This window comes from Klebsiella sp. JB_Kp042 (assembly GCF_040065275.1).
Lineage (GTDB): Bacteria > Pseudomonadota > Gammaproteobacteria > Enterobacterales > Enterobacteriaceae > Klebsiella > Klebsiella quasipneumoniae.
Genome location: NZ_JBEAJL010000019.1, coordinates 1 through 46,709, shown reverse-complemented (window position 1 = coordinate 46,709; position 46,709 = coordinate 1). Strand labels below are relative to the sequence as shown.

The following is a 46,709-nucleotide window of genomic DNA, read 5'->3' as shown; positions in this document are numbered from 1 at the left end:
CGCTGCGCCTTATCCGGGCTACCCATTGCGCCGATACGTAGCCCGGCTCAGCGCAGCGCAAGCTGGGGAAACAGCGGCTTCCTGGCCCAGAAACCGTAGCCCTGCTAAGCGCAGCGCGAGCAGGGAGATTCCCGGATGGCGGCGCGCTGCGCCTTATCCGGGCTACCCATTGCGCCGATACGTAGCCCGGCTCAGCGCAACGCAAGCCGGGGAAAGCGTGGCTACTTAGCCCAGCACCGCGGTGCCCAGACGACAGGTGCAGCAGCGCCGCCCCTTCTCGTCATACACCACAATCTCCCAGCTCTGGCTCTGCCGGCCAAGATGCAGCGGGCGGCACTCGCCGCGCACTTTCCCGCTGGAGACCGCCCGGTGATGGGTGGCGTTCAGCTCGGTGCCGACCACGCACTGCCCCTCGTCGGTCATCAGCCAGCCGGCCATCGACCCCAGCGTCTCCGCCAGCGCCGCTGAAGCGCCGCCGTGCAGCAGGCCAAACGGCTGATGGGTGCGGGCATCCACCGGCATCTCCGCCTCCAGCAGCCCCGCCTCCAGCCGGGTGTAGACGATCCCCAGATGCGCCACCAGGGTGTTTTCGCTGCTGGCGTTCAGCGCCGCCAGCGTGAGCGCTCGTTTCCAGGCCATTTACGCCCCCAGCGTCGAGCCGCCGTCCACCACGATATCCTGCAGGGTGATATGGCTGGCATGAGCAGAGGCGAGGAACAGAATTGTATTCGCAATCTCCTGCGGGCGGGCAATCTTACCCAGCGGGATACCGAGCTTAAACTGCTCGCCGAAACCGCGGATCCGCTGCTGCTCCGCATCGTCGCTGACCCACAGCGTGCGCTGCATATCGGTATCGGTAGAGCCCGGCGAGACCAGATTACAGCGCACCCCGCTGCCCGCCAGCTCAAGGCCGACGGTCAGCGCCAGGCTTTTCAGCGCCGCCTTCGAGGCGCCATAGGCGCTCATGCCGATGCGCGGCGTGTGCGCGGCATCGGAGGCGACGGTGACGATGGCCCCGCCCCGCTGGCGACGGAACTGGGCCATCGTCTGCTGAAACAGGTTGAACGCCCCGCCGACGTTGACCGCGAAGGTCTGCTGCCAGTCTTCCGCGCTTAGCTGGTCGGTGGCGCCCATGCGCAGGATCCCGGCGGCGTTCACCAGCACGTCTAACCGCTCGGTGTTCGCCAACAGGCGGCTGCACACCTCGCGCACCCGGTCGGCATCGGCGACGTCCAGCGTTTCGGTCGCAAACGGGTAGCGTTCGCCGTCAAAGGCGAGGTCGAAACCGGTGACGTTGGCGCCGGCCTCCACAAAAGCCAGCGCGGTGGCATAACCGATCCCTTTACCTGCGCCGGTCACCCACACGGTCTGGCCGCGAAAATCCAGCGCCGCCATTATCGCACCTCGCGGGAAAGCAGCGCCCACCAGGCGTCGATGGTCGGGTTTTTCGCCAGCATCACGAAGTCGATATCGCCGTGAACTTTGCGCCAGCGGGCGGCCAGGGCCATCATCCGCACCGAATCCAGACCGTAGTCGATCAGGTTTTCATCATCCAGCGGTTCGTCGGATTCATCGAGCAGCGGCAGGATCAGCGCGCGCAGCGCCGCTTTGGAGGCCGGCAGCGGCAACAGCGCTTCGGTCATCACCACGCGGCCGGAGCGGCCGGCGACGTATTTCAGCGCCATCAGGTGCTCTTCGCGGCTGAAGTCCGCCAGCGCGTCGGCGACAAAGAACGGTTTGATATCGCGCATAAAGGCGTCGGTGGCGGTGGTCATGCAGCCGATATGGGCATACACGCCGGTGATGATCAGCTGGTCGCGGCCGCTTTCCTTCAGCATCGCCTCCAACGGCGAGCGATGAAACGCGCTGTAGCGCCATTTCACCAGCACGGTGTCGTCTTCATCCGGCGCCAGGGCGGCAATCACCTGCTGCTGCTCCGGCGAACGGGTCAGCCCCGGCCCCCACATATCATTCAGCAGCGCGCGATCTTCATCGCTCTGCTCTTTCGGCTGGGCGGTGTAGTACACCGGAATGCCGTTCTGTTTGCAGAAGTCGCGCAGGGCGGCGATATTGGCCACCACTTTCTCCATCATCGCGCTGTTTTCGCCCCAGAAATTGAGGAAATACTCCTGCATATCGTGGATCAGCAGCGCGGCGCGGGAGGGCTCAAAGGCCCAGCTGACTTTGTTCGCCGGGATATCGCTGGCTTCCGGCAGCGCGTAAGCCTGTAATTTAGGGATTGCCATTTTCTGTTCTCCTTCAGCCCAGCTTGCCTTCGGCCAGCCACTGACGTAATTGTTTCTTATCGACTTTGCCCACCGGCGTCAGCGGCAGCGCGGCAACGCACTCCACGCGGTCCGGCAGTTTAAATTCAGCCACCCCCTGCTCGCGCAGGAAGCGGCGCACCGCGACGGCGCGCAGCGGCGAGGTCGCCACCAGGTAAGCGCAGCTCTTCTCGCCCAGCAGGTTGTCCTCAATGCTGACCAGCGCGGCGTGGATCACCGCCTCATGGCGCAGCAGCAGGTTTTCGATCTCTTCGGCGGCGATCTTCTCGCCGCCGCGGTTGATCTGGTCTTTTTCCCGGCCCTGGACGGTGATATACCCGTCTTCATCGATCGATATCAGATCGCCGGAACAGTAAAACCCGTCGGCGTCAAAAGCTTCCGCGTTATGCTGCGGGCTGTTGTAGTAGCCGCGGAAGGTGTACGGCCCGCGGGTCATCAGGCGGCCCACTTCGCCGCGCGGCAGCGGGTTGCCGTCGGCATCCGCCACCCACACTTCATCGTCCGGGCACATCGGGCAGCCCTGGGTATGAATGATCCGCTCAGGGCTGTCGTTAAGGCGGGTGTAATTCACCAGCCCCTCCGCCATGCCGAACACCTGCTGCAGCTGGCAGCCAATTTCCGCCGGGATGCGCGCGGCAAGGGTCGCCGACAGGCGCGCGCCGCCGACCTGCAGCAGTTGCAGCGACTGCAGCTGGGCATTGCCGCCCCATTCATGGATCGCCTGCAGCCACAGGCTGACCGCCGGCGGCACCAGCGAGGCGACGTTGATCTGATGTTTTTCAATCAGCGGGAAACAGAGGGTGGCGCTGGGGTCGGCGGCGAGGATCACCCGCCCGCCGGCGAGGAAAACGCCCAGCGACCCCGGGGAGCTCATCGCATAGTTATGCGCCGCCGGCAGCGCGTTGAGGTAGCGCGTCTCAGCGTTAATCCCGCAGATCTCGTTGCTGCGGCGGATACTGTAGTCGTAATCGTTATGGGTACGCGGGATCAGCTTCGGTGTCCCGGTGCTGCCGCCGGAGAGCTGGAAAAAGGCCACTTCGTCGGCAGGGGTTGGGTTAGCGATAAAGTTATCCGCCGGGCGGTTAATCTCCGTCGCCAGATCGCGCTCGCCGCCGTCGTTACGCAGCAGCGCCACGCACAGGGAAGGATGTTCAGCGATAAACGCGTGAAGAAAGCTATCGTCGGCAAAGAGCGCGTGCTCGCGGTCGGCGATCAGCAGCGCCGGTTTAATCTGCGCGGCGTAGGCGTTAAGCTCGCTGCGCTGGTGGCTGAACAACGCGTTCACCGGCGCGACGCCGATACGCAGCAGCGCGAAGAAGGTGATGTAAAACTCGGCGACGTTGCCCAGCTGCACCAGCGCGGTTTCCCCGCGCTTCAGTCCCTGACGCTGCAGAGAGCAGGCAAGGTTGTCCACCCGCTGGTTAAACTGGCGGTAGCTAATGTGTCGATCGCCATCGATAATCGCCACGGCGTCGTTTTCCGCGTGACGGGTGATCAGATTGGTTAATGGCAGATCCTGCCAGTAGCCTTTTTGGCGATAGCGGGCCGCGAACTCATCCGGCCAACGGGTAAATGCAATCATCCTTGCCTCTTAATTCAAGCCAAATACGTTAAGCATGGTGGTCAGTTTGACGCCGGTTTCGCGCCATTCGCCCAGCGGCGAGGAGGCCGGAACGATGCCCGCGCCGGCAAACAGGCGCAGCGTACGCTGCTGCAGACGCGCGCAGCGGATGGTCACCACCCATTCGCCGTTGCCTTCATCGTCACACCAGCCGACGATGCCGCCGAACAGCTGGCGGTCGAAGGGTTCCAGGTCGGCAATCAGGCGCTTCGCCGCCTGGTGCGGGAAGCCGCTCAGCGCCGGAGTCGGGTGCAGCAGGCAGGCCAGCGACATGGCGTTTTCTTCCGCCAGCGCCGTGCCCTCGATCGGCGTCGCCAGATGCCAGAGCGTCGGGGTGGTGATCAGCTGCGGCGATGCCGGCAGCGACAGCTGGCTGCTGCGCGGGCCCAGCACGCTCTTCATCGCCTGGGTCACCAGTTCGTGCTCGTGGCGATCTTTGCCGGACGCCAGCAACCTGTTGCCCGCTTCGCGGTCCAGCACATCGTCCGGCTGGCGGCGGGCGGAGCCGGCCAGCGGCAGCGAGCTGAAGTGCGGTCCTTCTTTACGCAGCAGCAGCTCCGGGCTGGCGCCCAGCAGCACGCCGCCGTCGGAGAGCGGCACATGGAAGTTGAAGCTGGCGGGGTTCTGGGCGATCAGTCGCTCCATCAGGGCGCCGCTATCGACAGGATCGCGGGTGGTGATATCGATAAGTCGTGATAGCACCACTTTGTCCACTTCCGGCGTGGCGGTCAGCGCGGCGGCGCGTTCCACCATGGCTAAAAACGCATCCTGTTCCGGGATCTCCCGGCGCTCCACCACCTCCATCGCCTCCAGCGGCGCGGCATAGCGGGCGGAACGCTGTTTTTCCGGGCGCGAGAACGCTTCCCAGCGCTCCGGGATATAGAGCTCGGAAGGCTGACAGGTGTCGAACGGGATGGCCCCAACCATCACCGGCTTGCGGATCCCCGCCGCCCGGGCCTCGGCAAAGGCGGCGGCCATCTGCTGCTGGAACTCGCCATTCAGCGCATCGCCGCCGTCGGCGGGCGCTGAGAAGCGGCGGAAGCAGCCTGAGGTGCTAAAACTGCGGTACGGCGACATAAAGAAGAAGCTGTCCGGCGATAAGGTCCGGGTAGATTTCTGTACATCCTCAGCCAGTGACGTTTCCATATCATCCTCCAAAAACGATAAATATATTACGAATAATTATCATTTGTATTTTGGTTGGCTAACCTAAAAGGTATTGCCCGTCATGTCAACCGCGTTACGTCATCGCGCCGCCACTTTGGCTTGCATCCTGTCGGCGCAAAGTTGAAAATGAGACGCATTTATTACCCTTCGAATCAGGATGCGATGACGTGAACTTCTCTTCTTTTTACCGCCGCGGCGCGCTGGCCGGGATGCTGTTGTTTTTAGGAATTACCTCAGCCCAGGCGGCGGACTGGCCGCGCCAGGTCACCGACAGCTACGGGACGCACACCCTGCCGAGCCAGCCGCTGCGCATTGTCTCCACCAGCGTGACCCTCACCGGCTCGCTGCTGGCGATCGACGCCCCGGTGGTCGCCAGCGGCGCCACCACCCCGAACAATCGCGTGGCCGATAGCCAGGGCTTTCTGCGCCAGTGGAGTGAGGTCGCCAAAGCCCGCAAGCTGGCGCGGCTGTACATCGGCGAACCGAGCGCGGAAGCGGTGGCCGCCCAGATGCCGGATCTGATCCTGGTGAGCGCCACCGGCGGCGACTCCGCCCTGCCGCTGTACGATCAGCTCAAAACGATCGCCCCGACGCTGGTCATCAACTATGACGATAAAAGCTGGCAAACGCTGCTTACCCAGTTGGGGCAGGTCACCGGCCATGAGCAGCAGGCCAGCGCGCGCATCGCCGACTTCAATAAACAGCTCGTTTCGTTAAAAGAAAAAATGAAGCTGCCGCCGCAGCCGGTCACCGCCCTCGTCTATACCGCCGCCGCGCACAGCGCCAATATCTGGACGCCGGAATCGGCCCAGGGGCAGATGCTCGAACAGCTGGGCTTTAGCCTGGCGACGCTGCCGGGCGGCCTGCCCGCCAGCCATAGTCAAGGCAAACGCCACGATATCGTGCAGCTGGGCGGGGAGAACCTGGCCGCCGGTCTGAACGGCCAGAGCCTGTTCCTGTTCGCCGGCGACCAGAAAGATGTCGATGCCATTTACGCCAACCCGCTGCTGGCGCATCTCCCGGCGGTCGAAGGCAAACGCGTTTACCCGCTGGGCACCGAGACCTTCCGTCTTGACTACTACAGCGCCCTGCTGGTGCTCCAGCGTCTCTCCAGCCTGTTCGGCTAACGCGGGCTGTGCCATCGGGACGGGTACGCGGCCTGAACGCTTTGCCGGGCGGCGCTACGCTTGCACCGGCCTACTGAGCTTGCACCAGCCTGCCGTACCCCAGGCCCGGTAAGGCGTAGCCGCCACCGGGCATCAGGACGGGTACGCGGCCTGAACTCTTTTGCCGGGCGGCGCTACGCTTGCACCGGCCTACAATGCTTGCGCCCTCCAGGCCAGACCTTCGGCCCGGTAAGGCGTAGCCGCCACCGGGCATCAGGACGGGTACGCGGTCGGAACACCTTGCCGGGCGGCGCGGCGCTTGCCCGGCCTACAACGCCCGAGGCCCCAGTACCGTAGGCCCGGTAAGGCGTAGCCGCCACCGGGCAATCGCACCGTACTCAGCTTTCGTTGACTATTTCCGGGCGCTGGAAACGGCGCAGCTCGCGTAGCAGCCCCACCAGCAGCACGCCGACGAGGGCCAGCGCCCAGCCGCTGGCGCTGGCGGAAGCGACCGGCGTCATCACCGCCCCTAACCCGCCGAGCAGCGCCGCGCCGATGGCGTCGCCGGTAACGTTCTGCGCGGTCCACAGACCGTTAATTCGCCCGAGCATATGTTCCGGCGTCTGGGTCTGGATCAGGGTGTACTGCAGCAGCGAGCTAATAGCGCTCAGCCAGCCAAACAGCGCCAGGCACAGCGCGCCCAACGCCCAGTGCGGCATCAGGCTGAACAGCGCAATGGCGACAAAGGAGCACACCGTCGTCGCCAGCATCAGCGCGCCCGGCCGCACGGTCTGGGCCAGCTGGCCGCTGGTCAACGCCCCCAGCGCCGCGCCGAGCGGAATCGCGGCGTACAGCAGGCCAATCTGCCCTGCCGACATCTGCCAGCTCCCGGCCAGCGCCGGATAGAGGACCCGCACCGCGCTGGCCATGGTCAGCAGGCCGCCGAGCAGCGCAATCCCGCCGATAAGCGGACTCTGGCAGAGGAAGGTCAGCCCCGCCAGCAGGGCACGCAGCGGATGCTCGCGCGGCTGCGGAGGCGGCGGCAGCTGTGGCAGACGCAGCAGGGTTAAGGTGGTGATAAAGGTCCCCGCCGCCGCCAGGCCGAAATTCCAGGCCACGCCGCCGGAGGCCAGCAGCAGGCCGCCGATCATCGGCGAAATCACCGAGCCCAGACGCACCGTGAGCATAGTGATGGCCCCGGCCTGCATCAGATTTTCCCGCCCCACCAGCGCCGGCGTCGCCGCCAGCAGCGCGGTCACCCCCAACGAGGCGAAGAACCCATCCCAGATCCCCAGCAGGTAGATCGCCGCCAGCGACGGCTCCGGCAGCAGGGCGTTCAGACACAGGCCGACAAAGCCCACGCCGCAGGTGCCGCGCGCCAGCAGGATCAGGCGTTTGCGCTCATAGCGGTCGGCCAGTACGCCCCCCACCATCAGGCCAATAAACATCGACGCGCCGGTCAAGGTCACCGACAACCCGACCTGCCAGGTCGAATGGGTCATCATCTGGATCTGCACCGGGATGGCCACGCCCAGCAGGCCAAGCGACAGAATAGAGATAAAGCGAGCGATAAAAACGGCGCGAAACGCCGGGTGAGTTTTCAGCAGGCTGAGGTTGAGCAGCCAGGATTGTCGGTTCATTACAGCGCCTTGTCGTTATTTTTAATACCCTTTTTACTGTGGGTCATGCTACCATAGCTGAATAAAATCGATAACGATAATTACTATCATTATCATATCAGGGATGTCAGTTATGTCGTTTTCTACGACCGCGGTACGCTCTGTCGCCGTGCCCGGATTGTTGCTGTTACTCGCCTTAGCCGCCGCGCTTAGCCTGACCATCGGCGCCAAATCGTTGCCGATCGGCACGGTATTCAACGCCTTTAGCGGAACCTGTCAAAGCGCCGACTGCACCATCGTGCTGGACGCGCGCCTGCCGCGCACCCTGGCCGGTCTGCTGGCCGGCGTCGCCCTCGGCCTCGCCGGCGCGCTGATGCAAACGCTCACCCGTAACCCGCTGGCCGACCCCGGCCTGCTGGGGGTCAACTCCGGCGCCAGCTTCGCCATCGTCCTCGGCGCGGCGCTGTTCGGGATCACCTCCCCGCAGGAACAGCTGCTGCTGGCGTTTTGCGGCGCGCTCTGCGCCTCGCTGCTGGTGGCCTTCACCGGCAGTCAGGGCGGCGGCCAGCTGAGCCCGGTGCGCCTCACCCTCGCCGGGGTCGCGCTCGCGGCGGTGCTCGAGGGGCTGTCCAACGGCATCGCCCTGCTCGACCCGGACGTCTACGATCAGCTGCGCTTCTGGCAGGCCGGTTCGCTGGATATCCGCACCCTGCAGACGCTGAAAATTGTCCTGCTGCCGGTGGCGATGGCGGGGATCGCCGCCCTGCTGCTGAGTCGGGCGCTTAACAGCCTGAGCCTCGGCAACGATACCGCCACCGCCCTCGGCAGCCGCGTCGCCCGCACCCAGCTGATCGGCCTGATTGTGATTACCGTCCTGTGCGGCAGCGCTACCGCCGTCGTCGGGCCGATCGCCTTTATCGGCCTGATGATGCCGCATATGGCCCGCTGGCTGGTGGGGGCCGATCATCGCTGGTCGCTGCCGGTCACCCTGCTGGCCACCCCGGCCCTGCTGCTGTTTGCCGACGTGATTGGCCGCCTGCTGGTGCCCGGCGAACTGCGGGTATCGGTGGTGAGCGCCTTTCTCGGCGCGCCGGTGCTGATCTGGCTGGTGCGGCGCCAGCCGCGCGGAGGTGGCCTGTGATTGCCCCGTCCCGCCGCCTGATAGCCAGCTGTCTGCTGCTGTTGGCCGCCAGCCTGTTGATTTCCCTGCTCGGGCTGGCGCAAGGCCCGGTGCCGCTAACGATTGACCAGGTCTTCTCCGCCCTGTTCGGCGACGCGCCGCGCAACGTCGCGATGGTAGTGAACGAATGGCGGCTGCCGCGGGTGTTAATGGCGCTGCTCATCGGCGCCGCGCTCGGCGTCAGCGGCGCCATTTTCCAGTCGCTGACCCGTAACCCGCTCGGCAGCCCGGACGTGATGGGCTTTAACACCGGCGCCTGGAGCGGCGTGCTGGTGGCGATGGTTCTCTTCGGCCAGAACCTGACGGCGATTGCCCTGGCGGCGATGGCCGGCGGGGTACTCACCTCGCTGGTGGTCTGGCTGCTGGCCTGGCGCAACGGGATCGAGACCTTTCGCCTGATTATTATCGGCATCGGCGTACGCGCCATGCTGGTGGCCTTCAACACCTGGCTGCTGCTGCGCGCCTCGCTGGAGACCGCCCTTTCTGCGGGCCTGTGGAACGCCGGATCGCTTAACGGCCTGACCTGGGGTAAAACCTGGCCGTCGGCGCCGCTGATCCTGCTGATGCTGGTGGGCAGCGCCCTGCTGGTTCGTCGGATGCGGCTGCTGGAGATGGGCGACGATACCGCCTGCGCGCTGGGCGTGCAGGTTGAGCGTTCGCGCCTGCTGCTGATGCTGGTGGCGGTGGTGCTCACCGCCGCCTCGACGGCGCTGGCCGGGCCCATCTCATTTATCGCGCTGGTGGCGCCGCACATCGCCCGCCGCCTGAGCGGCACGGCCCGCTGGGGATTGACCCAGTCGGCCCTGTGCGGCGCGCTACTGCTGGCACTGGCCGATTACGGCGCCCAGCGGCTGTTTATGCCCTGGCAGCTGCCGGTGGGCGTACTAACCGTCAGCCTCGGCGGTATTTACCTTATTGCATTGTTGATTCAGGAGTCCCGCAAAAAATGAGTGCTGTCCCCTCCCGTTTGCGCGGCGAGCAGTTAACCCTGGCCTACGGGAACAAGACCATCGCCGAGTCGCTGAACGTGACCATCCCTGACGGCCACTTCACCGCCATTATCGGCCCCAACGGCTGCGGCAAGTCGACGCTGCTGCGCACCCTCAGCCGTCTGATGACGCCGACCAGCGGCCATGTCTGGCTCGACGGCGCACAGATCCAGCAGTACGCCAGTAAAGAGGTCGCCCGCCGCATCGGCTTGCTGGCGCAAAATGCCACCACCCCTGGCGATATTACGGTGCAGGAGCTGGTGGCCCGCGGGCGCTACCCGCACCAGCCGCTGTTCACCCGCTGGCGCAAAGAAGATGAAGCGGCGGTGAATAATGCGATGCGGGCCACCGGGATCAGCGATCTGGCGCTGCAGAGCGTCGATACGCTTTCCGGCGGCCAGCGGCAGCGGGCGTGGATTGCGATGGTGCTGGCCCAGGAGACGGCGATTATGCTGCTGGATGAGCCGACCACCTGGCTTGACATCAGCCATCAGATCGACCTGCTGGAGCTGTTGAGCGAGCTGAATCGCGAGAAGGGCTATACCCTGGCGGCGGTGCTGCACGATCTGAACCAGGCCTGCCGCTACGCCACCCACCTGATCGCCCTGCGCGACGGTAAGATCGTCGCCGAGGGGGCGCCGAAGGAGATCGTCACGGCGGATCTGATTGAACGGATTTACGGTCTGCGCTGCACGATCATTGAGGATCCGGTGGCGCATACGCCGCTGGTGGTGCCGCTGGGCCGCCGGTAATTTCCCCTTTCCCCGGCTTGCGCGACGCTGAGCCGGGCTACCTGCTGTAGCCCGAACTCAACCGTTATCCCAGAATCTCCCTGACCACCGGGCCGATGGCTTCAAAGGCCTGCGGGGAGATAATGTCGACGTGGGCGCAGTTCTGGCTGAACACCTCCAGCTCGCCTACCCACGGGCCCCATACGACCTGCGGATCCATCTCCGCCTGCCGCGTCTTCTCCGCCACGAACAGCGTTGCCTTGCCGTCAAACTTCGCGCTGTGCGCGGTGGTTAACAGCCGCACCGCGTCGGCATAGTTGCCTTCGATGGCGCTGAACAGCTCGCCGGAGGCTTGCCCCTGCTGGGCGGCGAGGAACGCTTCGCGCTCGCGGGCAATTTCCGCCAGCACCGCCGGATCCAGCCCGTTCGCCTCTTTCTCCGCCCAGTTTTGCGTCTCCGGCGGCCAGGTATCCAGCAGGCCGAGGAAGGCCACTGCTTCGCCGCGCTGGCGCAAGCGGGCGGCAATGCCCTGGGCTAAGGTGCCGCCGAGCGAATAACCGAACAGATAATAAGGACCGTGCGGCTGCTGCGCCAACAGCGTTTGCAGATGATGCTCGCACACCTCGTCGAGGCTGGCGGCGCCGGCCATCGGCCCCTGCGGGCGCGGCGACTGAATACCGGTAATCGACCAGCGCGGGCTGAGATAGCGCGCGAGCACGCTGAACTGCCAGGCGAAGCCGGAGGCCGGATGGAAACAGAACAGCGTTGGGCTGTCGCTCTCGCGCAGCGGCAGAAGCGCATCCAGCCCCAGGCGCTGAGCCTGCTCATCGCTGAGATCGGCGGCCAGCAGCGCGCTCAGTTTGCCCACCGTCGAGGCCACCATCACCTGCCCCGGGGTCACCTGCCGCGCCAGCTGGCGGCTGAGCTGCGCCGCCAGGCGCATCGCCAGCAGCGAATGGCCGCCGAGGGCGAAGAAATCAGCGTCGATATCATTCACCTCGCAGCCCAGCAGCTGACTGAAGGCGGCGGCGACAACGGTTTCCATCCCGGGCTCCGGCGGCCGGCCGCTGCGCTCGCCGCCGAGGGTCGGCAGCGGCAGCGCTTTGCGGTCCAGTTTGCCATTGGCGCTGAGCGGCAGGTCGGGGAGCTGCATCAGCACCACCGGGACCATATGCGGCGGCAGCTGTTCCGCCAGCCGCGCTTTCAGCGCCGCGGTATCCAGCGGCAGGCCGGAGTCAGAGACCAGATAGCCCACCAGCTGCCGGGCATCGCCGCCGGTCGCCGCCGCCTGGTTGAAGACGCAGGCATGACTCACCGCCTGCGCCACGTCCGGCAGGGCCGACATCACCCGGTCAATCTCGCCAAGCTCGATGCGCTGCCCGCGGATCTTCAGCTGATCGTCGCTGCGGCCAAGATACTCCACCGCGCCGTTCGCCAGCCAGCGCGCCACGTCGCCGGTGCGATACATCCGCTCGCCGGGGGCAAACGGGTCGGCGATAAAGCGGCTGGCGGTGAGGTCCGGACGCCCCAGATAGCCCTGCGCCAGCTGAATGCCGGTGAGATAGAGATCCCCGGCCACCCCCGGCGGCACCGGGCGCATCGCGGCATCGAGAATGCGCAGCCCGGTGTTCCATACCGGCCAGCCAATCGGCACGCTGCTGCCGGTCACCGCCGCCAGCTCAGGCCCGCAGGCCGGATACCAGCTGACGTCCACCGCCGCTTCCGTCGGGCCGTACAGGTTATGCAGCGGCGCGCCGGTCAAGCGCTCCCATTCGCGGCACAATTCCGTCGGCAGCGCTTCGCCGCTGCAGAATACCCGCCGCAGCGTGCGGCAGGCGGCCACGCTGTCGGCATCCAGCGAGGCGACAAACGCCGCCAGCATCGACGGCACAAAGTGGGTGGTGGTCACGCCGTAGTGGGCGAAGAACTGCTGCATCGCCTGCGGGTCGCGGTGCGCCTCCGGCTCGGCCATCACCAGCTGCGCGCCGGCGATAAACGGCCACCAGAACTCCCACACCGAAACGTCAAAACTGCACGGCGTTTTCTGCGCCACCACGTCGTCGGCAGATAACGGATAACGATCCTGCATCCACAGCAGGCGGTTGACGATGGCGGTCTGGCCGACCATCACCCCTTTTGGCCGCCCGGTGGAGCCAGAGGTAAAGATGATATAGGCGGTATGCTCCGGTTTTGACAGCGCCAGCGGCGCGTCATCCGCAACGGCCAGCGGCTGCTGGTAGCAGAGGCTCTCCAGCCCGGGGATATCGCTGAAGCGGGCCAGCTGATCCTCCGTGGCGATCAGCAGCGACGGCCGGGCGTCTTCCAGCATCATCCGCAGGCGGTCGTCCGGGTAGCCAGTGTCCAGCGGCAGCCAGACGGCTCCCGCTTCGACAATGCCGTGCAGCGCCAGGGTCAGGAACACCGAGCGCGGCAGGGCCACCGCCACGCTGTCGCCCGGCTTCACGCCGCGCTGACGCAGCAGCTGCGCGAGCGCCACCACCTGCTGACGCATCTCACGATAGCTGAACTGCCAGTTAGCATCCGCCAGCGCCGGAGCATCCGGGGTCTTCCGCGCCTGGTCGGCCACCAGCGCGCTGAGGGTGGTGGCGGGCAGCGGCATAGCGGTATCGTTGACCGCCGCCAGCCGGGCCTGCTCGTCGGCGGAGAGCATCTCCGCTTCGCCGCAGCGTAGCGTCGGATCGGCGGCAAACTGCGCCAGCAGCGCGGTCAGTCGCGCCATGTGGCGACGCAGCTCGGCTTCATCGTACCGGGCCTTGTTAGCGAGGATCTCCAGCGACAGCCCGCCGGTCTCATCCGGGAACAGCGCCAGCTCGAGATCGTTGACCGGGCCGGTGGCGAGGGTGTGGGTCACCGCCTCGACGCCGTCGATATCCACCTGGTAATCAAAGACTTTGACGTTCAGCACCGGGCCGAACAGCGGTTCGTCCCCGGCCGCTTTGCCGCTGTCGCGGACGATCTGCTCGGCGTCATAGCGCTGATGGCGGCGCATCTTTTTCAGCTGCGCGGCGAGGCGCATCGCCAGATCCGCCAGCGTCTCCTGGGCGTCAATATGCACCGCCAGAGGCAGGACATTGAGCACCGGCCCCGTCGAGGTCAGCGCCGCTGAGCCCATCCGGCGCATAAAGATAAAGCCCGCCGCGTAGTCCATCCGGTTGCACAAGCGGCCCAGCCACAGCGTGGTGAGCGCCAGCGCCAGGTCAGCGGGCTGACACTGCGGCGCATGGCCGGCCAGGCGGCGGAAGGCGTCGGCGTTCATCGCCAGCTTCATCCGCCAGATATCGCTCCCGGCGGCGCGCCCGCCCAGCGGAGCGGCAGAGAGCGAGGCGGGAGCCGGTAACGCCTGGCGCTGGGCCTGCCAGAAGGCTTTATCCCGCTGCCAGGCCTCGCTGCCGGCGTAGCGCTGGTACTCGTCCACCACTTCGGCAAAGGGGGTGAAAGGCGATTCCGGGGTGGCTTCTCCACGCTGCCAGGCGCGGTAAATGGCGGCGATCTGTCGGGTAATTGCCGGGAAACTGAAGCCATCCACCAGCAAGTGGTGATAGCGCTGATACCAGTACCAGTGGTCGTCGCCGACGCGCAGCAGCTGATGGCACACCAGCGGGTTGCCGCCGTCGACGCGCAGATCCTGCGCCAGATCCGCCTGCATCCGCTCCGTGGCGGCGCGGTGCGGATCCGGCGCCGTACGCAGGTCAACGATCGGCGGTTCGCCAAAGGTGCGTTCCGCCGCCAGCCACTGCCAGACTTCCCCTTCCTCTTCTTCAAAGCGCAGGCTGAGGGTATCCGCCTGCTGCAGGCCGGCGACAATCGCCTTACCCAGCAGCGCCGGGTCGAGCGCGCCGCGCAGTTCAACATAGTGGGCCACGCTCCAGGCGCCAGGCAGAGTGGAGAGGCGCTCGGCCATCCAGATCCCCGGCTGCGCGGCAACCAGCGGTAAACGAGTGGTCATGGTCAGCTCCTTATGCCGCATGATGGGCGGGGGTCAGTGTCGGCCAGTTGGCCGCCAGCCAGGCGTTGCACGCCTCGACCGACTGCGGAGGGCACACCACCGTCCAGCCGGCAGGCAGCGCGCAATGCCCCGGCCACAGGCTGAACTGCCGCTGGTCATTGCGCAGAATGTAAAACTGCCCTTGCGGATTGTCGAAGGGGTTACTGAATTGCATATCAAACTCCTGTCGTAAAGCGCTGTGCTAAGGGGGCGACAGCAGAGGCTGCCAGAGCTGGATCAGCCCCGCCGTCAGCCCGCCGCGCCAGCAAAGCGCATCATGCCCGCCGTCAACCTGACGCCAGAAAATCGTCTGCTGCGTTGTGGTAAGTTGCGTCAGCAGCGCCTGGTTGGCGCGAAAAATAATCGGTTCACGCTGGCCCGCTTCCAGCCAGAGGCGCAGCCCGGCCGCGGACGCCTCGCCCTGGCGGAGACGTTCGCCGATAAAGCCCGTCCCGCTGCCATCGCGATGCGGCCACCAGTAGGAGCCTGACTGGCTGAGCACGCAGCCAAAGCGCTGCGGCCAGTTGAGGGCGGCGAACATTGCCGCCAGGCCGCCGAAGCTTTGCCCGGCCACCACCGTCCGCTCCGGGCGGTCGCTGAACGGGACGTGACCGCGGACCAGCGGCAGGAGCTCCTCCTGCACCGCCAGCCAGAAATCGCGATGACAGGGCAGCTCAACCCCGCGGCGCTGGTTGTCGATCGCGTCGATCAGCAGGTAGACCGCCGGCGGCAGCCTCCCCTCGCGGGTCAGCGCGGCCAGCGGCGACCACACCGGCATGCTTTCGGCCCAGAACTGGCCGTCAAGCAGGATCGCCAGGGGCCGCGTTTGCGGGTCGACGGCCTCGCCGGGGGTGTAGATCCAGACCCGGCGATGGTTGCCCAGACGCGCGCTGCGCCACTCAAGGCAACGGGCGGGAGGATGCGCCTCATTAAGCTGATCCCAACCGGGCTGCGCCGGCGCCTGCGGCATCTCCAGGGCGGAGACGCCATGGCCGCGTCCGCCACGCCAGCTGTGCGGGTTCAGCGGATCGGCTATCGCCCGCGGCAGCAGTTTGCGCCAGCCTTCGCGCAGCAGCGCGCGGTCCGGCTTATCGGCGCTGAACACCTCAGGGGAAAAATCATCGTCACGGTCGGAGGGAATAAAGCAGTAGCTGCCGCGCCAGGTCGGCGACAGCGTGGTTCGCCAGCACCAGGCGTCGGTCCCGGGCAGACGTTGCAGCGATTGCGGTCGCGCATTTTGATGGTGGTCGGTCACGCCGGTGATATAGAGCCATACCCGACGGCGTGGAGAACGCGTTTCATCCCCCGCCGGATCCCGCCACCAGAACGTCACCTCGATGGCGTCATCCACCGCCCGGGACTGCGGTCCCTGCTGGGTTCGCCACCACTCCTCGCTTCCTGTCGTTAACATTCAGTCATTAACCCTATGTATCGCGTGACTTTTTTAATTAATTGTCATTCTTTATTGATAATATTATTGATAACTATTTGCATTTGCAATAGCGTATTAGCGCGCCGTGGGAAGCGCGTCTTTCACAACACATGTCGAAGAGAGCTTATTCAGCTAGCGACGGAGTGCCTTTGCCCTCTTCCGGCAACATTTATGCCGCCTCCCCTCCCGGTGGGAAGGGGCGTTTGGGGAACGTGGCGACAAAAAAGCAGGAATAACAATGAATAACAGGATCAAATCCCTGGCCTTGCTGGTCAATCTGGGAATTTACGGGGTTGCTTTTCCGTTAAGCGCAGCGGAAACCGCCACCGACGATAAAAACAGCGCCGCGGAAGAGACCATGGTGGTCACCGCCGCCGAGCAGAACCTGCAGGCGCCGGGCGTCTCCACCATCACCGCCGATGAGATCCGCAAGCGTCCGCCGGCGCGCGACGTCTCGGAGATCATTCGCACCATGCCGGGGGTCAACCTGACCGGCAACTCCACCAGCGGCCAGCGCGGCAATAACCGCCAGATTGATATCCGCGGCATGGGCCCGGAAAACACCCTGATCCTGATCGACGGCAAGCCGGTCACCAGCCGCAACTCCGTGCGTCTCGGCTGGCGCGGCGAGCGCGACACCCGCGGCGACACCAGCTGGGTGCCGCCGGAGATGATCGAACGCATCGAAGTGATTCGCGGCCCGGCCGCCGCCCGCTACGGCAACGGCGCCGCCGGCGGCGTGGTGAATATCATCACTAAAAAAACCGGCGATGAGTGGCACGGCTCCTGGAACACCTATATGAACGCCCCGGAGCACAAAGACGAAGGCTCCACCAAGCGCACCAACTTCAGCCTCAGCGGCCCGCTGGGCGGCGATTTCAGCTTCCGCCTGTTCGGTAACCTCGACAAAACCCAGGCCGACGCCTGGGACATCAACCAGGGCCATCAGTCCGAACGTACCGGGATCTATGCCGACACCCTGCCGGCCGGGCGCGAAGGGGTAAAAAATAAAAACATCGATGGTCTGGTGCGCTGGGAATTCGCCCCGATGCAGTCGCTGGAGTTTGAGGCCGGCTACAGCCGCCAGGGCAACCTCTACGCAGGCGACACCCAGAACACCAACTCCAACGACCTGGTAAAAGAGAACTACGGCAAAGAGACCAACCGTCTGTACCGCAACACCTACTCGGTCACCTGGAACGGCGCCTGGGACAACGGGGTGACCACCAGCAACTGGGCGCAGTACGAACGTACCCGCAACTCACGCAAAGGCGAAGGACTGGCCGGGGGGACCGAGGGGATCTTCAACAGCAACCAGTTCACGGATATCGATCTGGCGGATGTGATGCTGCACAGCGAAGTCAGCATCCCGTTCGACTATCTGGTTAATCAGAACCTGACGCTGGGCAGCGAGTGGAACCAGCAGCGCATGAAGGATAAGGCCTCCAACACCCAGGCGCTGTCGGGGGGAGAAATTCCGGGCTACGACAGCACCGGCCGCAGCCCCTACTCGAAGGCGGAGATCTTCTCCCTGTTCGCTGAGAACAACATGGAGCTGACCGACACCACCATGCTGACCCCGGCGCTGCGTTTCGATCATCACAGCATCGTCGGCAACAACTGGAGCCCGTCCCTCAATCTGTCGCAGGGCCTGTGGGACGACTTCACGCTGAAGATGGGTATCGCCCGCGCCTATAAAGCGCCGAGCCTGTATCAGACCAACCCGAACTACATTCTCTACAGCAAAGGCCAGGGCTGCTACGCCAGTAAAGACGGCTGCTATCTGCAGGGGAATGAAGATTTAAAAGCCGAGACCAGCATCAACAAAGAGATTGGCCTCGAGTTTAAACGCGACGGCTGGCTGGCGGGCGTGACCTGGTTCCGCAACGATTACCGCAACAAGATTGAAGCAGGCTATGCTCCGGTCTATCAAAACGGTAAAGGTACCGATCTCTACCAGTGGGAAAACGTGCCGAAAGCGGTGGTGGAAGGCCTGGAAGGTACGCTGAACGTCCCGGTGAGCGAGACCGTGAACTGGACCAACAACATCACCTACATGCTGCAGAGTAAGAATAAAGAGACCGGCGATCGGCTGTCGATTATCCCGGAATACACGCTGAACTCCACGCTGAGCTGGCAGGTACGCGATGACGTTTCGCTGCAGTCGACCTTTACCTGGTACGGCAAACAGGAGCCGAAGAAGTACAACTATAAGGGTCAACCGGTCACCGGCAGCGAGAAGAACGAGGTCAGCCCCTACAGCATCCTCGGCCTGAGCGCGACCTGGGACGTGACCAAATACGTTAGTCTGACCGGCGGCGTGGATAACGTCTTCGACAAGCGCCACTGGCGCGCGGGCAACGCCCAGACTACCGGGGGCGCCACCGGCACGATGTACGGCGCCGGCGCCGAGACCTACAACGAATCGGGCCGCACCTGGTATATGAGCGTCAACACCCACTTCTGATAGCGGGTTCTCCCTCCCCCGCCCTTGCAGGATAAAGGGCGGGGACAACCGCGGTATACTTGCCTTATGCGCATTCTTCACTCCACCCTGCCGCTGGCCGGCTATCGCTTGCAGCACATCGACTTCGACCCGGCGACTTTTCAGGCTGCCGATCTGTTGTGGTTGCCCTATCACGCCAGCCTGAGCGGCTGGAGCCGCAAGCGGCAGGCGGAGCACCTGGCCGGGCGCATCGCCGCGGTGTACGCCCTGCGCGAGGTGGGAGAAAAACGGCCTCCCGCGATTGGCGATCGGCGCCAGCCGCTGTGGCCCGCGCCCTGGTTCGGTAGTATCAGCCACTGCGGCCAGCGCGCGCTGGCGGTGGTCGCCGACCGGCCGGTGGGCGTCGACATCGAGCGCCGGTTTACTCCACAGCTGGCGGCGGAGCTGGAGAGCAGCATTATCAACGAGGCGGAAAAAAAGGTGCTATTGCACAGCGGCCTGCCCTTCCCGCTGGCGCTGACGCTGGCCTTTTCGGCGAAAGAGAGTGGGTTTAAGGCCTGGTCCTCTCACGCTTTAGCCCTGCCCGGCTTCCACAGCGCCCGGATTGTGGCACTCACTGCGCAGCAGATCCATTTACGTTTTACCGCCAGCTTCTCCGTACAGCTTGCTCATTTCACCTTGCAAATCAACTATCTGATAAAAGACGATTTCGTTATTACCTGTACCTGCCCGCCTCGCGAAGCGTGATCCTTTTCGCTTTTTAAGAAATTACCTGTGCAAACCGTAGACAGTTCTGGCTGGCCGCTTTATGGTTACATTGAATAATAAATCATTGTTGAATATATATTCAATGCGGAGATAATAATGAAAACTACCCTGATAAAGTCTGTTCTGTTTGCCTCCATGATGGCCGCATCTGGCTCACTTTTCGCCGCCGATAATGGCCTGATCGCAATCATTACCCCTTCACATGATAATCCGTTCTTTAAAGCCGAGGCTGACGGCGCAGCGGCGAAAGCGAAAGAGCTGGGTTACAGCACCCTGGTCGCCTCGCACGACGATGACGTCAACAAACAAAACCAATTGATTGAAACGGCTATTGCGCGGAAAGCCAAAGCCATCATCCTGGATAACGCTGGCGCGGATGCCACCGTCGGCCCGCTGGAAAAAGCAAAAGCGGCAGGTGTGCCGGCATTTTTAATCGACAGAGAGATCAATAAAACCGGCGTCGCCGTGGCGCAGATCGTCTCTAACAACTATCAGGGCGCCCAGCTTGGCGCGGAAAAATTCGCCAGTCTCCTCAACGGTAAAGGCAAGTATGTCGAACTGTTAGGTCGTCAGTCCGACACCAACGCCAGCGTCCGCTCGCAGGGTTATCACGATGTGCTGGACGACTATCCGGAAATGAAAATGGTCGCCCAGCAGACGGCGAACTGGAGCCAGACGGAAGCCTTTACCCGTATGGAAGCTATTCTGCAGACGAATCCGGATATCGTCGGTGTGATTTCCGGCAACGATACCATGGCGCTGGGGGCGGAAGCGGCGCTGAAAGCCGCAGGTAAAAACGACGTGATTGTCGTCGGCTTCGACGGCAGCGACTACACGCGCGACTCGATACTCAAGCAGGGCAACATTAAAGCCACGGTTCTCCAGCCTGGCTGGAAGCAGGCGCAAATGGCCGTGGAACAGGCGGACTTTTTCCTCAAGAACGGGAAAGCCCAGAAAGAAGAGAAGCAGTTGATGGACTGCATCCTCATCGATAGTGGCAATGCGAAAAAACTCAACATGTTCAACCTCAGCGAGTAAGGCGGAAATGATGCGGTTAAAACAATGGGGCGCCGTGCTGATGGGCTGCGCCGCCCTGTTGCTGACGGCCTGCACGGTGGTGGACTTAGATGAGAATGGCAAGCCAGTGCTGCCTGCCGACCCGAACGCGAAACCCAGCTTCGACCATCTCACCCCGCAGCAGATCGCGCAACAAACCTGGCAATCTCGTGTGATTGACGCCGCGAACCAACATGCGCTGGACGCGACTGCGCTGGAAAAAGTGCGCCAGGCGTCTGGCGCTACGCCACAGAGCGTCTTTGTCCGCCTGAACAGCGAGGTGACCGGGACTGACGTCAGCAACCCACGCGAGCAAAAGCTCAAACTTACGCTACACGGCCAGCCGTTGGTCGTGCAATTAGGTCCTGTCATGCGAGGCAATGCCATCCGCGATGCCAGCGGTTTCAAATTTGAAGACTTTACCAACCAGGTGCAGTTTGCGCAGCTTTCACGCGCCTACAATCGAGAGGCTATTAAACAGTTGCCGAAAGTGGACGCGAGCTGGACAGGCAAGCCTGTCGATATTCTCTTTGCGGTCACGGTTATTAACGGCAGTCTGCAGGATGCGGCCGCTCTTCAGCTAAAACAGGAGGCGCGCTGATGGCCAGTTCACCCGCAGAGGATATCATTTTACGCACCCGTGGTATTTCGATGTTGTTCCCCGGCACGGTGGCGTTGGATAACGTCGACTACAACGTCTGGCGCGGCAAAGTGAACGTGATCATCGGCGAAAATGGCGCCGGTAAATCAACGCTCATGAAAATTCTCGCCGGTGTGCAACAGCCGAGCCTGGGTGAAATGGAGCTCAACGGCAACATAGTCCATTTCTCCAGCACCCGCGAGGCCGCCGCCCACGGCATTGGTATGGTCCACCAGGAGCTGAACCTGTTTGAAAATCTTAGCGTCGCGGAAAATATCTTTCTTGGTCGCGAGCTACAGCGCGGGCTGACGCCAATTAACGAAGCAGAGCAGGAACGACAAGCCGCGGAGCTGTTGCAGCGACTCGATCAGCCGATCTCGCCGCGGGAGCTGGTGGGTAACCTGAAGGTCGGTCAGCAGCAGTTGGTCGAAATAGCCAAAGCGCTGGCGGAAAATGCGGACATTCTGATCCTTGATGAGCCCACTTCAGCCTTAAGCAAAACCGAGGTGGATATCCTGTTTCGGGTCATCCGCGAACTGACGCGTCAGGGGGTGTCCATTATCTACATCTCACACCGTCTGGAGGAGCTGATGGCCATCGGCGACGTCATTACCATACTGCGTGACGGCAAATTCCAGGCGGAGGCCAGGGTGAGTGAAATTGATGTGCCATGGATCGTCCGTGAAATGCTGGGCAGCGATCCGGTAAGCCATTTTCTTCCCCCGGATCGCCGCTTCGGCGCCCCACTGCTGGAAGTGGAGAACCTGACCTGCGTGAATGCCGCGGGCAATACGGTGGTGGATAACGTCAGTTTTAAAGCACATGCCGGTGAAATTATTGGGATCTACGGTCTGATGGGCGCCGGGCGAACCGAGCTGTTTGAATGTCTGCTGGGGACAGCGCGCCACTACTTTGGCAAGATCTGGCTGGACAGCAAACCGGTTCCCCAGCGGTTAACCACGGCCGAACGTATCCGCATGGGCATGAGTCTGGTGCCGGAAGATCGTAAGCGGACCGGGATTTTTCCCATCTCGTCAGTCGCCAGCAATCTGACCATTGCCAGCCTGTGGCGTCGTCTTCAGCGCGGGTTAACCATTGCCAATAAAGAGGAAGAGGCCGTCGTCGCCAGCACGATTGGCAATCTCTCCATTAAGGTCTCATCACCAGAGGTCGAGATCCAGGCGCTCAGCGGCGGCAATCAGCAAAAGGTGGTTATTGGCCGTTCGCTGTTAACCAATCCGAAGGTGCTGTTTCTTGACGAGCCTACGCGCGGAATCGACATCGGCGCCAAGGGGGATGTGTTTCGCATGATGGTGCAATTGTCGCAGCAGGGAATGGCGGTGGTGTTCTCCACCTCCGATTTAAAAGAAATCATGGCGGTCTCTGACCGTATCCTGGTGATGTCAGGCGGCAAACTGACCGCCGATATCGTTCGTGACCAGGCCGAAGAGTCGGCGCTGGTTTCAGCAAGCGCTCAGGGGTTCTAAGATGAAAATGACACAATCGGTCGCACTGGCGCCGCGCGGCGGAGCCTCTCTCTCCCGTGAAAATATCCTGCTGTTGTTATTAAAACTGCGCACCTTTATCGCGCTGTTCCTGATTGTCGGCTTCTTCACGATGACCGTGCCCGGTTTTTTATCCGCTGGCAGCATGGTGATTATGATTAAACACATTGCGATTAACGCCTTTCTGGCGTTGGGGATCACCTTTGTCATTATCACTGCCGGTATCGACCTTTCGATTGGCGCTACGCTCGGTCTCTGCGGAATGATAGCCGGCTGGCTTATCACCAAAGGGATCGTCTTGCCGATGTTCGGCATCGCCATTTTTCCAAGCGTGTGGGTCATTGTGCCCCTGGTGCTGCTGATAGGCGCGCTGATTGGCGCCGTTAATGGCTGGATCATTACCCGCTACAATGTGGCGCCGTTTATCTGCACCCTCGGTACCATGTATGTGCTCCGCGGAGCCGCGATGCTGACCTCTGATGGCCAAACCTTCCCCGGGCTCGCGGGCAATCCGCAGCTGGGCAACACGGGTTTCGATGAAATTGGCGCAGGTGCGCTCTTTGGCATCCCGTGGGCCATCTGGCTGATGATCCTGCTGGCGCTGATCATCGCCTATATCGCGCGGCGTTTGCCCTTTGGCCGCCATGTTTATGCGATCGGTGACAATGAGCGCGCCGCCGAGCTCTCCGGCGTGAAAGTGAAGCAAATTAAAGTGCTGGTCTACACGCTGTCCGGTTTTTGCGCCGCCATTGCCGGGATAGTGGTCTCCGCGCAGCTGCTGGCCAGCCATCCGGCTAACGGTACCGCTTTTGAGATGAATGCTATCGCCGCCGTCGTACTGGGCGGAACATCACTGGCCGGCGGCCGGGGAACCATCCTGGGTACGCTGATTGGTGCGTTTGTCATCGGTTTTCTCGCCGACGGGCTGGTGATGATGGGGGTGAGCGAGTTCTGGCAGATGGTCATCAAAGGGATCGTGATTATTGTGGCGGTCATTATCGATCAGATGCAAAACCGGATGCAGCAGAAGGCGGCGGTGGTCGCCCAGAAAGCGGTCATGGAGAATAAGTAACCGCAAGACCTCCTGTGGCTCAGACCACAGGAGGCGAGACTGACTCACGATGCGCCTTTCTCCGAGGCGCTTCGCAAAACCTCATCGAAAAATCCTGCCCGACAGCAAGCGGTGGTAGCATCCCGCCACTCTGCTCTGCCAGGCAAGGAAGCCATGAAAAAACGTCCTCACTCGACCCCGCACGACAGTCTGTTTAAGCGCTTTCTGCGCGACAGCGAAACCGCACGCGATTTTCTGGATATTCATCTGCCGCCCGCGCTGCGGCAACTGTGCGACTTAAGCACTCTGCACCTGGAATCCGGGAGCTTTGTTGAGGACAACCTGCGCGCCAGCTATTCCGATATTCTCTACTCTCTGCAGACCAGCAAGGGAGAGGGCTATATCTATGTGGTCATTGAGCATCAGAGCACCCCGGACAGCCATATGGCATTCAGACTCCTGCGCTATGCCCTCGCGGCCATGCAACAGCATCTTGATCGCGGCCATAAAGCGCTGCCGCTGGTAATTCCCATGCTGTTTTATCATGGCAGCATTTCTCCCTATCCCTTTTCACTGTGCTGGCTGGATGAGTTTCCACCTGACTCACCGGCAAAACAGCTTTATCTCGGGGCCTTTCCGCTCGTCGATGTGACCGATATTCCCGACGACGCCATATTACAGCATCGGCGGATCGCGCTTCTGGAACTGGTCCAGAAACACATCCGTCAACGCGATCTTAGCCATATCCTCCAGCAGTTGGTGGAGGTGGTGCTGATGGGATACACTGACCACCAGCAGTTCAAAACGTTATTTACCTATATGTCGCTGCATGGTAATAGCGCCGACCCGGATAACTTTATCGACCAGTTGGTCGAACGTCTGCCGCAATATGAGGATACCCTGATGACGATTGCCGAGTACCTGAAGCAGAAAGGTCGCGAAGAGGGAAAACAACGCTGGTTACAGCAAGGCCAGCAAGAGGGGCTTCAGGAAGGTTTACAGGCGGGTGAGCATCGCGAAGCCTGCCGCATCGCGCTGATGATGTTAGAGAACGGTATGGACACTGAAACCGTGTTGCGGATGACTCGCCTCAGCGCGGACGAACTGGCGACGCTGGCACGCCAGTCTCCACCCCCGCTTAGCCCTTAATTAACGCGCGCGCGGTCGGGAAGTCGGTGATCAGGACATCAATATAGTCGCCCTGCAACGCGCCGCGGATGGCGTTCGCTTTGTCCACGCCGCCGGCCAGCGCAATCACCTGCGGACAGCGACGAATTTGTTCAAGCTCCATCCCGATCACCGGATCCTCATCCTGGCTCAGTACCGGTTTGCCCGCCGCATCATAGTAATGCAGGCAGATATCCCCCACCGCGCCGCGCTCCGCCAGCAGCTGGAGCATGCTTTCATTATAATAGTTACCGGAGTTTTTCAGCAGCTGCGAAGGCTCCAGTTCACCAATACCGACGATGGCCACATCCACTTCGGCAAATTTCGCCACCACCGCCGCGACGTCCGGGCTGTTTACCAGACGGCTGCGCTCCTCCACGGAGTGCTCAATACTCTGCGACGGCAACAGCCACGCCGGGCAGCCTAAATGCGCCGCCAGCTGCTGGGTTAAAATGGTAGCCTGCACGTTGCCGTTGGGACCGACGCCGCCCAACAGCTGAATCACCCCGGCGGCGCGAATGTTCTGCGGATGCATCTCATCCACCATGCAGCGGATCGTACTGCTCCAGGACGAGATACCCACGAGGTCTTCCGGCCGCAGCCGCGTTTCGACATAGTGCGCCGCCGCGCTGCCGATGGCATGCTTTACCTGGCTGTAACTGGCATTCTCACCCACATCCACGACTATCGCTTGTCGAATGCCAAAACGCTCCTCAATCGCCTTTTCCAGATCGACAAAAATGTTTGTCGGCTGGACTACGGTAATTTTCACCAGCCCCTCTTTCTGGCAGCGGGTAAGCGCCCGTGAAACAAAAGACTGGGACAGATGCAGCAGCGAGGCGATCTCGGACTGCTTTTTATTCTCGCTGTAGTAAAGCGTGGCGATCTTCACCAGCAACCGCTGTTCATCCTGCTTCGACATGGCATTCCCCTCTGTTTTCTGCTCGTTATTTTTATGCATCATTGAATAGATAACAAGCGCAGCGCCCTTTTCCCGACGATCCAAATGTGATCGTTTTCTCCTTTTTTAGAAAATAGGCCGTACAAATCGTGGACAAACCCCGTCACAGGGCATATCTTACCTATGTGAATAATAAATCAGTAGTGAATATATATTCAATCACTTATTAATACCTTGTTTTGTCGACGATAAAAGGTAGTCAGGATGGAAAGTGTTTTTTTACCCTGCTGGAATATTTATTCATACAAGAATTTACTTTCAAGAGGTGTTTTATGAATCCGTTTTCACTCTCCGTTAAGGAGTTAGAACAAAAAGCACGCGCCATCCGCCGCCGCATCATCGTCTTAAATGCGGAAAGCCCGGCAGGCGGCCACACCGGTGCAGATTTGTCACAAGTCGAACTTCTGACCGCCCTCTACTTTCGCATCCTTAACTGCTCTCCTGCGCTAGAAAAGAGCGACGAGCGCGATATTTATATTCAATCGAAGGGGCACGCTGTCGGCGGTTACTACTGCGTGTTGGCCGAGGCAGGCTTTATCCCCCTTGACTGGCTGGCAACCTATCAACACGCCGACTCGCATCTGCCTGGACATCCGGTGAAGCACAAGACGCCGGGTATTGAGCTCAATACCGGCGCATTGGGCCATGGTCTGCCCGTGGCGGTAGGCATTGCGCTGGCAGCGAAACGCGATAACAACCCGCGTCGCGTATTTGTCGTCACCGGCGATGGCGAACTGGCGGAGGGCAGCAACTGGGAGGCCGCGCTGGTCGCCGCCCACTACCAGCTGGATAACCTTATTATTATCAACGACAAAAATAATCTGCAGCTGGCCGGTGCGACCAAAGAGATCATGAATACCGACCCGCTGGATGAAAAATGGCGCGCTTTCGGCATGGAGGTCACACAGTGCAACGGCAACGATATGGCGGAGGTGGTCGCCACCCTTGAGCGCTTGCAGCCGAACGGGAAACCACACGTCGTGATTGCCAATACCACCAAAGGCGCAGGTATTTCATTTATTCAGGGAAGACCCGAGTGGCATCACCGGGTACCGAAAGGAGAAGAAATTGAACTGGCGCTGGAGGAACTGAAAGATGAGTAATAGCGAACATCTCGCCACGGTGATGGTGAATGCCTTTATTGATGCCGTAGACCGCGGCGTGGATCTGGTGCCAGTAGTGGCTGACTCCACCTCAACGGCGAAAATTGCCCCATTTATCAAAAGATTCCCTGGCCGGCTGGTCAACGTCGGCATCGCCGAGCAGACGCTGGTTGGCGCTGCCGCCGGCCTGGCGCTGGGGGGTAAAGTGGCCGTGACCTGCAACGCGGCGCCATTCCTTATCTCACGTGCCAATGAGCAGATTAAGGTCGACGTTTGCTACAACAACACCAACGTCAAACTGTTCGGGCTGAACGCGGGCGCCAGCTACGGTCCGCTGGCCAGCACTCACCATAGCATTGACGATATCGCCGTTCTGCGCGGTTTTGGCAATATTGAAATTTACGCGCCGTCCAGTCCCGGCGAGTGCCGACAGATTATCGATTATGCCCTTGCCCACATCGGGCCAGTGTATATCCGCCTCGATGGTAAAGCGCTACCGGAACTGCATAACGAACATTACCGGTTTATTCCGGGCAACATTGATGTGCTGCGTTCGGGGCGCGATGTTGCGTTGGTTGCTATGGGCTCAACGGTACATGAAATAGTGGAAGCCGCCGCACAACTCGCTGCAGAAGGTATTGACGCCACCGTTATCAGTGTCCCATCTATTCGTCCTTGTGATACCCAGGCGCTACTAAAGGCAATACAGTCCTGTCCGGTCGCGATCGCGGTGGAAGAACACAACGTCAACGGCGGCGTCGGGAGTCTGGTGGCGGAAGTGCTGGCCGAGGCCGGGTGCGCTATCCCGTTGAAACGCTTAGGTATCCCTGACGGGCAATACGCCATTGCCGCCGATCGCGCCGCCACGCGCGCGCGCCATGAAATCGATGCCGCCGGGGTGGCGAAGCACGCCCGCAAGCTGCACACAAAAAAAGCATCCTGAAAAATAACAAGAACATCTTACTGGAGAGAACGCAATGTCCCGTATTCCTCAACAACTCACCATGGGCGTCATTATTGGCAATCGGGGATTTTTCCCCAGCTATCTGGTCGCCGAAGCGCGCGAACAGGCGGTAGCCCTGTTTAGCCGCCTTGGGATTAACACCATTATGCTTGATCCATCCCAGACGGAACTGGGTGGCGTGGAAACCCGGCAGGATGCCAAAATTTGCGCCGAGCTGTTCCGCACCCACCGCGACAACATTCACGGTGTCGTGGTGCTGTTACCCAACTTTGGTGATGAAAAAGCCATCGCCGAGACGCTGCGCCTCTCCGGTCTCAACGTCCCGGTGCTTATTCAGGCCGAAGAGGATAATCTGGATAAAATGGGGTTGTCGACGCGCCGCGATAGCTTCTGCGGCAAAATTTCCCTTTGCAACAACCTGCGCCAGTACGGTATCCCGTTTACGCTGACCACCCAGCACGTTTGCGCACTTAGCGGCGAGGTGTTTGAGCAGGATCTCCGGCGCTTCACGCAGATATGTCGCGTGGTAAACAGTATGCGCGGTGTACGCGTTGGCGCGATTGGCGCCCGTCCTGCGGGCTTTAACACCGTGCGCTACAGCGAAAAACTGCTCGAACGTTTGGGCATCGCAGTGGAAACGTTAGATCTATCCGAGGTATTTACCCGGATTAAGTGCCTGCGTGATGACGATATTCGTGTGGATGAGAAGCGCCGCCTGCTGATCGATAATGCCGACGCCAGCGGTATTCCGGCAGATAAACTGATCACTATGGCAAAACTGTTTGTGGTCCTGAGCGAGTGGATTGTTGCCAACGATATCGACACCACCGCGATTCAGTGCTGGACCTCGCTACAGGAAAATCTGGGGATTAACGTCTGCTCCATCATGAGCGTGATGTCCGGACAACTGATGCCAAGCGCCTGTGAAGTCGATGTCATGGGTGCGCTCTCCATGTATGCGCTCGCCAGCAGCAACCTGAGCCCCGCCTCGATCGCGGACTGGAATAATAACTTCGGCGACGATCGCGATAAATGTGTGCTGTTCCATTGCGGGAACTTTGCCTCGGCCAGTCTCGAGTCGCCGCACATGGGAACGGCCGATATTATCGGCACCACCGTCGGCAAAGAAAACACCTGCGGTGCCGTGCATGGTCGCATGAAAAGCGGCGCGCTGACCTATTTTCGCCTCAGCACTGACGACCTGACTGGCGAAATCAAGGCCTACGTCGGCGAAGGCCAATCGGTTGACGATCCCCTGGATACGGTAGGCTGTCGGGCGGTCATTCAGGTTCCCCACCTGGAAAATCTGCTGTCGTGGATCTGCCGTAACGGCTTTGAGCACCATGTCGCGATGAACCATTCTGCCAGTGCTTCAATTCTGCACGAGGCGTTTACGCGATACCTGGGCGTGTCGACCTATCTCCACCAGTAAGGCCGGAGGCCGCTATGTCGGTAAACAAGGATATTATTATTGCCCTCGATGAGGGCACGACCAATGCCAAAGCCGTTGCCTTCGATAGCCACGGGCGGGTGATCGCGCAATTTTCCCGCGCGCTTGAGATCGCTACGCCTCAGGAAGGATGGGTAGAACAGTCAGCGGAGCTTCTGCTTGCCGCGTCGCTGGAGGTGATTTCTCGCACAGTGGCCGCTGTTGGCGCGGAGCGTGTGGCGGCCCTGGCGATCAGCAACCAGCGCGAAACCGTCGTGGGCTGGTATCGGGAAACGGGCGAGGCCATAGCGCCCGCCCTGAGCTGGCAATGTTCACGTAGCGCCACATTTTGCCGCTCGCTGCGTGAACAAGGCCATGAGCCGCAGATCAAGGCGGTAACCGGTCTGCCAATCGCCCCGCTCTTTTCCGCCTCGAAAATGCGCTGGCTGTTGGACCACACGCCGGATGGCCTCAACCGGGCAAAAGATGGCGAGATTTGCCTCGGTACGGTGGATAGCTGGCTACTCTGGCACCTGACGCAAGGCCAGCAATTTTGTTGTGATTACGCGAACGCGTCTCGTACGCAGCTCATGAATCTGCAAACAGCGGACTGGGATACCGATATGCTCGCCCTGTTTGGCATTCCGCGTGCAGCACTCCCGGTGATAAAACCATCGAGCGGCCTTTTTGGTTACACCGCTGGTTTAGCCACCCTCCCTGATGGGATCCCGGTAATGGCGATGATTGGCGATTCACATGCCGCCCTTTTCGCCCACGGTCTGGGCGCCGCCGGTTGCGTTAAAGCTACTTACGGTACAGGAACCTCGGTGATGGCGCCCGTCGATTCGGTGGCGTGTCACGTCAGCAATCTCGCCACCACGGTGGCCTGGCACGACGGAGAAAAGCTGGTCTATGCACTGGAGGGGAATATTCCCCATACTGGCGATGCGGTGGCGTGGATGGCCGACAGTACGGGCTTGAGCGAACTCTCTCCCGTTGAGCTGGCCCAGGCGCTGAATGCTCTGCCTCGCTCGGTAGACTCCACCTTAGGCGTCTTTTTTGTACCTGCCCTCACCGGCATGGGGGCGCCCTGGTGGGACGAGAATGCCCGCGGACTGATCCATGGGTTAAGCCGGGGGGTGAAGCGTGCCCATCTCATTCGTGCCGCGCTCGAGTCTATTACCTACCAGATTGCCGATGTAATCACTGCGATGCGTGCCCATCATGGCTTTACGCTCAACACGCTGCTGGTGGATGGGGGCCCCACCAAAAACGACTGGTTAATGCAGTACCAGGCCGACCTGCTGGGTTGTCCGGTGATGCGCAGCGATGTGGCCGAGCTGTCAGCGACCGGTGCGGCACTGCTGGCGCGTAAAGCGTTGCACAAGCTGACGGTGGCAGAGCTTCAGCCCTTTTTGCCAGAACACATCACTTATGCGCCAGACCCGCTCCGGCATCATCGGCTTGTGCAGCGATGGCAGTCCTGGCAACACGCGGTGACGCTGGCAAGACGCTGAGCGCAACTCAGCCGGGCGATAACGTCTTCGTCCGGCTGCAATCCAACGCGCCATCCCCGCCGTTAACTCAGCGGATACTGTTGAAACGCCGGCAGCGCCTCTCCTTTCTCCGCCAGCGCGCGGATATGCGGAAACGCCGTTGCCGGCACCACCGTCGGGATCATCAACTGGATAAAGGACCAGACCACCGTGCTGGTGACCAACACCTGGTCCGGCTGCGCGGCGGCAACGCGGTCTGCCAGCCGGGCGTCCCATTCCCGACAGGCGGCGAGCAGTTGACCGGTCACCCGGGCTATCCACGGCTGATGCTGCTTCTCCTCCGGCCGCAAACGGTGCTCATAAACATGCTGGACCGCTTTTTCACTGGCGGCGAGGATCACCCCCAGCAGGTGCAGGTCGCGGGCCAGCGCCTCGGGATGCGCGGGAAGCAGCCGGCGTCCGGCGGGATGGGTCGTTTCGAAATAGTGGAGGATCAGCGTGGAGTCCATCAGCTGTGTCCCGTCATCGAGAACCACCGTCGGCGCCTTGACCACCGGATTAATACGGGAGAATTCATCAAAGCCGCTAAAGACCGACAGCGGCAGGCTCTCGAATTCCACGCCATAGAGCGCCAGAGAAACCGCCACGCGTCTTACATAAGGTGAATCCATCATACCAATGAGTTTCATCGTCACTCCTGCCTGCGATAAAGGGGTTGCTGGCTTACCTTACTGGAAAACCCGCCCCGCGAATATCAGGGGATGCTTACCGCAAAGGTTAGAAGAACTAACAAATTGGCGCCACCGGGTAGTCCGCCTGTCTCCCCGGTGCTATAACGACTGAGAGCGAATGAGGCCCGTCCACTGTCTGATCGCGGCGGCTTTAAAACCCGCTAACCCGGTAGTAACGTTAACGTATTGACGTCCTGACAAGAGAGATGACCATGGCAGATTTTCCCCCTGTCGCCAGCCTGCGCAGCTTTGAGGCGGTGGCGCGCCTCGGCAGCGTGACGCAGGCCGCCCACGAGATGAGCGTGACCCATTCGGCGGTCAGCCAGCATATCAAACAGCTGGAAGCCCTGGTCGGCGTCACACTGTTTGTCCGCCACGGCCGCGGGGTGCGCATCACGGAAGAGGGGCGGCTCTATGCCCTGCAAATCCGCGAGGCGTTACAGCACATCGCCGACGCCACGCGGATGGTGCAGATCAAACCCCGCACGATGGAACTGACCCTGGCGACGCTCCCCTCCTTTGGCTGCCACTGGCTGCTGCCGCGGCTGGCGCGCTTTCAGGCGCGGCATCCGCAGATCGCGGTGCGCCTGCTGACCAGCCTGGCGGTGGTCAACCTGCAGCAGGAGGGTATCGATCTGGCCATTCGCATGGGGCAAGGCGACTGGGAGGGGATGGAAAGCCGACATCTGTTTGCCGATGAACAGCTGGTGGTGGCCGCGCCGCACTATCGCGGCGGCGACCTGCCGACCACCCCGCAGGCGATCGCCGCCAGCGATATCGTTTTTTCCATGGAGTCCTGGAACGCCTGGTGCAGCCAGGCGGGGCTGGAAAAGACAATCATTCCTGCGGGCCTGCGCCTGAACGACTCCAACCTGGCGCTGGAGGCGGTTCGCCTGGGAGCGGGCGTGGCGCTGGAGCGGCGCTCGCTGGTGGCGGGGGCGATAGCCCGCGGCGAGCTGGTGCAGCTCACCGCCGTCACCGTCCCCTACCCCTGGCACTACTGGCTGACCGTCTCCCCGCAGGCGGAGAACCGCCCGGAAGTCGCCCGGTTCATCGCCTGGCTGGAGGAGGAGATCGCCCTCTGGCGCCAGCAGCTCAGCGCTTAGCCTTCTGCCGACGGCGGCAGGCCCGCCCGGGCGGCGTGCTCCTGGGAGAGACGCCAGAAATCGTGCCCGGCGGGATACTGATAGAGGCGCAGGGAAAATTGCCCGGCCACCGCGGTAATGTACTCAAATATCGCCGACTGGGTATTCTCGTAGTCTTTCCACAGCGTCGAAGAGGTAAAGCAGTAAATCTCTAACGGGATGCCCGACGGCGACGGTTTCAGCGTCCTCGCCACAATATACATCTCCTTAATAATATCCGGTCGCTCGGCGAGATAGTGCATCAGGTAGTGGCGAAACAGGGTCAGGTTGGTCAGGCCGTTATCGACAAACCAGCGGTCCGCCACGCCGCCGGGATCCCGACCGTCAAGCAGCGTGGTCAGAGGCTCGCTTACCCCGCGGATGGTCAGCATCGAGGAGAGCATCTCCTGGTTGAGAAAACGCACCGAGTGCTGATCGATGGCGATACTGCGCATGATCCGCCGCGCCCCGGAGGAGAACATCGCCTGCCAGTTGGTATAGGTCTCGGTGAGGAAATTCTTGGTGGGAATACGGGAAATGGTATTGTCCCAGTTACGGATGGTAATGGTGTGCAGCGCGATATCCGTCACCTCACCGCTGAGGTTCTTGTCAGGCATTTCAATCCAGTCCCCCAGCTGGAGCACGTCGTTGGACGACAGCTGAACGTTCGCCACCAGCGACAGCAGGGTATGCTGGAAGACGATCATCAGCACCGCCGCCACCGCCCCGAGACTGGAGATAATAATGATCGGCGATTTGTTCGACATCACGGCGAGGATCATAATCGCCGCCAGGATGTGGACTAAGATTTTGCCTATCTGGATATAGCCCTTAATGGAATGATTTTTACGTTTGGTTTTTCGCAGATAAGAGCTGTTGACAATATCCAGCATCTCGTTGAAAAACACCGACATAAAAATAAAAAACAAGATCCCGCAGATGGTATTAATCGCCGTCACCAGCGATGCCGGCATCGCCGGCATAAACTGCAGAACGTAATAGACGATAATAACCGGAATGAAATTGGACAGCTTTTCGGCGATGCGTCGATCCTTCTCCAGCGGCACGTCCTGTTTATGGCTACCAAAGAAGACCTTACGCACCACTTTAATCAGCAAGAACTTGCATAAAAGGTGGGCAAATATGCCAGAGAGCAGCAGCAGAATAAGGTTAAATCCCACCGCCAGCGCCGGATTACTCTCAATAAACGTCAGTAGATGATTCACATACGCCATGCTTTATCGCCTGAATAACTATGCCATTTCGCTAACTGCTTTATCACAAGGGCATATATTGGAAAATTTTAATCAATCCGCATCATGGCATATCGCTTAGCGTAACGTCCATGCGCGCACCGCTGCTAATCATTCACGGGATTTATGTCATAGTTTGCATTAATCATTATCTACGCTCACTATAAAGAGGCTTGTTATGAGGACGGAATAAGTCCAGGAGGAAACATGTTTAAAACGCTTACCGCTATTATCGCCTTAGCCGCCTCCGCCAGCGTCATGGCGCAAGGCGACGTCACGCTGAACAGTCTGGCCCACGATACCGCCACCCGGGCGTCGTTTAACCAGATGGTCAAAGGCCATCAGCTGCCCGCCTGGGTGACCACCGGCGGCACCGGTTCGCCGGCGCAGACGGTGAAGCTGGGTAGCGAATCCTGGCAGGTGCTAAGCGCCTGCAAACCCCACGACTGCGGCCATGAGCGTATCGCGGTGATCTGGTCGGAAAAAACCAAACAGATGTCAGGCGTTTACTCGGTGGTCGATGAAAAAACCGACCAGGAGAAGCTGACCTGGCTTAACGTCAGCGACGCCCTGTCCATTGATGGCAAAACCGTGCTGTTTGCCGCCCTCAGCGGCAGCCTCGACAACCATCCGGACGCTTTTAACTACCAGTAACGGCCCGTCGCCCCCGTCAGTCTTTCCCCGACGGGGGCTCCCCTGACTAGCCATCCGGGAACATCACGCTGTTCCCCGGCGCTTCCCTGTGCAGATGGATAAAGTTCAGGTGCCGCTCGTACTGGTCGAGAATATCGGTGATCACCTGCTCTTTGCTGTAATCCATCAGGTCGTTACCCTGGCTGCCCTCCAGCAGGAAGGTCTCCAGCCGGTAATAGGTGGATTTCCCGCTGCGCGCCCGATAGGTAAAGCCCGGCACCGAGTACTGCTGCGGCCAGATCTTGTAGATAAAGTTCTGCTCGTCGCCCATGTGCACCAGCAGATCGAGGTGACCAAGGTTCTCGCCCTCTTCCGGCGGCAGGCTCTTCAGTTCCACCGCGGCGCCGCGCAGCCGCAGCTCCTGGGCAACCTCCTCCATCGCCGGGAAGCACACCGTCTCCATCATCTGTTTGGTATAGCGCGTGCCCGGGTAATTCATCAGCCGCGACAGGCGCTTCTTCCAGCTCAGCCGATCCTGCAGGCCGAGCGGGCGCGGGGCAGTGTCGCGGCTGGCGCTGACCCGGCGGTAATCTTCCACCTTCAGGGACTTATACAGTCCGGCCATCACGAAGAAAATCACAAAGCTGAACGGCAGCCCCATGATCACCGTGGTGTTCTGCAGCGCCGAGATGCCGTTGGTCATCAGCATCCCGAGGGTCAACAGACCGATAGCCACCGACCAGAAGATGCGCAGCCAGTTCGGGGAGTCGCTGTTGATGTCCTTCAGCTTCGAGGTAAAGTTTCCCAGCACCAGCGCGCCGGAGTCGGCAGAGGTGACGTAGAACAGCAGACCGGTAATGGTCGCCACCGACGCGCTAAAGGTAAACGCCGGATACTGCGCCAGCAGGCTGTAGAAGCCGCGCTCCGGGTGGAGCATCGCCTCCCCGGCAAAGGCCGCGTCGCCGTGGATGATCTCATACAGCGCGCTGTTGCCGAACACCGACAGCCACAGCAGGGTAAAGGTGAACGGAATAATCAGGGTGCCCATCACAAACTGGCGGATGGTGCGCCCGCGCGAAATGCGCGCCAGGAACAGGCCAACGAACGGCGACCAGGCCACCCACCACGCCCAGAAAAAGAGCGTCCAGTTGTTCATCCACTCCACCGGGCGGTCAAAGGCGAAGCTGTTCAGCGTCATGCCCATAAAGCGGTTGACGTAGTCGCCGACGTTCAGCACTAACGCATTGAGAAGGAAGGAGGTATCGCCCATGAACAGCACGAACAGGATCAGCCCCAGCGCGAGCGCGACGTTCAGCTCGGAGAGCACGCGGATGCCCTTGTCCACCCCGGAGGTGACCGAGATGGTGGCGATGATCACCGACAGCGCTATCAGGGCCGCCTTCGCCGCCAGCGAGTCAGGAATATCGAACAGCACGCTCAGACCGTAGTTGAGCTGCACCACGCCAATGCCGAGGGTGGTGGCGATGCCGAAGATGGTGCCGATCACCGCCGCGATATCGACGCTGTGGCCGATGGGGCCATTAATCTTTTTCCCGAAGATAGGATAGAGCGCCGAGCGGATGGTGAGCGGTAAATTATAACGATAGCTAAAGTATCCCAGCGCCATGCCCATCAGGGCATACATCGACCAGCCGGTGAGTCCGTAGTGGAATAGCGTCCACACCATCGCCTGGCGCGCCGCTTCGATGGTCTGCCCCGCCCCTTCCGGCGGCTGCATATATTGCGTCACCGGTTCGGCGACCGAGAAGAACATCAAGTCGATGCCGATCCCGGCGGCGAACAGCATCGCCGCCCAGCTCAGCAGGCTGAACTCGGGCTTAGACTGCTCCGGCCCGAGCTTCACCGAGCCGAAGCGCGAACAGGCAATGCAGACGACGAAGACGATATACAGCGTCGCCGCCAGCAGATAGTACCAGCCGAAGGTTTTCGACACCCAGTCCAGGGTGCGCCCAATCCACTCGGCAGAAAAATCGCGAAAAAAGATCGTCATCAGGGAAAACAACAAAATCAGTCCGGCCGAGGTATAAAAAACCACCGGATTGATTTTGTCCTTTTCTCTGTTTTGCGAAAGATCTGTCATCCAGTATCCCCACTGTTTTTGTAACTATTAAAATTCAATAACGTAACAATTAAGACACATTTTATATTGAACGTCCAATCAAAAACAGCTTTAATAGTTAACCAACGCTGATGAATGGAGTGGCAAAAATGCCCAAACTGGGGATGCAGCCAATCCGGCGCAGGCAACTGATCGACGCCACGCTGGACGCAATAAATGAAGTCGGAATGCACGACGCGACCATCGCGCAGATCGCCCGGCGGGCGGGCGTATCGACGGGGATCATCAGTCACTATTTCAAAGACAAAAATGGTCTGCTGGAAGCGACCATGCGCGACATCACCAGCCAGCTGCGCGACGCGGTGCTTAACCGTCTGCACGCCCTGCCGGACGGCAGCGCCGGAGAGCGTCTGCAGGCGATAGTCGGCGGCAACTTTGATGAGACGCAGATCAGCAGCGCGGCGATGAAGGCCTGGCTGGCCTTCTGGGCCAGCAGCATGCACCAGCCGATGCTCTACCGCCTGCAGCAGGTGAGCAGCCGCCGCCTGCTGTCAAACCTGGTGTACGAGTTCCGCCGCGAGCTGCCGCGCGAGCAGGCCCAGGAGGCCGGCTACGGGCTGGCGGCGCTGATAGACGGCCTGTGGCTGCGGGCGGCGCTCAGCGGCAAACCGCTGGATAAGACGCTGGCGCAGTCGCTGACCAGCCACTTTATTCGTCAGCATTTACCGAACCCATAACCGAGGAGGCGTTATGTCCCGAATGGCAGAACAGCAGCTTTATATTAATGGTGGTTATACATCGGCCACCAGCGGTCGCACCTTCGAGACCATCAACCCTGCCACTGGCGAGGTGCTGGCGACCGTTCAGGCTGCCGGACGCGAGGATGTCGACCGCGCCGTTGAGAGCGCGCGGCGCGGGCAAAAAATCTGGGCGGCGATGACCGCCATGGAACGCTCGCGCATCCTGCGTCGCGCCGTCGATATCCTGCGCGAGCGGAACGACGAGCTGGCAAAGCTGGAAACCCTCGACACCGGTAAAGCGTATTCCGAAACCTCAACCGTGGACATCGTCACCGGCGCCGACGTGCTGGAGTATTACGCGGGGCTGATCCCGGCGCTGGAAGGCAGTCAGATCCCCCTGCGCGAGACATCGTTCGTCTACACCCGCCGCGAACCGCTGGGTGTGGTGGCCGGGATCGGCGCGTGGAACTATCCGATCCAGATCGCCCTGTGGAAATCGGCGCCAGCGTTGGCCGCCGGCAATGCAATGATTTTCAAACCGAGCGAAGTCACCCCGCTCACCGCCCTCAGGCTGGCGGAAATTTACAGCGAAGCGGGCCTGCCGGACGGGGTGTTTAACGTCCTGCCGGGCGTGGGTGCGGAGACCGGCCAGTACCTGACTGAACATCCGGGCATCGCTAAAGTCTCCTTTACCGGCGGCGTCGCCAGCGGCAAAAAGGTGATGGCCAACTCCGCAGCCTCATCGCTGAAAGAGGTCACCATGGAGCTGGGCGGTAAATCGCCGCTGATTATTTTCGACGATGCGGATCTCGATCTCGCGGCCGACATCGCCATGATGGCCAACTTCTTCAGCTCCGGCCAGGTGTGCACCAACGGCACCCGCGTGTTCGTTCCCGCGAAGGTTAAGGCAGCGTTTGAGCAGAAAATCGTTGAGCGCGTGGGCCGCATCCGCGCGGGCGATCTGTTCGATGAAACCACCAACTTTGGCCCGCTGGTCAGTTTCCCGCACCGTGACAATGTGCTGCGCTACATCGCCAAAGGCAAAGCAGAAGGCGCGCGTCTGCTGTGCGGCGGCGACGTGCTGAAGGGCGAAGGCTTTGACAACGGCGCATGGGTGGCCCCGACGGTGTTTACCGACTGCACCGATGAGATGACCATCGTGCGCGAGGAGATCTTCGGCCCGGTGATGTCCATCCTCAGCTACGCGTCCGAAGAAGAAGCGATCCGCCGCGCCAACGATACCGACTACGGTCTGGCGGCGGGTATCGTCACTGCCGACCTGAACCGCGCCCACGGCGCCATTCATCAGCTGGAAGCCGGCATCTGCTGGATCAACAGCTGGGGGGAATCCCCGGCGGAGATGCCGGTCGGCGGCTATAAGCACTCCGGTATTGGCCGCGAGAACGGCGTGATGACCCTGCAGAGTTACACCCAGGTGAAGTCCATCCAGGTTGAGATGGGTAAATTCCAGTCCATATTTTAACCGGGAGGTTTTTTTGCAATTTGACTACATCATTATTGGCGCCGGCTCCGCCGGCAACGTTCTGGCGACACGACTGACTGAAGATCCAAACACCACCGTCCTGCTGCTGGAGGCCGGCGGCCCGGACTACCGGTTCGATTTTCGCACCCAGATGCCCGCCGCGCTGGCTTACCCGCTGCAGGGCAAACGCTACAACTGGGCCTACGAGACCGAACCGGAGCCCTATATGAACCACCGCCGCATGGAGTGCGGGCGCGGCAAAGGGCTCGGCGGCTCCTCGCTGATTAACGGCATGTGCTACATTCGCGGCAACGCTCTGGACCTCGATAACTGGGCCGCCGCCCCGGGACTGGAACACTGGAGCTATCTCGACTGCCTGCCCTACTACCGGAAAGCGGAAACCCGCGATATTGGGCCCAACGACTATCACGGCGGCGATGGCCCGGTGAGCGTCACCACGCCGAAGCCGGGCAATAATCCGCTCTTCGAGGCGATGGTTGAAGCCGGGGTGCAGGCGGGGTATCCGCGCACCGACGATCTCAACGGCTACCAACAGGAAGGCTTTGGTCCGATGGACCGCACCGTGACGCCGCAGGGCCGTCGCGCCAGCACCGCCCGCGGCTATCTCGACCAGGCGCGCGGTCGCCCCAACCTGACCATCCGCACCCATGCGCTGACCGATCACATTATTTTTTCCGGCAAGCGCGCGGTGGGCGTCGAGTGGCTGGAGGGGGAAAGCACTATCCCGTCAAAAGCGACGGTCAACAAAGAGGTGCTGCTGTGCGCCGGGGCGATTGCCTCGCCGCAGATCCTGCAGCGCTCCGGCGTCGGCAACCCCGAGCTGCTCAGGCAGTTCGATATCCCGGTGGTCCACGATCTCCCCGGCGTGGGTGAGAATCTGCAGGACCATCTGGAGATGTACCTGCAGTACGAGTGCAAAGAGCCGGTGTCGCTCTACCCGGCGCTGCAGTGGTGGAACCAGCCGAAGATCGGCGCCGAGTGGCTGTTCGGCGGCACCGGGATCGGCGCCAGCAACCAGTTCGAAGCGGGCGGTTTTATCCGCAGCCGCGCAGAGTTCGCCTGGCCGAACATTCAGTACCATTTCCTGCCGGTGGCGATTAACTACAATGGCTCCAACGCGGTGAAAGAGCACGGCTTCCAGTGCCACGTCGGTTCGATGCGCTCCCCCAGCCGCGGCCACGTGCGTCTGAAGTCGCGCGACCCGCACGCCCACCCGGCGATCCTGTTTAACTATATGTCCCATGAGCAGGACTGGCAGGAGTTCCGCGACGCCATTCGCATCACCCGGGAGATCATGAACCAGCCGGCGCTGGATAAGTATCGCGGCCGCGAAATCAGCCCGGGTATTGACTGCCAGAGCGATGCCGAGCTGGATGAGTTTGTGCGCAACCACGCCGAGACCGCGTTCCACCCGTGCGGGACCTGTAAGATGGGTTACGACGAGATGGCTGTGGTCGACGGCGAAGGCCGGGTCCACGGTCTGGAAGGCGTGCGGGTGGTCGATGCGTCAATTATGCCGCAGATCATCACCGGCAACCTGAACGCCACCACCATTATGATCGGCGAGAAGATGGCTGACGCCATTCGCGGCCGCCAGCCGCTGCCGCGCAGCACGGCGGCGTATTATGTCGCTGGCGACGCGCCGGTTCGCCGCTAATCGTTTAGGCCGGACGGCGGCTATGCCTTGCCCGGCCAGCGGTTAATGTAGCCACTTACGCCACCGGTATCGGCGGCGTCAAAATCTCAGAGGCGTTCCCGGAAGGTCGGGACAGCCTCTGATGTTAGCGAAACGCCTCCAGGCGTTTGATCTGCTGCCCGTCGGCAGTAAAGTTCTCCACCGCCAGCCATGCCCGCAGCGCTGCATCGCGCGCAGGCCACTCGCCATCGATGATGGACAGCATATCGCTGTCGCGCGTCCGCCCTTTGCGCACCAGCCTCTGCCGCAGGCGCCCTTCCCAGCTAAAGCCCAACCGCTCGGCGGCCCGGCGCGAGGCGACATTCATCGAATCGCATTTCCACTCCAGCCGACGGTAGCCGTGGTCAAAGCCGTTCTTCAGCAACAGCCAGACCGCTTCGGTACCCAGCGGGGTGTTTTTCATCCGTCGCGACCAGGTGACATGGCCGATCTCAACCGTGCCCATTTCCCGTTCGATCGCCATATAGCTGACGATACCCACCGCCTGCTCGCTACGCAGGTCAATCACCGCGTAGGGCACCAGAGCATCATCATTCACCTTGCCCGCGATCCAGTGGGCGGTCGCCGCCACGCTCTCCGGCCGCGTAGACGCCAGCCACGTCCAGTCGCTGTTGTCGCCTAGCGCATAGGCGGCAAACAGATCCGCCGCATGACGGTCAACGTCCAGCGGCTCCAGTCGACAAAAACGGCCATTTAACGCCGTTCGCCGCAGGACTCGCGCCCCCTGCCAGCCAGGGACAAGATCGTTCACCTGCTGGCCAAACTCATTGATTTCCGGCACACCCACCTCCTCGCAATAGACAATGCGTTATAGCAAGAAGCCAGCAGCCGAGAAAGGCGCTTCTGCACGCCTGGCAATAACCTGTCGTTCTTGATTATGCGTTTTTAGCATAAGGATATCCTTATTTTGACTTTACGCCTTTTGGCAAGCGGCCTAACGTAGCGAAGCATAAAAAATTAAAATAACCATTTTTCAGGGATTGCATATGACCAAGAAACTGTTGCCTTTACTGGTACTGACGGCGCTCTCCGCCGCCGCGCATGCCGCCACGCCGCCCAACACGCTGGTGGTCGCCCAGGGTCTCGACGATATCGTCAGCCTCGACCCGGCGGAAGCGAACGAACTCTCCAGCATTCAGACGGTGCCCAGCCTCTACCAGCGTCTGGTACAGCCGGACCGCAACAACCCTGAAAAAATCGTACCGATCCTCGCCGAAAGCTGGCAGGCCGACCCGGCGGCGAAAACCCTGACCATCAAACTGAAGCCGGATGCCAAATTCGCCTCCGGTAATCCGCTGCGCCCGGAAGATGTGATTTTCTCTTACACCCGCGCGGTGACGCTGAATAAATCGCCGGCGTTTATTCTCAACGTGCTCGGCTGGCAGCCGGACAACATCGCCAGCCAGCTGAAAAAGGTTGACGACCATACCCTGACGCTGCACTGGACAGCCGACGTCAGCCCGGCGGTGGCGCTGAATATACTCTCCACCCCCATCGCCTCCATCGTTGATGAAAAACAGGTGGCGCCGAACGCGAAAAATAACGACTTCGGCAACGACTGGCTGAAGATGCACTCGGCGGGCAGCGGCGCCTATAAAATGCGCGTCTACCAGCCGCATCAGGCCATCGTGCTGGAAGCCAACGCCAGCTCCCCCACCGGCGCGCCGAAGATCAAGAGCATCATTATTAAAAACGTCCCCGCCCCGGCTTCCCGCCGCCTGCTGATCCAGCAAGGGGATGCCGACGTGGCGCGCGATCTCGGCGCTGACCAGATTGCCGCCCTGCAGGATAAACCCGGCGTGAAGGTGCTGAGCATCCCGTCCGCCGAGCAGAACTATCTGGTGTTTAATACCGCCAACAGCGCCAACCCGCTGCTGAATAATCCGGCCTTCTGGGAGGCGGCGCGCTGGCTGGTCGATTATGAGGGCATCACCAAAAATCTGCTGAAAGGCCAGTACTTTATTCACCAAAGCTTCCTGCCGGCCGGCCTGCCGGGGGCGCTGGAGACCAATCCATTCGCCTTCGACCCGCAAAAAGCTAAGGCTATCCTTGATAAAGCGGGCATTAAGGATGCGCACTTCACCCTCGACGTGGAGAACAAACCGCCGTTTATCACCATCGCCCAGTCGCTGCAGGCCAGCTTCGCCCAGGGCGGGGTGAAGGTGGATCTCCTGCCGGCCGCCGGCAGCCAGGTCTATGCCCGGGTGCGCGCGAAGCAGCATCAGGCGGCGATCCGCCTGTGGATCCCCGACTACTTTGATGCCCACTCTAACGCCAGCGCCTTCGCGTGGAACGATGGTAAATCCAGCACCGTGGCCGGGCTCAACGGCTGGCAGATCCCTGAGCTGAATAAAGCCACCCTCGCCGCGGTGGCGGAGCCGGACCCGGCGAAACGCCTCGACCTGTACAAAACGATGCAGGAAACCCTGCTGCAGCATTCGCCATACGTCTTTATTGACCAGGGGAAAACCCAGATCGTGGTGCGCGATAACGTGAAGGGCTATCAGCAGGGGCTGAACGCCGACATGGTCTGGTACGATAACGTGACCAAGTAAGCGGGTTATGTTACCGGGCACGGCGGTCTCGCCCTGCCCGGATGACCGTTTCTCCACCCGGACCCGGTGGACGTCGCGCCACCGGGAACCATGTTGATATACCAGGAATTTCCATTTTCCATGCCATCGTTTTCCACTCATCTTACCCGCCTGCTGCAGGGGCTGTTGACCCTGCTGCTGACGCTGTTCGGGCTGCTGCTGGTCACCTTTTCGCTCTCCGCGCTGTCGCCGGTCGACCGCGTACTGCAGATCGTCGGCGACCATGCCAGCCAGTCGACCTATGATCAGGTTCGCCATCAGTTGGGTCTCGACCAGCCGCTGCCGGTGCAGTTCTGGCACTACCTGGTCAACCTGGCCCATGGCGATCTCGGTATCGCCAGCGCCACCGGCCAGCCGGTGCTCCACGATCTGCTGGCGGTCTTCCCGGCGACCCTTGAGCTGGCGACCCTGGCGCTGATCGTCGGCGCGGTACTGGGCATCGTCGCCGGGGTGCTGTGCGCCCGTTACGCCGGTTCGCCGTGGGATCTGGCGGTGCGCACCTTTACCCTGTTGGGCAACTCGGTGCCGATATTCTGGCTCGGCCTGCTGATGCTGGCCCTGTTCTACGCCCGGCTGCAGTGGGCGCCGGGCCCGGGTCGTCTCGACGATATTTATCAGTACACCGTCGAGCCGCGCAGCGGTTTTGCGCTGATCGACACCTGGCTCTCCGGCGATACAGCGGCTTTCAAAAATGCTATCGGCCATCTGCTGCTGCCGGGGCTGGTGCTGGCCTATTACTCGCTGGCGAGCATCACCCGTCTGACCCGCTCCGCCTGTCTCAGTGAAATGAACAAAGAGTACATTCTGCTGGCGCGGGCCAAAGGGGCCGGTGAGATGACGATTCTGCTGCGTCACGTTCTGCCCAATATCCGCGGCACCCTGCTGACGGTGACCGCCCTCGCCTGGACCTCAATGCTCGAAGGGGCGGTGCTCACCGAAACCGTCTTCTCATGGCCGGGGATCGGCCGCTACCTCACCACCGCGCTGTTCGCCGGAGATACCACGGCGATCATGGGCGGCACGCTGCTGATCGGCGTGAGTTTTGTGCTGATCAATAACCTGACCGACCTGCTGGTGCGGTTAACCGACCCGAGGGTGCGCTGATGCCGACTTATCTGTTTTTACGCCGTCTGCGCCGCTCACCCGCCGCCTTCAGCGGCCTGACCCTGGTGATCCTGCTGGTGCTGACCGCGCTGTTCGCCCCGTGGCTGGCGCCGCACGATCCCAACTGGCAGGATGCCGCCGCCCGTCTGCAGGGCCCGGGCGCGGGGCACTGGCTCGGCACCGACAGCTACGGCCGCGATCTGCTGTCGCGCCTGCTCTACGGCGCCCGTCCGGCGCTGGGTCTGGTCGCGCTGGTGACCGCCATTACCCTGCCCGTCGGTCTGCTGGTGGGTATTCTCTCCGGCTACTATGGCGGGTGGCTGGAGCGGATACTGATGCGCTTTACCGACGTGGTGATGTCGATGCCGCGGCTGATCCTCGCCTTCGCGTTCGTGGCGATGCTCGGCCCGGGGCTGGTCAACGGCGCGCTGGCGTTAGCCCTGACTACCTGGCCGGCCTACGCCCGTCAGGCGCGCAGCGAAATTCAGCGCCTGCGCCATAGCGACTATCTCGCCGCGGCGGAGATGCTGGGCATCCGCGGCTGGCGGCTGCTGGTCGGCCATATTCTGCCGCTGTGTCTGCCGTCGGCGATTGTCCGGCTGGCGCTCGATCTGGCGGGCATTATCCTCGCCGCCGCCGGGCTCGGCTTTCTCGGCCTGGGCGCCCGCCCGCCGATGGCGGAGTGGGGAGCGATGATTGCCGACGGGATGCAGGTGATTTTCGATCAGTGGTGGATCGCCGCCATCCCCGGCGCGGCGATCCTGCTCGCCAGCCTGGCGTTTAACCTGCTGGGCGATGGCCTGCGCGATATTCTGGAGCCGCAACATGACTGACATCCGACTGACCGTCCAGGGACTCGCCGTCGACTACCCCACCGCCCGGGTGGTGGACAACGTCAGCTTCACCCTCGGCAACGAGCGGCTGGCGCTGGTGGGGGAATCCGGCTCCGGCAAATCGATGACCGCCCGGGCGCTGATGGGCCTGGTGCGCAAGCCCGGGGTGGTGAGTGCCGAACGGCTGGAGGTGCTGGGGCGCGATGTGCTGACCCTCAGCGCCCGCGGCTGGCGCGAACTGCGCGGCAACGATATCGCCATGGTGCTGCAGGATCCGCGCTATGCGCTGAATCCGGTGCAGTCCATTCAGACGCAGCTGGAGGAGGCGTTAACCCTGCATCAGCGTCTCCGCCGCCGCGCTCGCGCCGAGGCGGTCAAAGACGCCATCGCCGCCGTCGGTCTGGATCTCCCGGTCCTCAGCCGCTATCCCGGCGAGCTCTCCGGCGGGATGGGGCAGCGGGTGATGATCGCCCTCGCGCTGCTCAATAACCCGAGGGTGCTGATAGCCGACGAGCCGACCTCGGCCCTTGACGCCCGCCTGCGCAACCAGATCCTCGAGCTGCTGGTGGAGCAGTGCGCGCAGCGGCAGATGGCCATGTTACTGATCAGCCACGATCTACCGCTGGTGGCCGCGCATTGCGATCGCGTGCTGGTGATGTACCAGGGGAGACAGGTCGATGAGATGCCGGCGCGGGCGCTGCCGACCGCGACGCACCCTTATACCCGCACCCTGTGGACCTGCCGGCCAAATGCGCAAACCTACGGTCAGATGCTGCCGACCCTCGACAGAACCCAGGACTTTACGGAGACGACCCATGGCGATCGTTAATCTTAAGGATCTACAGGTAACATTCGGCGCGAAGACGGCGGTTTCCGCCGCCAGTTTCCGTGTCGACGCCGGGGAAACCTTCAGCCTGATCGGCGCCTCGGGCTGCGGCAAATCGACGATTTTGCGCGTGCTCGCCGGATTACAGCGCGAATGGCGCGGCAGCATGGCGCTGCTGGGCCAGGCCATCGCGCCGGGCGCCCGCTTTCAGGGCGAGCTGCGACGCAATGTGCAGATGGTGTTTCAGGATCCGTATGCTTCGCTGCATCCCAACCACACCCTGTGGCGCACCCTGGCGGAGCCGCTGCAGATCCACGGCATCCGCGACGTTGCCCCGCGGGTGACCACCGCCCTTGAGCAGGTGGGTCTGGCCGCCGACGCCGCACGCCGCTATCCGCACCAGCTCTCCGGCGGTCAACGGCAGCGCGTGGCCATTGCCCGTGCCCTGCTGCTGCGTCCGCAGATCCTGCTGCTGGATGAGCCGACCTCGGCGCTGGACATGTCGGTGCAGGCGGAAATCCTCAATTTGCTTAATCGCCTGAAACAGGAGCACGGCATGACCTATCTGCTGGTCAGCCACGATGCCGATGTCATCGCCCATATGTCCGATCGGGCGGCGTTTATGGCGGAGGGTGTGATCCAGCGCTTTTTCGATCGCGAAGCGCTGCTCAACGGGGAACACCGGATGAAGTGAGGTCAGCGGAGTAGCCGTCGTTTTGTCGGTGGCGCTTCGCTTACCCGACCTGGGTGCCGTGCGCTCGTCGTTAATTTATTCACCAGCCTTGCTGAAACTGCCGGTGCTGACGGCCTCAACATCGCTGAGACGTTCCCGGAAGGCCGGGGCAGCCCGCATGGATGCGGGCTGAGGG

General features: G+C 61.6%; 39 protein-coding genes and 1 pseudogene. 25 read left to right on the top strand and 15 right to left on the bottom strand.

Translation table 11 applies throughout. The annotated features are described in order from the left end of the window. Nucleotides 1-225: 225 nt before the first annotated feature. Genes entH through entC form a run of 5 tightly spaced genes read right to left on the bottom strand, consistent with a single transcriptional unit; the run spans nt 226 to nt 5,052 of the window. A complete protein-coding gene (gene entH, locus ABLV54_RS06860) occupies nt 226-639 on the bottom strand; it encodes a proofreading thioesterase EntH (RefSeq protein WP_023288788.1) in 414 nt (137 codons plus the stop codon). Beyond that, nucleotides 640-1,386 carry a 2,3-dihydro-2,3-dihydroxybenzoate dehydrogenase EntA gene (gene entA / locus ABLV54_RS06855; protein ID WP_087672169.1) on the bottom strand — a complete coding sequence of 249 codons (747 nt, stop codon included), beginning with the start codon at nt 1,384-1,386 and terminating at the stop codon, nt 640-642. It abuts the gene before it with no gap. Nucleotides 1,387-1,394: 8 nt separating this feature from the next. Continuing rightward, nucleotides 1,395-2,246, bottom strand: a complete 852-nt coding sequence (entB, locus tag ABLV54_RS06850; protein WP_048334361.1) for an enterobactin biosynthesis bifunctional isochorismatase/aryl carrier protein EntB — start codon at nt 2,244-2,246, stop codon at nt 1,395-1,397. Nucleotides 2,247-2,259: 13 nt separating this feature from the next. Continuing rightward, nucleotides 2,260-3,867, bottom strand: a complete 1,608-nt coding sequence (gene entE, locus ABLV54_RS06845) for a (2,3-dihydroxybenzoyl)adenylate synthase EntE (RefSeq protein ID WP_050533003.1) — start codon at nt 3,865-3,867, stop codon at nt 2,260-2,262. Between the two features lie 9 nt (nt 3,868-3,876). After that, the gene (gene entC / locus ABLV54_RS06840; RefSeq protein WP_048334357.1) at nt 3,877-5,052 is read right to left on the bottom strand and encodes an isochorismate synthase EntC; all 1,176 of its coding nucleotides are present in this window, start codon (nt 5,050-5,052) and stop codon (nt 3,877-3,879) included. A gap of 188 nt (nt 5,053-5,240) precedes the next feature. Here entC and fepB point away from each other — a divergent pair, with 188 nt between their 5' ends. Next, the gene (gene fepB / locus ABLV54_RS06835) at nt 5,241-6,200 is read left to right on the top strand and encodes a Fe2+-enterobactin ABC transporter substrate-binding protein (RefSeq protein WP_050533004.1); all 960 of its coding nucleotides are present in this window, start codon (nt 5,241-5,243) and stop codon (nt 6,198-6,200) included. A 377-nt stretch (nt 6,201-6,577) separates the two neighbouring features. Here fepB and entS read toward each other — a convergent pair whose 3' ends face one another. Continuing rightward, the gene (gene entS, locus ABLV54_RS06830) at nt 6,578-7,819 is read right to left on the bottom strand and encodes an enterobactin transporter EntS (RefSeq protein ID WP_023288782.1); all 1,242 of its coding nucleotides are present in this window, start codon (nt 7,817-7,819) and stop codon (nt 6,578-6,580) included. A gap of 112 nt (nt 7,820-7,931) precedes the next feature. Here entS and fepD point away from each other — a divergent pair, with 112 nt between their 5' ends. The 3 genes from fepD to fepC are packed head-to-tail and all read left to right on the top strand — an operon-like array spanning nt 7,932 to nt 10,719. Then, nucleotides 7,932-8,939 carry a Fe(3+)-siderophore ABC transporter permease gene (gene fepD / locus ABLV54_RS06825; RefSeq protein ID WP_050533005.1) on the top strand — a complete coding sequence of 336 codons (1,008 nt, stop codon included), beginning with the start codon at nt 7,932-7,934 and terminating at the stop codon, nt 8,937-8,939. After that, a complete protein-coding gene (fepG, locus tag ABLV54_RS06820; protein ID WP_044521544.1) occupies nt 8,936-9,928 on the top strand; it encodes an iron-enterobactin ABC transporter permease in 993 nt (330 codons plus the stop codon). The genes fepD and fepG overlap by 4 nt, the downstream gene beginning before the upstream one ends. After that, on the top strand, nt 9,925-10,719 hold the full coding sequence (gene fepC, locus ABLV54_RS06815) for an iron-enterobactin ABC transporter ATP-binding protein (protein ID WP_050533006.1): 795 nt from the start codon (nt 9,925-9,927) through the stop codon (nt 10,717-10,719). Before fepG ends, fepC begins: the two co-directional genes overlap by 4 nt. A gap of 64 nt (nt 10,720-10,783) precedes the next feature. Here the strand turns inward: fepC and entF are convergent, their stop codons facing one another. The 3 genes from entF to fes are packed head-to-tail and all read right to left on the bottom strand — an operon-like array spanning nt 10,784 to nt 16,115. Continuing rightward, nucleotides 10,784-14,665 (bottom strand): enterobactin non-ribosomal peptide synthetase EntF, encoded by a 3,882-nt coding sequence (entF, locus tag ABLV54_RS06810; protein WP_050533007.1) that lies wholly within the window; start codon nt 14,663-14,665, stop codon nt 10,784-10,786. A gap of 10 nt (nt 14,666-14,675) precedes the next feature. Beyond that, nucleotides 14,676-14,879, bottom strand: coding sequence for an MbtH family NRPS accessory protein (locus tag ABLV54_RS06805; RefSeq protein ID WP_032455062.1), 204 nt, complete (start codon nt 14,877-14,879; stop codon nt 14,676-14,678). A 27-nt stretch (nt 14,880-14,906) separates the two neighbouring features. After that, complete coding sequence (fes, locus tag ABLV54_RS06800; protein ID WP_050533008.1) at nt 14,907-16,115, bottom strand: enterochelin esterase; 1,209 nt, start codon at nt 16,113-16,115, stop codon at nt 14,907-14,909. 259 nt (nt 16,116-16,374) lie between these two features. Between fes and fepA the strand changes: the two genes are divergently transcribed. The 7 genes from fepA (at nt 16,375) to ABLV54_RS06765 (ending at nt 24,751) form a co-directional block, all read left to right on the top strand. After that, the gene (fepA, locus tag ABLV54_RS06795) at nt 16,375-18,603 is read left to right on the top strand and encodes a siderophore enterobactin receptor FepA (protein WP_048296999.1); all 2,229 of its coding nucleotides are present in this window, start codon (nt 16,375-16,377) and stop codon (nt 18,601-18,603) included. Nucleotides 18,604-18,669: 66 nt separating this feature from the next. Beyond that, nucleotides 18,670-19,329, top strand: a complete 660-nt coding sequence (entD, locus tag ABLV54_RS06790; RefSeq protein ID WP_050533009.1) for an enterobactin synthase subunit EntD — start codon at nt 18,670-18,672, stop codon at nt 19,327-19,329. Nucleotides 19,330-19,446: 117 nt separating this feature from the next. Next, a complete protein-coding gene (locus tag ABLV54_RS06785) occupies nt 19,447-20,388 on the top strand; it encodes a D-ribose ABC transporter substrate-binding protein (protein ID WP_004178959.1) in 942 nt (313 codons plus the stop codon). Between the two features lie 10 nt (nt 20,389-20,398). Beyond that, nucleotides 20,399-21,007 (top strand): DUF2291 family protein, encoded by a 609-nt coding sequence (locus ABLV54_RS06780; protein ID WP_044521536.1) that lies wholly within the window; start codon nt 20,399-20,401, stop codon nt 21,005-21,007. Continuing rightward, entirely contained in the window at nt 21,007-22,533 is a 1,527-nt protein-coding gene (locus tag ABLV54_RS06775; RefSeq protein ID WP_072096476.1) for a sugar ABC transporter ATP-binding protein, read from the top strand. The genes ABLV54_RS06780 and ABLV54_RS06775 overlap by 1 nt, the downstream gene beginning before the upstream one ends. A gap of 1 nt (nt 22,534) precedes the next feature. Then, nucleotides 22,535-23,623 (top strand): ABC transporter permease, encoded by a 1,089-nt coding sequence (locus ABLV54_RS06770; RefSeq protein WP_004885708.1) that lies wholly within the window; start codon nt 22,535-22,537, stop codon nt 23,621-23,623. A gap of 153 nt (nt 23,624-23,776) precedes the next feature. Then, nucleotides 23,777-24,751 (top strand): Rpn family recombination-promoting nuclease/putative transposase, encoded by a 975-nt coding sequence (locus ABLV54_RS06765; protein WP_044521534.1) that lies wholly within the window; start codon nt 23,777-23,779, stop codon nt 24,749-24,751. Here the strand turns inward: ABLV54_RS06765 and ABLV54_RS06760 are convergent. After that, nucleotides 24,741-25,691 carry a sugar-binding transcriptional regulator gene (locus ABLV54_RS06760; RefSeq protein ID WP_044521570.1) on the bottom strand — a complete coding sequence of 317 codons (951 nt, stop codon included), beginning with the start codon at nt 25,689-25,691 and terminating at the stop codon, nt 24,741-24,743. The two genes, ABLV54_RS06765 and ABLV54_RS06760, sit on opposite strands and share 11 nt — an antisense overlap. A gap of 311 nt (nt 25,692-26,002) precedes the next feature. Between ABLV54_RS06760 and ABLV54_RS06755 the strand changes: the two genes are divergently transcribed. The 4 genes from ABLV54_RS06755 to ABLV54_RS06740 are packed head-to-tail and all read left to right on the top strand — an operon-like array spanning nt 26,003 to nt 30,743. Further along, the gene (locus tag ABLV54_RS06755; protein WP_004885699.1) at nt 26,003-26,833 is read left to right on the top strand and encodes a transketolase; all 831 of its coding nucleotides are present in this window, start codon (nt 26,003-26,005) and stop codon (nt 26,831-26,833) included. Then, a complete protein-coding gene (locus ABLV54_RS06750; protein WP_050533010.1) occupies nt 26,826-27,776 on the top strand; it encodes a transketolase C-terminal domain-containing protein in 951 nt (316 codons plus the stop codon). The genes ABLV54_RS06755 and ABLV54_RS06750 overlap by 8 nt, the downstream gene beginning before the upstream one ends. Nucleotides 27,777-27,810: 34 nt before the next feature. Next, nucleotides 27,811-29,229 (top strand): L-fucose/L-arabinose isomerase family protein, encoded by a 1,419-nt coding sequence (locus ABLV54_RS06745; protein WP_004885694.1) that lies wholly within the window; start codon nt 27,811-27,813, stop codon nt 29,227-29,229. A 14-nt stretch (nt 29,230-29,243) separates the two neighbouring features. Beyond that, complete coding sequence (locus ABLV54_RS06740; RefSeq protein ID WP_004885691.1) at nt 29,244-30,743, top strand: FGGY-family carbohydrate kinase; 1,500 nt, start codon at nt 29,244-29,246, stop codon at nt 30,741-30,743. Between the two features lie 62 nt (nt 30,744-30,805). On the opposite strand, the gene ABLV54_RS06735 is transcribed toward ABLV54_RS06740, so the two are convergent. Next, nucleotides 30,806-31,411 carry a glutathione S-transferase family protein gene (locus ABLV54_RS06735; protein ID WP_032455047.1) on the bottom strand — a complete coding sequence of 202 codons (606 nt, stop codon included), beginning with the start codon at nt 31,409-31,411 and terminating at the stop codon, nt 30,806-30,808. A gap of 254 nt (nt 31,412-31,665) precedes the next feature. On the opposite strand from ABLV54_RS06735, the gene ABLV54_RS06730 reads away from it, so the two are divergent. Further along, the gene (locus ABLV54_RS06730) at nt 31,666-32,559 is read left to right on the top strand and encodes a LysR substrate-binding domain-containing protein (protein WP_050533143.1); all 894 of its coding nucleotides are present in this window, start codon (nt 31,666-31,668) and stop codon (nt 32,557-32,559) included. Here the strand turns inward: ABLV54_RS06730 and ABLV54_RS06725 are convergent. Together ABLV54_RS06725 and ABLV54_RS06720 are read right to left on the bottom strand one after the other, a co-directional pair. Further along, the gene (locus tag ABLV54_RS06725) at nt 32,556-33,284 is read right to left on the bottom strand and encodes a mechanosensitive ion channel domain-containing protein (protein ID WP_322938080.1); all 729 of its coding nucleotides are present in this window, start codon (nt 33,282-33,284) and stop codon (nt 32,556-32,558) included. The two genes, ABLV54_RS06730 and ABLV54_RS06725, sit on opposite strands and share 4 nt — an antisense overlap. 107 nt (nt 33,285-33,391) lie before the next feature. Next, nucleotides 33,392-33,812, bottom strand: a pseudogene (locus ABLV54_RS06720) (hypothetical protein). A gap of 225 nt (nt 33,813-34,037) precedes the next feature. Between ABLV54_RS06720 and ivy the strand changes: the two are divergent. Continuing rightward, entirely contained in the window at nt 34,038-34,484 is a 447-nt protein-coding gene (gene ivy / locus ABLV54_RS06715) for an Ivy family C-type lysozyme inhibitor (RefSeq protein WP_023288761.1), read from the top strand. Between the two features lie 46 nt (nt 34,485-34,530). Here ivy and betT read toward each other — a convergent pair whose 3' ends face one another. After that, entirely contained in the window at nt 34,531-36,564 is a 2,034-nt protein-coding gene (betT, locus tag ABLV54_RS06710) for a choline BCCT transporter BetT (RefSeq protein WP_023288760.1), read from the bottom strand. Between the two features lie 128 nt (nt 36,565-36,692). Between betT and betI the strand changes: the two genes are divergently transcribed. From betI to betA, 3 genes are read left to right on the top strand one after another with little or no spacing between them, the layout of a single operon-like run. After that, nucleotides 36,693-37,280, top strand: coding sequence for a transcriptional regulator BetI (betI, locus tag ABLV54_RS06705; protein WP_023288759.1), 588 nt, complete (start codon nt 36,693-36,695; stop codon nt 37,278-37,280). Between the two features lie 13 nt (nt 37,281-37,293). Continuing rightward, complete coding sequence (betB, locus tag ABLV54_RS06700; RefSeq protein WP_032455046.1) at nt 37,294-38,766, top strand: betaine-aldehyde dehydrogenase; 1,473 nt, start codon at nt 37,294-37,296, stop codon at nt 38,764-38,766. A gap of 13 nt (nt 38,767-38,779) precedes the next feature. Further along, on the top strand, nt 38,780-40,444 hold the full coding sequence (gene betA / locus ABLV54_RS06695; RefSeq protein WP_050533011.1) for a choline dehydrogenase: 1,665 nt from the start codon (nt 38,780-38,782) through the stop codon (nt 40,442-40,444). Between the two features lie 124 nt (nt 40,445-40,568). On the opposite strand, the gene ABLV54_RS06690 is transcribed toward betA, so the two are convergent. Beyond that, complete coding sequence (locus tag ABLV54_RS06690; RefSeq protein ID WP_032455045.1) at nt 40,569-41,264, bottom strand: GNAT family protein; 696 nt, start codon at nt 41,262-41,264, stop codon at nt 40,569-40,571. A 205-nt stretch (nt 41,265-41,469) separates the two neighbouring features. Here ABLV54_RS06690 and ABLV54_RS06685 point away from each other — a divergent pair, with 205 nt between their 5' ends. The 5 genes from ABLV54_RS06685 to ABLV54_RS06665 all read left to right on the top strand — a co-directional run bounded on the left by ABLV54_RS06685 (nt 41,470) and on the right by ABLV54_RS06665 (nt 46,534). Further along, nucleotides 41,470-43,038: an ABC transporter substrate-binding protein gene (locus ABLV54_RS06685; protein ID WP_348813834.1), complete on the top strand. Its 1,569-nt coding sequence runs from the start codon at nt 41,470-41,472 to the stop codon at nt 43,036-43,038. Between the two features lie 120 nt (nt 43,039-43,158). Beyond that, nucleotides 43,159-44,181 (top strand): ABC transporter permease, encoded by a 1,023-nt coding sequence (locus ABLV54_RS06680; RefSeq protein WP_044521521.1) that lies wholly within the window; start codon nt 43,159-43,161, stop codon nt 44,179-44,181. Then, nucleotides 44,181-45,014, top strand: coding sequence for an ABC transporter permease (locus ABLV54_RS06675; protein WP_101881413.1), 834 nt, complete (start codon nt 44,181-44,183; stop codon nt 45,012-45,014). Before ABLV54_RS06680 ends, ABLV54_RS06675 begins: the two co-directional genes overlap by 1 nt. Beyond that, entirely contained in the window at nt 45,007-45,843 is an 837-nt protein-coding gene (locus ABLV54_RS06670; protein ID WP_023288752.1) for an ABC transporter ATP-binding protein, read from the top strand. The genes ABLV54_RS06675 and ABLV54_RS06670 overlap by 8 nt, the downstream gene beginning before the upstream one ends. After that, nucleotides 45,830-46,534 carry an ABC transporter ATP-binding protein gene (locus tag ABLV54_RS06665; protein ID WP_023288751.1) on the top strand — a complete coding sequence of 235 codons (705 nt, stop codon included), beginning with the start codon at nt 45,830-45,832 and terminating at the stop codon, nt 46,532-46,534. Before ABLV54_RS06670 ends, ABLV54_RS06665 begins: the two co-directional genes overlap by 14 nt. Nucleotides 46,535-46,709 lie beyond the last annotated feature (175 nt).

Bases quoted from the DNA above. Each gene is read 5' to 3' on its own strand.
- entH (WP_023288788.1), bottom strand. From the start codon at position 639: ATGGCCTGGAAACGAGCGCTCACGCTGGCGGCGCTGAACGCCAGCAGC.
- entB (WP_048334361.1), bottom strand. From the start codon at position 2,246: ATGGCAATCCCTAAATTACAGGCTTACGCGCTGCCGGAAGCCAGCGAT.
- entE (WP_050533003.1), bottom strand. From the start codon at position 3,867: ATGATTGCATTTACCCGTTGGCCGGATGAGTTCGCGGCCCGCTATCGC.
- entC (WP_048334357.1), bottom strand. From the start codon at position 5,052: ATGGAAACGTCACTGGCTGAGGATGTACAGAAATCTACCCGGACCTTA.
- entS (WP_023288782.1), bottom strand. From the start codon at position 7,819: ATGAACCGACAATCCTGGCTGCTCAACCTCAGCCTGCTGAAAACTCAC.
- fepD (WP_050533005.1), top strand. From the start codon at position 7,932: ATGTCGTTTTCTACGACCGCGGTACGCTCTGTCGCCGTGCCCGGATTG.
- fepC (WP_050533006.1), top strand. From the start codon at position 9,925: ATGAGTGCTGTCCCCTCCCGTTTGCGCGGCGAGCAGTTAACCCTGGCC.
- entF (WP_050533007.1), bottom strand. From the start codon at position 14,665: ATGACCACTCGTTTACCGCTGGTTGCCGCGCAGCCGGGGATCTGGATG.
- ABLV54_RS06805 (WP_032455062.1), bottom strand. From the start codon at position 14,879: ATGCAATTCAGTAACCCCTTCGACAATCCGCAAGGGCAGTTTTACATT.
- fes (WP_050533008.1), bottom strand. From the start codon at position 16,115: ATGTTAACGACAGGAAGCGAGGAGTGGTGGCGAACCCAGCAGGGACCG.
- fepA (WP_048296999.1), top strand. From the start codon at position 16,375: ATGAATAACAGGATCAAATCCCTGGCCTTGCTGGTCAATCTGGGAATT.
- entD (WP_050533009.1), top strand. From the start codon at position 18,670: ATGCGCATTCTTCACTCCACCCTGCCGCTGGCCGGCTATCGCTTGCAG.
- ABLV54_RS06785 (WP_004178959.1), top strand. From the start codon at position 19,447: ATGAAAACTACCCTGATAAAGTCTGTTCTGTTTGCCTCCATGATGGCC.
- ABLV54_RS06780 (WP_044521536.1), top strand. From the start codon at position 20,399: ATGCGGTTAAAACAATGGGGCGCCGTGCTGATGGGCTGCGCCGCCCTG.
- ABLV54_RS06775 (WP_072096476.1), top strand. From the start codon at position 21,007: ATGGCCAGTTCACCCGCAGAGGATATCATTTTACGCACCCGTGGTATT.
- ABLV54_RS06770 (WP_004885708.1), top strand. From the start codon at position 22,535: ATGAAAATGACACAATCGGTCGCACTGGCGCCGCGCGGCGGAGCCTCT.
- ABLV54_RS06765 (WP_044521534.1), top strand. From the start codon at position 23,777: ATGAAAAAACGTCCTCACTCGACCCCGCACGACAGTCTGTTTAAGCGC.
- ABLV54_RS06760 (WP_044521570.1), bottom strand. From the start codon at position 25,691: ATGTCGAAGCAGGATGAACAGCGGTTGCTGGTGAAGATCGCCACGCTT.
- ABLV54_RS06755 (WP_004885699.1), top strand. From the start codon at position 26,003: ATGAATCCGTTTTCACTCTCCGTTAAGGAGTTAGAACAAAAAGCACGC.
- ABLV54_RS06750 (WP_050533010.1), top strand. From the start codon at position 26,826: ATGAGTAATAGCGAACATCTCGCCACGGTGATGGTGAATGCCTTTATT.
- ABLV54_RS06745 (WP_004885694.1), top strand. From the start codon at position 27,811: ATGTCCCGTATTCCTCAACAACTCACCATGGGCGTCATTATTGGCAAT.
- ABLV54_RS06740 (WP_004885691.1), top strand. From the start codon at position 29,244: ATGTCGGTAAACAAGGATATTATTATTGCCCTCGATGAGGGCACGACC.
- ABLV54_RS06735 (WP_032455047.1), bottom strand. From the start codon at position 31,411: ATGAAACTCATTGGTATGATGGATTCACCTTATGTAAGACGCGTGGCG.
- ABLV54_RS06730 (WP_050533143.1), top strand. From the start codon at position 31,666: ATGGCAGATTTTCCCCCTGTCGCCAGCCTGCGCAGCTTTGAGGCGGTG.
- ABLV54_RS06725 (WP_322938080.1), bottom strand. From the start codon at position 33,284: ATGATCGTCTTCCAGCATACCCTGCTGTCGCTGGTGGCGAACGTTCAG.
- ivy (WP_023288761.1), top strand. From the start codon at position 34,038: ATGTTTAAAACGCTTACCGCTATTATCGCCTTAGCCGCCTCCGCCAGC.
- betT (WP_023288760.1), bottom strand. From the start codon at position 36,564: ATGACAGATCTTTCGCAAAACAGAGAAAAGGACAAAATCAATCCGGTG.
- betI (WP_023288759.1), top strand. From the start codon at position 36,693: ATGCCCAAACTGGGGATGCAGCCAATCCGGCGCAGGCAACTGATCGAC.
- betB (WP_032455046.1), top strand. From the start codon at position 37,294: ATGTCCCGAATGGCAGAACAGCAGCTTTATATTAATGGTGGTTATACA.
- ABLV54_RS06685 (WP_348813834.1), top strand. From the start codon at position 41,470: ATGACCAAGAAACTGTTGCCTTTACTGGTACTGACGGCGCTCTCCGCC.
- ABLV54_RS06680 (WP_044521521.1), top strand. From the start codon at position 43,159: ATGCCATCGTTTTCCACTCATCTTACCCGCCTGCTGCAGGGGCTGTTG.
- ABLV54_RS06675 (WP_101881413.1), top strand. From the start codon at position 44,181: ATGCCGACTTATCTGTTTTTACGCCGTCTGCGCCGCTCACCCGCCGCC.
- ABLV54_RS06670 (WP_023288752.1), top strand. From the start codon at position 45,007: ATGACTGACATCCGACTGACCGTCCAGGGACTCGCCGTCGACTACCCC.
- ABLV54_RS06665 (WP_023288751.1), top strand. From the start codon at position 45,830: ATGGCGATCGTTAATCTTAAGGATCTACAGGTAACATTCGGCGCGAAG.